The organism is Spirosoma sp. 209 (assembly GCF_002006735.1).
GTDB classification, from domain to species: Bacteria; Bacteroidota; Bacteroidia; order Cytophagales; family Spirosomataceae; genus Spirosoma; species Spirosoma sordidisoli.
Map to the genome: position 1 here is coordinate 403700 of NZ_MVEC01000006.1, position 57671 is coordinate 461370.

Annotated in this window: 49 protein-coding genes (2 of these 49 running past the window's edge); 26 read left to right on the top strand and 23 right to left on the bottom strand. The window is 57.2% G+C overall.

Annotation, left to right across the window (positions count from 1 at the left end; all coding sequences use genetic code 11):
* Nucleotides 1-1277: the 5' portion of an MFS transporter gene (locus tag B1C80_RS12725; protein ID WP_077921480.1), read on the bottom strand. 25 nt of this gene lie to the left of the window's left edge; 1277 of the gene's 1302 nt are visible here — the first part of the coding sequence; the start codon lies at nt 1275-1277; the stop codon falls past the left edge of the window.
* Nucleotides 1278-1814: 537 nt separating this feature from the next.
* Between B1C80_RS12725 and B1C80_RS12730 the strand changes: the two genes are divergently transcribed.
* Complete coding sequence (locus B1C80_RS12730) at nt 1815-3173, top strand: neutral/alkaline non-lysosomal ceramidase N-terminal domain-containing protein (protein ID WP_077921486.1); 1359 nt, start codon at nt 1815-1817, stop codon at nt 3171-3173.
* Between the two features lie 55 nt (nt 3174-3228).
* Nucleotides 3229-3621 carry a VOC family protein gene (locus tag B1C80_RS12735; protein WP_077921487.1) on the top strand — a complete coding sequence of 131 codons (393 nt, stop codon included), beginning with the start codon at nt 3229-3231 and terminating at the stop codon, nt 3619-3621.
* 24 nt (nt 3622-3645) lie between these two features.
* Here B1C80_RS12735 and B1C80_RS12740 read toward each other — a convergent pair whose 3' ends face one another.
* The 5 genes from B1C80_RS12740 to B1C80_RS12760 all read right to left on the bottom strand — a co-directional run bounded on the left by B1C80_RS12740 (nt 3646) and on the right by B1C80_RS12760 (nt 10212).
* Nucleotides 3646-4857: an acetyl-CoA carboxylase biotin carboxylase subunit family protein gene (locus B1C80_RS12740; RefSeq protein WP_077921489.1), complete on the bottom strand. Its 1212-nt coding sequence runs from the start codon at nt 4855-4857 to the stop codon at nt 3646-3648.
* Between the two features lie 51 nt (nt 4858-4908).
* The gene (locus B1C80_RS12745; RefSeq protein ID WP_077921491.1) at nt 4909-6381 is read right to left on the bottom strand and encodes a M17 family metallopeptidase; all 1473 of its coding nucleotides are present in this window, start codon (nt 6379-6381) and stop codon (nt 4909-4911) included.
* Nucleotides 6378-7466 carry an alpha/beta hydrolase-fold protein gene (locus tag B1C80_RS12750; RefSeq protein ID WP_077921493.1) on the bottom strand — a complete coding sequence of 363 codons (1089 nt, stop codon included), beginning with the start codon at nt 7464-7466 and terminating at the stop codon, nt 6378-6380. The genes B1C80_RS12745 and B1C80_RS12750 overlap by 4 nt, the downstream gene beginning before the upstream one ends.
* A 235-nt stretch (nt 7467-7701) precedes the next feature.
* Complete coding sequence (locus B1C80_RS12755; RefSeq protein WP_077921495.1) at nt 7702-9483, bottom strand: ABC transporter ATP-binding protein; 1782 nt, start codon at nt 9481-9483, stop codon at nt 7702-7704.
* Between the two features lie 54 nt (nt 9484-9537).
* Nucleotides 9538-10212: a DUF4190 domain-containing protein gene (locus B1C80_RS12760; RefSeq protein ID WP_077921496.1), complete on the bottom strand. Its 675-nt coding sequence runs from the start codon at nt 10210-10212 to the stop codon at nt 9538-9540.
* A gap of 157 nt (nt 10213-10369) precedes the next feature.
* Here B1C80_RS12760 and nusB point away from each other — a divergent pair, with 157 nt between their 5' ends.
* The 5 genes from nusB (at nt 10370) to B1C80_RS12785 (ending at nt 13602) form a co-directional block, all read left to right on the top strand.
* Entirely contained in the window at nt 10370-11506 is a 1137-nt protein-coding gene (nusB, locus tag B1C80_RS12765) for a transcription antitermination factor NusB (RefSeq protein ID WP_077921498.1), read from the top strand.
* A gap of 110 nt (nt 11507-11616) precedes the next feature.
* Nucleotides 11617-11919, top strand: coding sequence for a YtxH domain-containing protein (locus tag B1C80_RS12770; protein ID WP_077921745.1), 303 nt, complete (start codon nt 11617-11619; stop codon nt 11917-11919).
* A gap of 88 nt (nt 11920-12007) precedes the next feature.
* Nucleotides 12008-12457 (top strand): DUF1573 domain-containing protein, encoded by a 450-nt coding sequence (locus tag B1C80_RS12775; RefSeq protein ID WP_077921499.1) that lies wholly within the window; start codon nt 12008-12010, stop codon nt 12455-12457.
* A gap of 49 nt (nt 12458-12506) precedes the next feature.
* Nucleotides 12507-12824, top strand: coding sequence for a preprotein translocase subunit YajC (gene yajC / locus B1C80_RS12780; protein WP_077921500.1), 318 nt, complete (start codon nt 12507-12509; stop codon nt 12822-12824).
* Between the two features lie 82 nt (nt 12825-12906).
* Nucleotides 12907-13602 (top strand): hypothetical protein, encoded by a 696-nt coding sequence (locus tag B1C80_RS12785; RefSeq protein ID WP_077921502.1) that lies wholly within the window; start codon nt 12907-12909, stop codon nt 13600-13602.
* A gap of 28 nt (nt 13603-13630) precedes the next feature.
* Here the strand turns inward: B1C80_RS12785 and B1C80_RS12790 are convergent, their stop codons facing one another.
* From B1C80_RS12790 to B1C80_RS12820, 6 genes are all read right to left on the bottom strand, one after another.
* A complete protein-coding gene (locus B1C80_RS12790) occupies nt 13631-14032 on the bottom strand; it encodes a DUF983 domain-containing protein (RefSeq protein ID WP_077921504.1) in 402 nt (133 codons plus the stop codon).
* Nucleotides 14033-14386: 354 nt separating this feature from the next.
* Nucleotides 14387-15868, bottom strand: a complete 1482-nt coding sequence (locus tag B1C80_RS12795) for a calcineurin-like phosphoesterase family protein (protein ID WP_077921506.1) — start codon at nt 15866-15868, stop codon at nt 14387-14389.
* Nucleotides 15869-15876: 8 nt separating this feature from the next.
* Nucleotides 15877-17310: a SusD/RagB family nutrient-binding outer membrane lipoprotein gene (locus B1C80_RS12800; RefSeq protein ID WP_077921507.1), complete on the bottom strand. Its 1434-nt coding sequence runs from the start codon at nt 17308-17310 to the stop codon at nt 15877-15879.
* A 26-nt stretch (nt 17311-17336) separates the two neighbouring features.
* On the bottom strand, nt 17337-20801 hold the full coding sequence (locus B1C80_RS12805; protein WP_161492756.1) for a SusC/RagA family TonB-linked outer membrane protein: 3465 nt from the start codon (nt 20799-20801) through the stop codon (nt 17337-17339).
* Between the two features lie 157 nt (nt 20802-20958).
* Entirely contained in the window at nt 20959-22026 is a 1068-nt protein-coding gene (locus tag B1C80_RS12810) for a FecR family protein (protein WP_139361648.1), read from the bottom strand.
* 627 nt (nt 22027-22653) lie between these two features.
* Nucleotides 22654-23244: an RNA polymerase sigma factor gene (locus tag B1C80_RS12820; protein ID WP_161492757.1), complete on the bottom strand. Its 591-nt coding sequence runs from the start codon at nt 23242-23244 to the stop codon at nt 22654-22656.
* Nucleotides 23245-23579: 335 nt separating this feature from the next.
* Here B1C80_RS12820 and B1C80_RS12825 point away from each other — a divergent pair, with 335 nt between their 5' ends.
* The 6 genes from B1C80_RS12825 (at nt 23580) to B1C80_RS12850 (ending at nt 28970) form a co-directional block, all read left to right on the top strand.
* Nucleotides 23580-24257 (top strand): response regulator transcription factor, encoded by a 678-nt coding sequence (locus tag B1C80_RS12825; RefSeq protein ID WP_077921515.1) that lies wholly within the window; start codon nt 23580-23582, stop codon nt 24255-24257.
* On the top strand, nt 24257-25639 hold the full coding sequence (locus B1C80_RS12830; protein ID WP_077921516.1) for a cell wall metabolism sensor histidine kinase WalK: 1383 nt from the start codon (nt 24257-24259) through the stop codon (nt 25637-25639). Before B1C80_RS12825 ends, B1C80_RS12830 begins: the two co-directional genes overlap by 1 nt.
* 62 nt (nt 25640-25701) lie before the next feature.
* Nucleotides 25702-26667, top strand: a complete 966-nt coding sequence (locus B1C80_RS12835) for a hypothetical protein (RefSeq protein WP_236648750.1) — start codon at nt 25702-25704, stop codon at nt 26665-26667.
* 50 nt (nt 26668-26717) lie between these two features.
* The gene (locus tag B1C80_RS12840) at nt 26718-27887 is read left to right on the top strand and encodes an endonuclease/exonuclease/phosphatase family protein (protein WP_077921519.1); all 1170 of its coding nucleotides are present in this window, start codon (nt 26718-26720) and stop codon (nt 27885-27887) included.
* A gap of 84 nt (nt 27888-27971) precedes the next feature.
* Nucleotides 27972-28337 carry a hypothetical protein gene (locus B1C80_RS12845; RefSeq protein ID WP_077921521.1) on the top strand — a complete coding sequence of 122 codons (366 nt, stop codon included), beginning with the start codon at nt 27972-27974 and terminating at the stop codon, nt 28335-28337.
* A 96-nt stretch (nt 28338-28433) separates the two neighbouring features.
* Entirely contained in the window at nt 28434-28970 is a 537-nt protein-coding gene (locus B1C80_RS12850) for a ferritin (protein WP_077921523.1), read from the top strand.
* Between the two features lie 105 nt (nt 28971-29075).
* Here the strand turns inward: B1C80_RS12850 and B1C80_RS12855 are convergent, their stop codons facing one another.
* The 5 genes from B1C80_RS12855 to B1C80_RS12875 all read right to left on the bottom strand — a co-directional run bounded on the left by B1C80_RS12855 (nt 29076) and on the right by B1C80_RS12875 (nt 35526).
* Nucleotides 29076-29573: a hypothetical protein gene (locus tag B1C80_RS12855; protein ID WP_077921525.1), complete on the bottom strand. Its 498-nt coding sequence runs from the start codon at nt 29571-29573 to the stop codon at nt 29076-29078.
* A gap of 112 nt (nt 29574-29685) precedes the next feature.
* Nucleotides 29686-30405: a hypothetical protein gene (locus tag B1C80_RS12860; protein ID WP_077921526.1), complete on the bottom strand. Its 720-nt coding sequence runs from the start codon at nt 30403-30405 to the stop codon at nt 29686-29688.
* A gap of 505 nt (nt 30406-30910) precedes the next feature.
* A complete protein-coding gene (locus B1C80_RS12865; protein WP_139361649.1) occupies nt 30911-32791 on the bottom strand; it encodes a glycoside hydrolase family 127 protein in 1881 nt (626 codons plus the stop codon).
* A 218-nt stretch (nt 32792-33009) separates the two neighbouring features.
* Nucleotides 33010-34890 (bottom strand): monovalent cation:proton antiporter-2 (CPA2) family protein, encoded by a 1881-nt coding sequence (locus tag B1C80_RS12870; protein ID WP_077921528.1) that lies wholly within the window; start codon nt 34888-34890, stop codon nt 33010-33012.
* A 27-nt stretch (nt 34891-34917) separates the two neighbouring features.
* Nucleotides 34918-35526 carry an NAD(P)H-dependent oxidoreductase gene (locus B1C80_RS12875; protein ID WP_077921530.1) on the bottom strand — a complete coding sequence of 203 codons (609 nt, stop codon included), beginning with the start codon at nt 35524-35526 and terminating at the stop codon, nt 34918-34920.
* 293 nt (nt 35527-35819) lie between these two features.
* Between B1C80_RS12875 and B1C80_RS12880 the strand changes: the two genes are divergently transcribed.
* Both B1C80_RS12880 and B1C80_RS12885 read left to right on the top strand, forming a co-directional pair.
* Nucleotides 35820-36962, top strand: a complete 1143-nt coding sequence (locus B1C80_RS12880) for a glycoside hydrolase family 18 protein (RefSeq protein WP_077921531.1) — start codon at nt 35820-35822, stop codon at nt 36960-36962.
* A gap of 345 nt (nt 36963-37307) precedes the next feature.
* The gene (locus B1C80_RS12885; RefSeq protein WP_077921532.1) at nt 37308-38657 is read left to right on the top strand and encodes a sorbosone dehydrogenase family protein; all 1350 of its coding nucleotides are present in this window, start codon (nt 37308-37310) and stop codon (nt 38655-38657) included.
* 13 nt (nt 38658-38670) lie between these two features.
* On the opposite strand, the gene B1C80_RS12890 is transcribed toward B1C80_RS12885, so the two are convergent.
* Nucleotides 38671-39711 carry a sugar phosphate isomerase/epimerase gene (locus B1C80_RS12890; protein WP_077921533.1) on the bottom strand — a complete coding sequence of 347 codons (1041 nt, stop codon included), beginning with the start codon at nt 39709-39711 and terminating at the stop codon, nt 38671-38673.
* 278 nt (nt 39712-39989) lie between these two features.
* Here B1C80_RS12890 and B1C80_RS12895 point away from each other — a divergent pair, with 278 nt between their 5' ends.
* Nucleotides 39990-40871: a follicular epithelium yolk protein subunit gene (locus B1C80_RS12895; RefSeq protein ID WP_201723565.1), complete on the top strand. Its 882-nt coding sequence runs from the start codon at nt 39990-39992 to the stop codon at nt 40869-40871.
* Nucleotides 40872-41548: 677 nt separating this feature from the next.
* Here B1C80_RS12895 and B1C80_RS12900 read toward each other — a convergent pair.
* The 4 genes from B1C80_RS12900 to B1C80_RS12910 all read right to left on the bottom strand — a co-directional run bounded on the left by B1C80_RS12900 (nt 41549) and on the right by B1C80_RS12910 (nt 46256).
* Nucleotides 41549-42778 carry a carboxypeptidase-like regulatory domain-containing protein gene (locus tag B1C80_RS12900; protein WP_077921534.1) on the bottom strand — a complete coding sequence of 410 codons (1230 nt, stop codon included), beginning with the start codon at nt 42776-42778 and terminating at the stop codon, nt 41549-41551.
* A 107-nt stretch (nt 42779-42885) separates the two neighbouring features.
* Nucleotides 42886-43056: a hypothetical protein gene (locus B1C80_RS28410; protein WP_161492758.1), complete on the bottom strand. Its 171-nt coding sequence runs from the start codon at nt 43054-43056 to the stop codon at nt 42886-42888.
* A gap of 81 nt (nt 43057-43137) precedes the next feature.
* Nucleotides 43138-44352, bottom strand: a complete 1215-nt coding sequence (locus tag B1C80_RS12905; RefSeq protein ID WP_077921535.1) for a hypothetical protein — start codon at nt 44350-44352, stop codon at nt 43138-43140.
* The gene (locus B1C80_RS12910) at nt 44265-46256 is read right to left on the bottom strand and encodes a prenyltransferase/squalene oxidase repeat-containing protein (RefSeq protein WP_077921536.1); all 1992 of its coding nucleotides are present in this window, start codon (nt 46254-46256) and stop codon (nt 44265-44267) included. Before B1C80_RS12910 ends, B1C80_RS12905 begins: the two co-directional genes overlap by 88 nt.
* Nucleotides 46257-46799: 543 nt before the next feature.
* On the opposite strand from B1C80_RS12910, the gene coaE reads away from it, so the two are divergent.
* From coaE to B1C80_RS12930, 4 genes are all read left to right on the top strand, one after another.
* Nucleotides 46800-47408 carry a dephospho-CoA kinase gene (coaE, locus tag B1C80_RS12915; protein WP_077921537.1) on the top strand — a complete coding sequence of 203 codons (609 nt, stop codon included), beginning with the start codon at nt 46800-46802 and terminating at the stop codon, nt 47406-47408.
* Nucleotides 47409-47518: 110 nt separating this feature from the next.
* Nucleotides 47519-49180 (top strand): amidase, encoded by a 1662-nt coding sequence (locus tag B1C80_RS12920; protein WP_077921539.1) that lies wholly within the window; start codon nt 47519-47521, stop codon nt 49178-49180.
* Between the two features lie 94 nt (nt 49181-49274).
* A complete protein-coding gene (locus B1C80_RS12925) occupies nt 49275-49847 on the top strand; it encodes a DUF4136 domain-containing protein (protein ID WP_077921541.1) in 573 nt (190 codons plus the stop codon).
* 117 nt (nt 49848-49964) lie between these two features.
* Nucleotides 49965-50870: a DUF937 domain-containing protein gene (locus B1C80_RS12930; RefSeq protein WP_077921543.1), complete on the top strand. Its 906-nt coding sequence runs from the start codon at nt 49965-49967 to the stop codon at nt 50868-50870.
* Here B1C80_RS12930 and B1C80_RS12935 read toward each other — a convergent pair.
* A complete protein-coding gene (locus B1C80_RS12935; protein WP_077921545.1) occupies nt 50813-51724 on the bottom strand; it encodes a sugar phosphate nucleotidyltransferase in 912 nt (303 codons plus the stop codon). The genes B1C80_RS12930 and B1C80_RS12935 overlap by 58 nt on opposite strands.
* Before the next feature lie 419 nt (nt 51725-52143).
* Between B1C80_RS12935 and B1C80_RS12940 the strand changes: the two genes are divergently transcribed.
* From B1C80_RS12940 to B1C80_RS12965, 6 genes are all read left to right on the top strand, one after another.
* Complete coding sequence (locus B1C80_RS12940; protein WP_077921546.1) at nt 52144-53328, top strand: homogentisate 1,2-dioxygenase; 1185 nt, start codon at nt 52144-52146, stop codon at nt 53326-53328.
* A gap of 123 nt (nt 53329-53451) precedes the next feature.
* Nucleotides 53452-54576, top strand: coding sequence for a 4-hydroxyphenylpyruvate dioxygenase (gene hppD, locus B1C80_RS12945; protein WP_077921548.1), 1125 nt, complete (start codon nt 53452-53454; stop codon nt 54574-54576).
* A 64-nt stretch (nt 54577-54640) separates the two neighbouring features.
* Nucleotides 54641-55387: a phenylalanine 4-monooxygenase gene (locus B1C80_RS12950; protein WP_255376573.1), complete on the top strand. Its 747-nt coding sequence runs from the start codon at nt 54641-54643 to the stop codon at nt 55385-55387.
* A gap of 114 nt (nt 55388-55501) precedes the next feature.
* Nucleotides 55502-55939 (top strand): MarR family winged helix-turn-helix transcriptional regulator, encoded by a 438-nt coding sequence (locus B1C80_RS12955; RefSeq protein WP_077921552.1) that lies wholly within the window; start codon nt 55502-55504, stop codon nt 55937-55939.
* Nucleotides 55940-55989: 50 nt separating this feature from the next.
* On the top strand, nt 55990-57192 hold the full coding sequence (gene fahA / locus B1C80_RS12960) for a fumarylacetoacetase (protein ID WP_077921554.1): 1203 nt from the start codon (nt 55990-55992) through the stop codon (nt 57190-57192).
* Nucleotides 57179-57671, top strand: the 5' portion of a protein-coding gene (locus B1C80_RS12965; RefSeq protein WP_077921555.1) for a flavin reductase family protein. It continues 404 nt past the right edge of the window; only the first 493 of its 897 coding nucleotides appear in the window; the start codon lies at nt 57179-57181; the stop codon falls past the right edge of the window. The genes fahA and B1C80_RS12965 overlap by 14 nt, the downstream gene beginning before the upstream one ends.

Here is a 57671-nt window from a genome sequence, read left to right on the forward strand (position 1 = left end):
TGGGGCTGCTCGTCGTCTTCGTCGGTGGGCTGGTCCGCTTCGATGCGATCGGTATATTTTCGGGCATCGTCGGGCAGGCGCATCGTCCACCAGAGCACAACCAGCGAACTCAGCGCGCAAAAGATAAACGGAGCGATCATGCTTACCCCCGATAATAAACTATTCACCAGCGCCGTCACGAAACTGGCCACTCCGCCCAGCGCCTGAATGTTACCGAAGACCTCGCCCTGCCCCCCCCCTTCTTTGGTTACGACCGAAAGCATGGCCCCGATCAGGCCACCGATGAGCGATACCACCACGGCGTCGATACCGGCAATGATGTACAGCAGCGTTACCGACGATTCGGAGAACATGTAGCCGATCTGCAACAGAACACTGGTACCTACGATGAAAAAGATGGCCTTGCGCTTATTGATGCGGTGGACGATGTACTCGAAGAAAATGTAGTTGGAGATAAACGCCAGCAGACCGAAATACGTAAAGAAATAGGCCGTATCGAGCGGACCCATGTTTAGATCACTCTGGGTCAGAAAAGCCAGAAAAAACGCGTAATAACCGAAACCGAGGGTAGCCAGCATGTTCAGGATGAAGAGCGGCTTGATACCCGGCACCTCTTTCTCCGACTCGTCGAGCTGGCGCCAGAGCGTAATGACTTTCAGCGCGTTGAGGGCTTTGGTGGCAATGGCTTTGAATTCGGGCTTCTCCTGACCGGCTTCGTCGTTGGTCTCTTTGAAGCAGAGGGCCAGCCCGATATTCAGCACCCCCAGCGCGGTCAGTACGATAACGGTTGGCATGGCATCGATACGAGCCTCGGGCGACAGGTACAGCAAAATAGCCGTTACCATACCCCCTACCGCCGAGCCGGCACCAACCATAAAACTCAGCACCCCCGACCAGTTCAGCAGTTTCTCTTTCGGCGCAATATCGGCCACCGCCGACCGCATCACAGCGTACAGACCGTTCGTGCCGCCTTTCATGGATCGGTTTACGATATATCCCCAGGATTTCAGGGGCCATAGAAACAGGGTGGATATCAACGATGTAATCGTAACCGCAATCGCCACCGGCCGCCGACCGGCCTTGTCGGACCAGTGACCGATAGCCGGCGACAGCGCCAGCTGAATGCCCAGCATCAGCGCGGTTCCGCCCGTCAGCATCATCGGCTTCAGGGGCAGGGCCACTACGTATTTGGTGATCAGCGCACCCAGACCGTTGGCAGCAACGACATCAACAAAAACAATCGCAAAAATGAGCAGGAGTCGACGGTTTTTCAGCATAATCAGGCAGTCGACTACCGGTAAAAACAGCCAACGCCATACACTACTAATTGAGTAGGCTAATTGATTTGAAACATAGCTGTATTAATCCATATTTACCTAAAAGTTACATAAGTCATTCAGATAGTACCAGATTCGCTGCGTTCCCTGCCGCTTGCAGATAGGGACCCGTCTTCAAACAGGCCCTAAAACGGCTACTTACCCGCCGGTGTGTATTTTTTTAAATTTTTTCCCGCTTGTAAATCCGAAGTACAAACCCAAGCGTATGTACAGGTGCAGTCATAAGCTGGCTGATCTTCGTCCAGCCAATTCAGGTGTAGTTACACACGCCCTGGTAATAACCGAACGTTGGTTTTTGGCCGTAGCCAGACCCGTTTTCGGTATATGAGACTAACGTAATAGGGAAGTTAGTTTGAGGAGCCGGGTAACCGGCAGCGTATTGAAAGGCATCGGGGTATCCCTGGTGCCTTTTTTATGTTTTCGGGTTCGCCAGTTTTTTTGTTGCTTGCGTCCCGGTTTCATTATCTGAAGGCTTCTATGCGGGTTGTGCGTATTATTCTGCGAATCATTCTGGGTCTGGTTCTGCTTGTGGTGTTTATACTGGCCATCGGCCTGGTTCCGGTCGATGATACGCCTTACCGGCAGATGCCCTACTATACGCAGACCCGGCAGCGGCTGGCTCAGCTCCCTGCGCCCGCCCCGGCCAGAACCGCGATCCGGGCGGGCTGGGCCAAAGCCAACATTACCCCACCCTATACCACCCCCACCGGCGGCTACGGCGAACGGCGCGGCCGTCACTGGCGGGTGGTGAGCGACTCGATTTACGCCCGCGCCATCGTTCTCGATAACGGCAGCAACCGCGTGGCCATTGTAGCGCTGGATCTGCTCATTACGCCCCCTACGGTGGTGGAACAGCTCAAAAAACGCTTACCCGAGGTCGGGCTGCGCTGGGAGAATATCTATACAGGGGCTATTCACTCCCACAACAGCGTAGGTGGCTGGGCGCCGGGGCTGGTGGGTCAGTTAATCGCCGGGGGGTATGACGAAAAGCTGGTCGGCCGAATCACCGACGGTGTTCTTACAGCCATTCGACAGGCGCAGGCCAGTCTGGCCCCCGTACAGATCGGCTACGGCCAGACCGACGCCACGGACCATATCTACAACCGCATCGGTTTCTCGGGACCAACGGGTCCGCTCGATGGGGCCATCCGGCTCGTGAAGCTGCAAAAAGCCGACGGCACCTCGGCCCTGCTGTGTTCCTTTGCGGGCCACGCGACCCTCTTCAACGGCGACAATGGCGATTACCTCAGCCGCGATTATCCGGGCTCCCTGGTCGACCGGCTGGAGAAGAAGGCAGCTACGTTTGCCCTGTTTCTGGCCGGACCGGTCGGCAGTACGGGTCCGCAGGCACGCGGCACCACCGATTTTCAGGAGATTCGTAATTATGCCGGTGATCTGGCCCTGCGCATCGAGCGTACCGTTCCTGCCATCCAGTCCCGCTCTGACTCGACGCTGGCGCTGCTGACGCTCCCACTCGGTTTGCGCGAACCGCACCCCCGTATCATCGGCAACTGGCGCGTGCGGCCGTGGCTCTTCTACGCCCTCTACGGCGACTACCCATCCGACCTGAAAGCGCTGCGGATCGGCCCAACCGTACTCGTCAGCACCCCCTGCGATTTCTCGGGCGAACTGGCTGCGGAACTACAGCCCGTGGCCCGTCGGAAGGGCCTCAACCTGCTCGTTACCAGCTTCAACGGCGGCTACATCGGCTACGTCACGCCCGACCGGTATTACAACCGAACGACCTACGAAACCCGCGACATGAACTGGTTTGGCCCGTATAACGGCGACTACTTCAAAGAAATGATGACGGGACTGATCCAAAAAGCGGACTAACGAAGCCGACGAGTCAGCGAACCAATCCGTTGCTGGCCTTCAGACCAATAACCTTATGAATCAACGTCTTGTCCATATGGCCCTCGTTGTTGCCGATTACGACGACGCCATCCGGTTTTATACCGAGCAACTAAATTTTGTACTGCTGGAAGATACGCCCCTGAGCGAAACCAAACGCTGGGTGCGGGTAGCTCCGCCCGGCAGCGGTTCCTGCGCCCTGCTGCTGGCCAAAGCCGATACCGACGAGCAGCTGAGCCGCGTCGGTAACCAGACCGGCGGCCGGGTTTTCCTGTTTCTCCATACCGATGATTTCTGGCGCGACTACCATGCCATGACGGCCCGGGGCGTCCGTTTTGTTCGCCCGCCCGATACCATGCCCTACGGCACCGTCGCCGTTTTTGAGGACCTGTACGGTAATCTGTGGGATCTGATCGAGCCCGTAGCCTGACAGCCGCCTGGCCCAACCGGTTGGCTAGCTCGTTGGCTTATCGGGCACCGGGGCCGACGCATGATAGTCGGCGTAAATACGGTGCATGTAGTCGTCGAGCAGGGTCTGAATCCGCGATCGGTCTTCGGTACGGATAATGAGCCCGACATGGTATTCCTTGTTGATACGCCACCAGACCTCTTCGTCGGCAAAACCCGACAGATCGGGCCACTGCTGGCGGGCCAGCGACACGATCAGACCCGCATGGCGGGGCTCATCGACAGGCGGCACGTAATGCTCGTGGCGGGCCATGGCCGTTTCGAGTTTGGCCCACTCGCGCCAGAGGTTCACGCCCGAAGCCGCTTCTACCATCTCGGCAATGTGTGCGCCCCCCACCCGGCTGGCCGTTTCCAGAAAATACAGTTCGCCGTCGTGATCGCCCCGGATGTACTCCGAGTGCGACGCGCTGTAGCGCATACCAAACGCTTCCAGCACCGAATTGTTGATGTCGTACAGGGCCTGGGTGTCGGGGGCCTCGTTGGGCAGGGTCATGGTGCGAAATACTCCGCCCCCGTGCGCTACCTCCATCGGCGTAGCCAGGTACTGGCTGGCGCGGCTGAACATGGCCCGCCCTTCTACCGACAGTGAATCGACGTGATATACCCGACCTGGTCTGAACTGCTCGATCAGGTAGTTATGCCGGTTGTTGCCCAGCGTATGAATCACCTGCCAGGCTTCGTCCAGCGAGTGCACTTTCCGGATACCGGTGGTCGAGGCTTCGGCGCGCGGTTTGATGAGCCAGGGGCCTTCGGTGGTTTGCAGAAACTGCGTAACGGTTTCATCATGAAAGATGGCGCTGAAGGCCGGCACCCGGATGCCGGCCGCCTGCGCCCGCATCCGCATGGCCAGCTTGTCGCGGAAGTAGCGCGCCGTTGTCTGGCCCATCCCGTCGATCCGAAACGTTTCCCGGATAAGCGCGGCTTTCTCGACGTCGAAATCATCCAGCGCTACGACCCGGTCGATCCGGCGCGCCCGCATCGCATGGGCCAGCCCCATCAGCATATTGTCCAGATCGGCCGTGGCATTACTCGGCGACGGCAGAAAAAAGAACTCGTCGATGGCCTCGCGGGGCCAGGCGTCGTGTTCAAGCTTCTGATCGGTGAGCAGATAAACGGTATTGCCCAGCTCCTTACAGGCCCGCATAAACTCCTGTCCTTTGAAGTAGGTAGCAATGCAAAGAAACGATAGCTGACTCATGGCGTCGTTGATTTAAGGGTCTAAACAGGTTGAGAGCGGTTTTCGGCCAGCTCAGCCGTTGGTCGATATTGTACGCAAGTAATCAATTAGCAGCCGAATCCCATAACCCGTTGCGTTTTTCTGCGAGCCAAATTCGGTATCGGCAAAGGCCATACCGGCAATATCCAGGTGCGCCCAGGCCGGATGCCCTTCGGTAAACACCTCCAGGAATTTAGCCGCTGCAATGGCCCCGTTGATGGGTTTGCCATGAAAATTTTTCACATCGGCCACGTCTGATCGGATGTCGTCTTTGTACACATCCCAGATGGGCAGGCGCCAGAGTCGTTCGCCGGTGCGGTCGGCCGAGGCAGTAAGCTGGCTGGCCAGCTCGTCGTTATTCGAAAACAGGCCGGCCGCGTGGTAACCCAGCGTACCGATCACACTACCGGTCAGCGTGGCGAGGTCGATCAGCACATCGGGCTGGTAATGGCGGAGCATGTAGCCCAGCCCGTCGGCCAGAATTACCCGCCCTTCGGCATCGGTGTCGATCACCTCGATGGTTTTTCCGCTATAGGCCGTAATGACATCCCCCGGCTTGGTAGAACGGCCATCGGTCGAGTTTTCGGTGGCGGGTACGATACCGATCAGGTGAACAGGAAGACCGAGTCTGGCGGCCACCTCTACCGTTCCCAGCACGGCGGCTGCTCCGCCCATATCGCTTTTCATCAGGTGCATATTGGCCGAATCCTTGATTGAAACGCCCCCCGTATCGAAGGTAACGCCCTTGCCGACCAGCCCGACCGTCGGCGCCTTGTCTACGCCTTCGGGTTTGTATTCGGCCACGATCAGTACGGGCGGCACGTCACTGCCCTGCGCCACGCTGAGCAACGCGTTCAGTCCCTGACGTTCGAGTTCGGCCCGGTTCAGCACCGTTACCGCGTAGCCATGGTCCCGACCCGACGCCAGGGCCCAGTCGCCCAGCCGCCCGGGCGATTTCAGGTTGGCGGGGGCGTTCATCAGATCGAGCATCTGACGGGTCGTCTGCGCGATGATTTCGGCCCGGTTCAGGGCCGTCTGTACGGCCTCCTGCCGCTCGGACGCCACTACCAGCGTCAGCCGACCGGCATCGGTCAGGAAGGCGGGCAGTTCGGGCTTGTCGGTCTGAAACAGCCGCAGGTCATAGGTCCCCGCGCGTATACCCAGCACCACCGCTTCTACGGTAGCCTCGTCGGCATCGACCAGGTCTACCCGCACCTGCTCAGACAGTCTCGCTTTCTGATCGAAAATGAGTTTGCGAAAGGCCCGCAGCCAGTCCATAGCCTGCGGGTTTTTGCCCAGCCCGAGCAGGTAGGTTTTGGTACCGCCGGGACCGTAGACCGACACGACTTCTCGGGCGTCGGCCTTACAATCACGCTGCAGCACATCGGCAGGAACAGCCAGCTCGTCGGCCAGTTGCGCCAGCCGACCGGCCAGCGAATCGGTTTGTACAAGGGGAATGATACGGTCGCCGGTGGTGGGCGCCTGGGTCGTGTAGGCAATAATCATGGGTGTTCTCCGTGAAATAACCACTCAACAGCCCGCGGAAACTCACGACTCCAGTGAACCTCTTCGTGGGTGCCGTCGGGGTAGATAGACAAATACATATCGATGGGGTTGCCGCCATATTGCTGCTTCACGAGCGACTCTTTGAACCGTTCGAGATTAGGCACCATGTATTTCGACTCGGCCGCGCCCCCGTATACAAACACCCGCATCGGCACGGGCGCCTTGAACCGAATGGCATCGAAGTAGATTTTCGGTGAAATCCAGAGCGAGGGCGAGAAAACCATCAGCCGCCCAAATACATCGGGGTGCATCAGCCCCGCATACACGCTGATCAGGCCACCGAGTGAACTGCCACCGATACCGGTATGTTCAGCATCGGGCAACGTGCGCAGATTAGCGTCGACAGTCGGTTTGAGCGTGTCGCGAATGAACTTGAGGTAATCACGGCCACGCGCCCGACCGGCCATGCGGGTTTTCTCGACGGTGTACTCCTGCAGGCGCTGCGCTTCGCCATGATCGATGGTAACGATAATCAGATCATGGCGCCGTCGACTGGCCAGCATCGCCATTTTTTCTTCTACGCGCCAGCTGCCGTAGCCGACGCCCTCGCCCAGCAGGTTCTGTCCGTCGTTCATGTACAGCACCGGGTAGCGCTTGTCCGGATGATTTTCGTAGTCATGCGGCAGCAGGACCGTTACCCGGCGGTTGGTGTCGAGCTGGGGCAGGTGAAATTCTTCCCCGACCTGTTTTGGCAGAAATTCGGGGTTGAACGCCTGCCCGAACCACCGCCAGTGGGGTACGATATCGGGTTCGGCATGGGGCCGCGAGCCCGTAGTCCGGTTCGGTACACCCTCTCCCGCCGAACTCAGTTCGACATGATCCCAGCCGCCTTTGGTGTATTTATAATCAACCGTTTCGGGCAGCGACCGATCGGCCGGGAACGTGAACGTGTACTGCCCTTCGCCGTCGGGCTGCATCCGGAAGGCCTCATCGGCGGGATTCCAGTCGTTGAACGAGCCCGACACAAACACGGGTCGGTCGTCATGAACGGGTGTAAATAATTCCAGTCGTAGTTGATTCGGCATACTGTCAGAATCCAAAACCGGGGGCGTTTTGTTTCAGAACCCTGGGTTTAAACACCAGCGCAGAAACTATTGTAAGGGTCTGGCTCCCGTCGGCCTCCCCTAATAGGCTAGGTAAGCCCGAGCTATGGCCAAACAACTTAGGGCACCGCAGCACGCGGGCGCTTTTGTTGCAAACAGTATGGGCGAAGATACCGAAATACCTCCGCCCTGCCGTACATCATAGTTCGTAAATCACTTAAACCTCCTCGGTCTGCAGCTGCTTTTCGTAGAGCTCGCGATAGGCGCCGTTGCGGCTGATCAGCTCGGTATGGGTGCCTTCTTCAACGATCTCGCCCTCGTCGAGCATGATGATGTAGTCGGCGAGTTTAGCCGATGAGACGCGGTGCGAAATAACCACCGAAGTCCGGTCGGCCATGATGCGCCGGAGGTTGTTGAGAATGATATTTTCGGTGTTGGTATCGACCGCCGACAGACAGTCGTCAAGAATCAGGATTTTAGGATCGCGGGCAATGGCGCGGGCAATGCTCAGCCGCTGTTTCTGACCGCCCGAGAGGGTAACGCCCCGCTCGCCCACGCGGGTGTCGAACTGCTCCGGAAACTCGATTACGTTCTGGTAAAGGTCGGCATCGCGAATGGCCTGCTCGACCCGTTCCTGGGGCAGGTTGGGTTTGCCGAACCGTACGTTGTCGCTAATGGTATCGGAGAAGAGGAACACATCCTGCGGTACGTAGCCCATCTGCTCCCGAACGCTGGTCAGGTTATAGTCTTTCAGCGGCACTCCATCGATCCGGATCTCACCCGACGAGACGTCGTACATCCGCGTCAGCAGGTTGGCCAGCGTCGTTTTGCCCGAGCCGGTTGTGCCCAGGATCGCCACGGTTTCACCCGCCCGTACGCGCATCGAGAAGTTTTTGATGGCTACGATGCCTGAATCGGGGTACACGAACCGAACGTTTTTGAACTCGATGCCGCCCGCGATCTCGCGCTTCACGTCCTTCTGCGAAACGATGTCGGTTTTGATGCGCAGAAACTCGTTGATCCGCTCCTGCGAGGCTGCGGCCCGCTGGGTCTGGCTCGTTGTCCAGCCGAGCGCCATGACCGGCCAGGTCAGCATGTTCACGTACAGGATAAACTCGGTGATGTTACCGGGCGTCAGCCGACCCGCCAGAATCTCCTGCCCGCCAACGTAAACGACCAGAATATTGCTCAGCCCCACTAGAATGGCCACAATGGGGAAAAACAGCGAATCGACCCGCGTCAGGCTGAGGGATTTCTGCCGGTACTCGTCGCTCTCCAGCTCGAATTTGGCGGCTGAGTTCTGCTCCTGTACAAACGCCTTCAGCACCCGTATGCCCGAAAAAGCCTCCTGCACGTAGGTCGACAGCCGCGACAGCGACCGCTGAATCTCCTCCGAACGACGGATAATGATGTTGTTGACCAGATAGATGGCTACCGATAGTATGGGCAGTGGCAGCAGCACGTACAGCGACAGGCGGGCGTTGATGCTGACCATGTAGGTGATGACCAGCACGAACAGCACGATCAGGTTGAGGCCGTACATGATGCTGGGGCCAACGTACATCCTGACTTTACTGACGTCTTCCGAAATACGGGCCATCAGATCGCCGGTGTTGTGCTGCCGGTAAAAACTCAGTGGCAGGGTCTGGTAGTGATCGTAAATTTCGTTTTTGAGGTCGTACTCAACATGGCGCGACATCACGATCAGCGTTTGCCGGACCAGAAACAGGAAAAAGCCCTTCAGCAGCGCCAGCACCAGCGTTCCACCCGCAAACAGCAGCAGGCTAAACGCGAAGACGTCATAGAGCGAAGCCTGTAACGGCGACTGGTCGTAGAGATAATAGATGTCGAGCGTTTCGCGAACGAGGTCGAGCGCATACCGCACCAGCTGCGCCGGAAAAATGCCAAACAGGTTGGAAATAATGGTAAATACGCCCCCCAGAATCAGGTACCACTTATACTTGAGGAGGTATTTATTGAGATAGGAAAGTGCTTTCACAAGACAGCCAAACTGCGTTTATGGGCTAACGACAGGGTAGGTCAAAAGGTTGCACTATTTCTCCCACACAACCCGGGATACCGACAGGGCCGCTACCGCAACCAGGGCCAGCCCCATAGCTCCGGTGCCGACAACAATAGCCGCCATGGCCCAGCCTTTACCCCGATACCGATCCCGGTTGCGGTGAATAGCCGTCAGACTGGCGACACCCATCAGCACGGCCGCCAGCGGGAATACCAGACTCAGGACCCAGAGCAGCGTGCTGCCGCCCACCAGCAGCGAGCCGTAGGATAACACGGCCAGCCCCAGGGCCGCCAGTCCCATCGGGTGGGTTTTCCGGACCGGACTATGGCGGTCGATCTGTTCGGTATGCACCGGCACGTGCGCCATCGGCATCAGATCGATCAGCCGCCGGATCTGCCGCCGGGAGCGACCTTCGGGGTTGAGATGCCGGACGGGTCGTTTACCAGAAGCTCCCACAGGCGCAGAAGCTGTTGCCAGTACGACAGCCGGTTTATCATCGGGCGAAGTCAGGGCGTTGGAAGGGGTAGACTTGGGCAGCGAATCGGTCGGGGCCGTCAGAAGTTCCGGAGCAGCCAGTTGGCTGACGGAGTTGGACTGGGATTGAAAATAAGCGGGGGTCGTTGTCTGGCAGGCGCTTACGGCAACCAGGCAACATAGCGCAGCAACGGTTCGCAAACCGCGGGCTCGTCGGGTAAACAGGAACATAAGGAAGGAAGGTATAGGTTAGTTCATAGAACGGCAGTGATTGGGAAAACTACGGAATAGGCCGTATTTTTGCAATTCATACGACAGTTCTTTTTTTATCGGTAGAATAACTAGTGTAAGGCGGATGTTGAACAGGCGATTACTCCGAATCAAGGTCATGCAGGCGCTCTATGCGCTTCGGCAGGCTGAATCTTCAAACCAGCAATTGGCTCTCGACGGTATCGACGACTTGTTTCAGCCCGACCTGAACTCGATGGAGCCGCAAAACAAGCGGCAGCTCGAAGGGTACCGGAAACTGGCCGGCCTGCTGTTCGAGGAAGCCATTAAAACCGATCAGCCCGCTCAGGACGACGATGCACCGACCAAGGTGATCAAAGCGGCCAACGACGGTCTGGTCTTCTACCGGATTCGGACCAAGAAAGACCGGCAGCACCTGGCGCAAATGATGATCAAGCAGGTGAACGGTATTTACGACGACTACCTGCGGGTGCTGCTGCTGCTGGTTGAACTGGCCCACGCGGCCCGCATCGACAGCGAACGCCAGTATCGCGATGTAGACGAAGCGCCTTTCCCGTTCGAGTCGACCCTCAACGACAATACCGTTATTCAGGCGCTGGCCGACCATCAGCCGTTGCGGAATGAAGCGGTGCGGCACGGGGTGTCGTGGACCGAAGACCTGGGCTTTGTTCGCAAGGCACTGCGGGAAGCGTTGAAAACCGACGATACCTACCGGGCCTACTGCGCCCAGCGTACCCATACGACGGAAGAAGACCAGGCGCTGGCTCAGTATGTCCTGCGTTCGCTGATTTTCAAGCACGAAACCATCCGCGATCACCTGGCCGAGATCGACCTGAGCTGGACCGAAAACAGCGAGGTGGTGCGGGGGCTGGCCATCCGGACCCTTAAGTCGGTGCAGAGCCCTACGGGTCTGCAACTCGAACCCCTCACCGACGACTGGGACGAAGACGAGCGGTTTCTGAACACGCTGTTCGAGCAGTCGCTGCAAAACGATGCCGACTACGAACAACTCCTGGCCGAACAGCTTCAGAACTGGGATGTGGAGCGGGTAGCCCTGCTGGATCGGATCATTCTGAAACTCGCTGTGTGTGAGCTATTGAGTTTCCCCAACATACCGATCAAAGTTACCATTAACGAATATATCGAACTGGCTAAGGCCTATAGTACGCCCAAAAGCGGTAAGTTTGTCAACGGAATTCTGGATAACCTGTCCGAAAAACTCCAAGCGTCGGGTCGCCTTCGCAAGAGCGGACGGGGCTTGCTGGATAACAAATAAGCGTATCGTTACTGCGTTTTCCGGCTTCGGTTTTCGGTTTGCTACCGGCCGACCAAATGGCGCTGAAGCAACAGCATACCGAAGACGGAACACCGAAACCTTTTAGAAAAATGAGCCGCATAAGCCGCGATTTAACATTTCTGCTGACCGGTATGATTTCCGGTGCCATTATTGGCTTATTGTACGCCCCCGAAGAGGGAAAAATCACCCGCGACAAGCTATCGTTCCGGCTGTCGAAATACCGGGAGCAGATCGAGCAGTTGCTGAATGACCTGATGGAGTCAGCCGACCTGCCCGAAAACCTCTCTAAAAACGAAGGTCAGCGGGTCGTTAACGATGCCCGCGAAAAAGCCGAACGGCTGCTGGAAGACGTTGATCGTCTGATGGCCCAGATCAAGCAACAAAACGCATAATCACCCAACCCAGTTTTCGGCTTTCGGGTCAGCGGCCTGTTCATACTACGCTGCCCGCCCGAAAGCCGAAAACGAGAACACGCTTCCCATGCTCCTCAGAAACTGGCTTTTTGTTGTGGCTATTGCCGGCCTGGGCTGTAGCCAGTTCAGCTGCGATAACCGGCAGCAGGGCCAAACGGCACAGGCCACCGCGTCGGCCAAAATGCCAAAGATCACCTTTGCCGAAACTGGCATCTATGACTTCGGCCAGCTAACCGAAGGCGATACCGTCGAGCATGATTTCGCCTTTACCAACACGGGCGAATTTCCACTGATTATCAACAACATTACGGCCTCCTGCGGCTGCACGACCCCCGAGTGGCCCCGCGAACCGGTTGCTCCCGGCGCCAAATCGTCCATTAAGGTGCGCTTTAACAGCCGCGGCAAAATAGGCCAGCAAAACAAAACGATTACCGTATTTGCCAATACCGATCCGGCCATGACCGATCTGCAGTTCAAAGCCATGGTCAGCCCCAAACCGGACTCAACGCGCTCCTAACCTGTACCTCGGGTACGCACCCGCTCCCTGTTAACTAATCTACCTACCTATGTACGCTGTTCTTTTACAAATCCCCTCCGGTAACTCGTCTATGATTGCGAATGTACTGCTGTGGGGAGGCATTATTGTCGTCTTCTATTTCTTCATGATCCGTCCGCAGCAGAAGAAGCAGAAAGACCAGAAAAACTTTGTCGAGAACCTTAAAAAAGGCGACAACGTCGTCACCATTGGCGGACTCCACGGCCGCATTGCGTCGGTGGAGGGCACAACGGTTACGCTTGAAGTGGACCGGGGGGTTAAGATGACCTTCGAGAAGAGTTCGATCTCACGCGAGGCCAGCGCCAAACCCGCCGACGAAAAACAGTAAGCTGAAACGCCCACAGGCAAGCCGATCGCTGCAGACGGCTCCTGTGGGCGTTTCAGCCGTTCACGTATCCTCTCTTTATCCCGTGAATTCTACCCGTAGAAAACGTTCGGTTCAACTGGCCAAAGTCGTGCTGTGTCTGGGCGTGGCTGCTGTATTCTGGCTGCTGAACGCCCTCAATAAACCGGGCTATACGCTCAATGTCGAGTACCCCATTCATTTTGTCTATAACGACTCGCTGTACGTGCCTACCTCCCCCCTGCCGCGTACGGTCATGGTAAACGTATCGAGCGACGGCTGGGGCCTGCTGCGCCACTCGTGGCTGCCGTTTCGGGTCGATCCGGTCGATTATGTCGTTGCCAACCCGCTTCAGGCTTCCATTATCAATACTTCGTCGCTGGCAGCTGCGCTGGCCGAACAGGTAAAAAAATTGCGGGTCAACTATGTCGTGGCCGATACGCTCGATATGCACTTCGACAAGCGGCTGACCAAAACCGTTCAGCTGGTTGCCGACAGCCTGCACATCAATATGGCGCCCCGCTACATGGTGTCGAGCGTGATCAACCTGACCCCGCGTACCCTGCAGGTAGAAGGGCCGGCCCAACTCGTTCGGGGACTGCCCGATACGGTTCTGGTGCGGATTCCGCGTAAGCGTATCATGGATAATTACGACGAAGAACTGCCGTTAAATCCGTTCCGGCACCCGCTGCTGCACACCAGCGCCGATCGGGTAACGGTCAGTTTTGAAGTAGGCGAACTGCTCTCACCCGCGAAACCCTGATCACAGGCCGTACGCAGCGGAGTCCGGCTCACCGGCCGCTCACCGAATGAGGATGGCTGGCTGCTGTCGGGTCGTACGGCACGAACATATTGATCCAGACGCGCCGGGCCAGCCGGAAAAACAGCGGGGTCAGTATAATCAGCGCCGGAATCAGCCCGATCAGCAGGTCGATCTCATCGAACCCCAGCATGGCCACGAACAAAACAAACGAGCTGACGATAGTCGCTACGTAAAAGGCGTAGCTGACGTACATCGAGCCGGTATAAAATCCCGGTTCGGGCGTATAATTCTGCCCGCATACGGGGCAGCTGGTGTGCATCTTATCAAAATTCCGGATGTTGAAGGCGCTCTTCGTTACGAAGAAATCGCCCTGTTGACAACGCGGACATTTGTTGAATACGATGCTATAGAGTTTGGTGCCTTTGACCATACAAATGACGTTTTTAAGCGGTTCGGCCGCCCCGATCGGGCTGTCTGACCTGGTAAATTAACCCGGCAGGTACCGATATAGTTACCCCGGCGGCTGATTCGGAAACCGAAAATCCTCGTGAGTAGCTGCCCGATTAGCCAACGGCCGGCGGCAAACCTACGCGCTTCAGGGTTCCGGTTTCGTGACAAAAGTCACCCGCCTGGCCTGATTAGGCGGTTGCGCATCCGTATAAGCGGGTGTACTGGTCAGTTTCTGTGGCTCAGCTCGGCACAAGCCCCCAACAAAAAAACGTATGGTTCTGCCAGATCGACCAGACCCGACAGAACCATACGCTCTCGCTGCTCCTCCGTTGCCTTAGACCATCGACAGGGTTTCGGTATATACCGTTCCGAAGCGATCCGTTGCCCGAACGGTAATCTGTCGGGCACTGGCCGATGGCTCCGCCACGAACAGGTGATCCGTTTTTGAGGGGTCCACGAACTTGTGTTTCTTCGGCAACTCAGGCCCGGCATATAGCTCAACGGCCCAGGGATCGAGGGACGTTTGCTGCTGCATATTTCCTTTCAGCACGCCGTCTTCGAGCCATTCTACCTTCCAGGCGGGGTCCCAGTTCCAGACGTTGGCCGTAACCAGGGCCGGGGTTTCTTTCAGCCGTCCTTTGGGATAGATGCGGAGCTGGTGCTGGCGCGGCTGACCAGTGCTTTTGTAATACCAGCGAATCTCGCTCCCGTTTACCTCGTAGACGCCATAGCCGTTGGGGGTACCATCGCTGCAGATCGGGCCCGACCACCAGGCGCCACATACGGTGCCATGCACGTGCTCCATCACGCTACCGTCTTCCCATTTCTCGTTGACGTGCGTATGGCCCGACATGATATGCGTCCGGAATGGCTTGAGCAGTTCATACAGCTGTTTGCGGTTGGAAACGGTACCGCCCAGTTCGTCGTCTTTCAGCTGCTCGCGCCGTTTGTGGCCGGTCTGGGTAGGAATATGCAGGCTGACCACCACCGTTGAACCGGGCCTGACCAGCTTCAGATCCTGCTCCAGCCAGTGCAGCTGCGTTTCGGTCAGGTAGCCGATGTATTTCTTGGCGGTGCCGATGAAAAACACGTCGTCAAGCACCACGTAATGAATCTGGCCGCGGTTGAACGAATAATAAGTCGGGCCAAACTGTTGCTTGAAGGTCTTTGCCGAATAGTCGTCGGTGCGGGCGTCGAGGTCCAGGTCGTGGTTACCGATTACGTTGAAAAACGGAACGCCGGTAATCGCTATGGCGGCTTTGTAATCGTCGTACAGCTCGAAGTGATCCCAAACCAGGTCGCCACAGCCAATCCCGTGGAAAAGGGTGCCCTGCGGATACGAAGCAACCAGATCCCGCGTGTCGGGTGCCGACAGGGTTTTCAGCAGCTCCCCGTCTTTTCTGGAGATAATCTGCGGGTCGGCCCAGACAATGAAGTTATGTTTCCGATCATCGGTGGTCAGCCGTTCCAGCCGGAAGTCGGCCGTCAGCGTGCCGCCCCCCGTAATGGGCTGAAAGAACCGGGCCAGACCGCGTTCGTTCGGGAAAGCATAGCCCGCCGGCAGACTGATGTACACAAATTCAGCCCCTTTGTCGGCAGCCAGCGTATACCGACCGGCCGAGTCGGTCGTGGTAACGGTATACCCATCGGTGACGGCCACCCCGGCAATGCCGTTTCCGTTGGCGGTTACGCGCCCGCTCAGGCTGGTAACCGCAGCGCGGGTGGCTGAATCCGGGTTGGCGAGGGCAGCCGGTGCGGTGGTCAGGGCCGCGCCCGACCAGCCAAACTGCCGCAGAAAATGTCGTCGATTTATCATTGGTTTTGTTAGTTGGCCCACCAGACCTTTGCGTTGATATTGTCGCCACCGATCCGGGCGGCAGCTTCGTCGTAATTGGCGCGGTTCAGCGACTGTACCGACAGCGGATACGCCAGCCGGGCGGGCATCTGACCGTTGTTTTCAACCCCCGGTCCTTTCGGCAATACCGGAAAACCGGTTCGCCGGTACTCGGCCCACTGCTGCATCTCCGTAAAAAACAGGCTTACGTACTTCTGGTTCATGATCTGCTCGAACGAGCCGGTATAGGCTACGCCCGGCCGGGTCAGGTAGTTGGCAGGCATCACGGCACCCCAGTAGCCCATCGACGCCCGAATGCCTTTCTCGTAGTGGTCTTTGGGCGAATCGGCGCTGTAGCCCTTGAGGGCGGCTTCGGCCAGCAGGAACTCGGTTTCGGCATACTGCATGATCGTGCCCAGCAGGGGCGATGTTTTCAGCGTTTTATTGATCCGGGACGAAGCGATAGCGGCTATTTTCGGCGCGTCGCCCAGCGAGTAGCCGCTCGGTACGCCCACAAACCGGCCACTGACTTTGGTAGCCCAGACATCGAGCCGCGGGTCCTGCCAGCTGTTGAGCAGCCCGATAAAAAACTCCGCGTAGGCGTTCGAGCCGTTGAAATCATAGTCTCGATCATCGGCGAAGGGGTTCAGCAGCGGGTTAGTGCCGGTAAACTTGAGCGTCGCACTTTCGTCGACGGTGCTCATCAGCGGGTACTGCGCCGGGTTAGCCAGCATGTTCCGGATCTGCTGCCGGAACGCGGGCGATTTGGCTTCGCCCCGCATCAGCAGCCGCAGCCGCAGCGAGTTGGTGAACCGTTTCCATTTGAGGGTACCGGCCGCACTCTGTTCGGCGCCGTAGAGCACATCGGTACCGGGCGCCATTGATTTGCTCACCTCATAGAGCGCGTTGGCCGAGTCGAGCTGGCTCACCAGATCGGTGTAGATTTGCTCCTGGGTATCGAACCGGGGGGATATGATATACTCCGGATAGCCTTTGAGCGCCTGCGAATACGGAATATCGCCGTAGGTATCGGTCAGGTTCTGATACAGCCAGGCCCGCAGGGTCAGGGCCGCGGCCATGTGGTTGCTGTTGCTGGCTTCCCGGGCGCGGTTGTACATGTCCTGTACGTTCGTCAGGGTCAGGTAATAGTTGTTCCAGAGGTAGTCCGACTCGCTCGGGATCAGCACGTAGCGGTGAAACTGCCCATCGGTCAGCGACACCGTTGTCTGCATCAGTTCATTATTGAGCCGGTGGCTGCGGCTCAGTCCAATATTGACGCCATTGAGGACAGCCGTGTTTAGAAAACTACCCGAGGTAGCCGTCGTTACAGCTTCCGGATCGTGCAGCAGGTCTTCCATAGGGCGGGTACAGCCGGCCGCAGCCAGCAACCCCAGGCCCAGTATTGTTCGCGTGATGAGGTTCATAAATAATGTGTGGCCGAGGCCATCGATCAGAATGAAATAGTCAGGTTAGCGCCCATCGTACGGGTCGACGGAAACTGGGCGATTTCGAGACCCGGCGTAATAGTCGAGTTGTCGAGGGTCGATGTTTCGGGGTCGAAAGCCGGGAAGGCCGTCCAGTTGAACAGATCGCGCCCGTACACGCCGATGCTGGCGCCCCGCAGGAATGACTGGCCGAGCAGCTTAGCCGGAAACGCATAGGCCAGCCGGACCTCCCGCAGTTTGGTGAAGGTGGCATCGAAGACGTTGGCCTCTACATTGTCGCGCCCGTAGATCTTGCTGTAATAGGTTACGATGTTGGTCGCTTTGGTCGTATTGGGCACGTAAGAACCGTCGCTGGCCTGGGTTACGCCCGGCCCGATAATACCGTCGTACCGCCCTGGCAGCGTAGCCTTGATCTTCCCCTGCTCGCCCAGCACCGAGTTGGTCAGCGAGTAGACCTTCCCGCCCTGCTGCCGGTCGATGAGCACCGACAGGCTCCAGCCCCGGTACCGGAAATTGTTGGCCAGCCCACCCCGCCACCTGGGCGTTGCATTCCCCATATTGATGAACTGCTCGGTCAGCAGCGGGTAGCCGTTTTTGTCGTACACGATCTGCCCATCCGGCGCGCGCCGGAAGCCCAGCCCGTAGATTTCGCCGAGGGGTTGTCCTTCGCGGGCTTCTACCGTGACGCGGCTACCGACGTAGCGCGCCAGCACCACGCTGCCCGTTCCGTTGTTGAGCTCCTGCACCCGGTTGCGGTTCATGGCCCAGTTCAGCGTAATGTCCCAGGTCAGGCCGCGCGGGCTTTTGAGGGGGCTGCCCGTCAGGGTCAGCTCCACGCCCTTGTTGACCACCTTACCCATGTTGATCAGCGACGAGTTGTAGCCCGATGCGTACTCGACCGGCGCGTACAGAATCTGGTCGATGGTGAGCTGCCGATAGAGGGTCAGATCGAACGAGAGCCGGTTTTTCAGCAGCCGCCATTCGGTACCGACCTCTACCGAGTTGTTGCGCTGGGGGCGCAGGTTGGGGTTGGCAATGATGTTGGGGTTTTCCAGCTCGCCCGGAAACACGCCGGGCTCGTATACTTTTTCCAGGTTGTAGGTGCCCAGGCGGGCGTCGTAGCCTACGCTGGCAAACGCGCCCCTGAACTTGGCGTAGCTAATCCAGGCCGGCATCGTCAGCATGTCGGAGGCAATCAGGCTCAGCGTAGCCGATGGGTAAAAGAACGAGTTGTTCTGTTGGGGCAGGGTACTGCTCCAGTCGTTGCGGCCCGTAATGTCGAGGAACGCCAGGTTCTTATAGGCCAGGTTCACGAACCCATACAGGCTGTTGATGCGTTTCTCGGCCTGGTCGCTGCGGGTCAGCGGCAGTTGTTCGCTGTTGGCCAGGTTATATACACCCGGAATAACGAGCCGGTCGGCCAGCTGGTTGGTGAACTTCTGCGACTGAATCAGGATGTTACCGCCCGCATTGGCCGTTACCTGAAAGTCGGCGGTGGGTTGCAGTTTGTAGCGCAGCAGGAAGTCGGTATTCGTCTCTACGTTGAAGACATTCTGCTGGCGGTACATGCCCTCCTGAAACTTCTGGGTGTTTTTGGGCCGCTGCTGCGACCGGAACTCGTAGCCCGCGTCCAGGCCACCATGCAGTGTCAGGTCCAGGTTCCTGACGATGTTGTAGGTAGCCGATACGTTGCCCGTGATATTGTGGCGGTTCGACTTGTTGAGCATCTCGTACGAAATCAGGTACGGATTGTCGATCAGCGAACTGAACGGGTGGTTCTGCTCGACCCCTTCGCGGCCGGGCAGCCAGTACGGCTTGTACCAGTCCAGGTTGATGTTCGGGTTCTGGAAGGCCAGGAAGTACATGATCGACTGGTTGTTGTAGCCGGTCGTAGGCAGGTTATCGCTGAACTTGTTGTAATAGTTGATCTTGGCGTTGACCGACAGTTTCCGCGAAACCTGCGTCTGGTTAGAGAATCCGATGTTGATCCGCTGGTAGCCGGTATTGGGCAGAATCCAGTCGTTTTTCAGGTGCGAGATACTAAGCCGCGTGGTGCCTTTTTCGCCGTTGTTGCTGATCGAGACGTTGTTGGACAGTGTTACGCCCTTGCGGAAAAAATCCCGGCGGTTGTTTTCGTAGGGAACCCAGGGTGTGCGGGCGGTGAAATTTCCACTGGCGTCGCGGGGTGAGTTGTACTGGTAGAAGGACTGCCCGTCGAAGCGGGGTCCCCAGGCCGAGCTGGTGCTCTGTGTGCCGGGACCGTCGGCGGTGGTGCCGTACGAATAGTAGTTCTGACCAGCGGTGCCCTGTCCGTACTCGTACTGATAGTCGGGCCAGCGGTTGATGTCATCGATGCTGATGTAGCTGTTCAGCGTAACCCCGATGCCTTTCTGATCCCGGTTGCCGCTTTTGGTGGTAATGATGATGGCACCGTTGCCCGCCCGCGAGCCGTAGAGCGCCGAAGCCGCCGGTCCTTTCAGCACGTTGATGGATTCGATGTTGTTCGGGTCGATATCGGTCAGGGCACTCCCGAAGTCGACCGGCGAATCGCCACCCAGGTAAGCGCCGTGGCCCACGCCCTGAAAGCCCGTGTTGATCGGTTCACCATCGACCACGATCAGCGCACCGGGCGAGTTGAGGTCCAGGATGCTTTCGCCACGCAGGGTTACGCGGCTGCTGCCCATGGGCCCGTCGGTTTTGGTCAGGTTCAGCCCCGCTACCTTCCCCGACAGGGCGTTGACCACGCTGTTGGCGGGTGCATCGGTTACGGCCGAGCCATCGAGCTTCTGGGTCGAGTAGCCCAGCGCTTTTTCTTCGCGTTTGATACCCAGCGCCGTCACAACCACTTCGTTCAGGTTTCGCGCATCGACGGCCAGGCGAATGTTCACCACCGAGCGACTGCCAATCGTTACGGTCTGCGGCAGGTAACCGACAAACGAGAACGTCAGCTCGGCAGCCCCATCCGGCACGCTGAGCGAATAACGCCCGTTCACGTCCGTGGTGGTACCGCGGCTGGCCGCTCCCCGAAGCAGTACGTTAACGCCCGGCAGGCCTTCGCCGGTCTGGGCGTCGGTGACCTGTCCGGTTACGGTAGCCTGGGGTTGCGCCGTACCGCGCCGGATGATGACCTGGTTGTTTTTGGCTAGTGTGTACTGAAGCTGCCGGGGTTTCAGCAGCTGGTCGAGCACCTGGCTCAGCGGCTGGTTCTGTACCGACACGCTGACCCGGTCTTCGTCGCCGATCAGGGTACCGGCATACACAAATTTCAGGGTCGACTGACTTTCGAGCTGCGTCAGCACCGACCCGAGCGCAGCATTACGAACCGACAGGGAAACCCGGCTCTGAAGAAGTTCCTGCCCGAAGGTGAGGCTGGCCTGAGCCAGCGAAACCGTTAGCAGACAAAGCAAAGGAAGCGAAAAGCAACGCCATACGTTTTGCCGGTGCGAACAGCAGCGTAGGAATTTTTGCATAGGTTTGTACGAGTTAAGTTGAGAAAATAGTCTTTCGGGCATTGTGCGACACCCGGCTCTCCCCTGGCGGGAGGGTCAACAGCAAGGAAGATTGTTTTCGCGGGGTCAGGTGTGGTGCGAACACATCTGGCCCTTTTCACCGAAGCGGCCAGCTACGCTATGGGCAGCCATCGCCCCGGATCATCACCTCCTTTCCCTGATACTGATACGTAGCCCCTACGGAGCCGCACAAGACGGCGAGCACATCATCGAGGCTGGCCCGGTTAAACGTACCCACTACGGTACAGGCCGCCAGCGCGGGCGTAGCCAGCCGAACCCGAACCCCGTACTGCCGGCTGAGCTGCCGAACAATATCGGCCATCGGTGTGCGCCGGAATACCAGCGTGCCGTTGCGCCAGGCCGTAGCCAGCTGCGGATCAGCCAGCGTTGTCTGCGTAAGTGTTTCCCGGTCGGGCCGGTACGTGACGCGCTGACCGGCCGTCAGCAGCCGTGGCGCCTGCCGACGGCCGGTCGTTTTGACTTCTACTTTTCCCGTCAGCACCGTTACTTCGGCCATTGATTCGTTGGCGTAGGCATTTACGTTGAAGGTCGTTCCTTTTACGGTAGTGGTTAGCCGGGAGGTCGTCACGACGAAAGGTTGTGCGGGGTTGTGGGCTATCTCGAAAAAGCCTTCGCCTTCCAGAAAGACGTGTCGCGTTGGACCCGTCAGCGTCTCCGGATAGCGCAGTTTGCTTTCGGCGTTCAGGTAAATTTTTGAGCCGTCGGGCAGCGTTACCGACAATCGCTGCCCGGTGGGTGCTGTCACCTCCCGGTAGGTCACGGACGCGGCCGAAGATGCGCTGGTTAGTTGATTGCCGGACGGTTTCCCGTGCCATACGAGATACCCCGCCAGCAGCAGCAGGGCTACCGATGCGGCCAGTCCATAGCGTAGGGCGGTCGTGAACCGGTTGGGTCTGGGTTGCTCCGGGTTGGTAAAAACCGACCGGAACGGCGTAGTGGGCAGAGCCGGGTCTACGGGGTTATCATCCGGCAGGCCAGCCTGCTGTCGGACGACCTCCCACATATCGTCTTCGAAACGGCTCGCCTGGGCGGGGCTGAGCGAGTCGATAAACCGCGTATCCTGCGCCAGTCGGTCGGCCCACTCGTCGAAGAGAGCTTTCCCCTGCGGGGTAGTTTTCCCGTCGAGGTAATCCCGAATGTGCCGTTCCCGTTCTTCCTGATTCATCAGCCTGGTGCGATACGTCGTATCGATGCTTGTTAACAGGTATTCGTACAAGCCGGGGTTTGGTACTATCGGGTCAGCAAAATTTTTTAGTTTTTTTTGACAGGGTCGCCAGAAAGGCCATTTATTTGATAGCCGACGCGGTTGTGGAGATGCCGCAGCAGACCGGTTTGCATTATCGGGAAGACGAATCCAATGCCATGGGCGCGTTTTTTGTCGACGCGTTTGTTATCGACATGTTACTACCGACGTGTTGCTACCGACGCGCGTGCTACCGACGCTGCGCTGTTACGTCCCTACGGGACGATGGGTGGGGCGGGGCGTAATATACCCGCGTTGACCGACCGACGCGCGTGCTACCGACGCTATGCTGTTATGTTCCTATGGGACGATGGGTGAAGGGGAATGTCTATGTTGACCGTTCCGACGCCCACCCCAGAGGGCTGGCATGTCAATAGAAGTAAGTCAACCAAGGTGGTTAATAGCTCCAGAGGGGCGGCATGTCAATTGACACAACCGAAACCTAAAAATTCCGGGAAGAGCGGCATATGGATTGGGTTACCAACCTACGACCGGCCCGTGATCAACCCCTGACCGACTGGTTTGAACCTGAAAAACAATCAAAAAAACTCACCACCAATACCCCATCACCAGAATCCCGGCCCAGGTCGCGTATTCGTGCAGGCTGGTTCGGAGCCGGAACAGCGCCTTCGTGAGCTGGTTCTTAACCGTTTGGGGCGACAACCGGAGCTGCCCGGCAATCTCATCGACGGAGAGATCATCGAACCGGCTGAGCTGGAAAATCAATCGGCACCGCTCCGGCAGCTTGATCAGTTCGCGTTGCAGATGCTCCAGAAAAGCATCCGACTGGAGAGCCGCTTCGGTCGAATTGTCGTGATCGGTGGTGGTAGCCACAATGCGCGATATGTACTGCTGGCGCACCGCCTGTTTGCGAATGCGGTCGAGCAGCTTGTGGCGAAGGGTAGCGTGGAGGTAAGCGGCCGAAAAAGTGTCGGGCTTTACAGCAGCCCGGTTTTGCCAGATGTCGGCAAACAGTTCCTGAACCAGATCCTTGGCATCGTCAGTATGGCGGGTGGCCTGGTAGCTGACGTTAAACAGGGGGCGCCAGTACTTGCGATACAGCGTCTGAAACGCAGCGGCATCACCCGCCTGAATCGCAACGATAAGGTCATAATCTTCCGGTAAGGCTGAAGGTTTCATAACGCGCGGCATCAATTCGGCCGCAAAGGTAGACCCGCAATATCAAGCCAATTTTACTGTACTGTTACGGAATGATTAAGCCATAGGAAACCGTCTACCGGCCCCTACCCGTCTGGATTGCCAGCCGCTGCCAACACGACTAAAGGATAAAATGCTAACCTTTGCACGAAACAGCCGGTAATCAACCGGGTCGACAATAACAGGAAAGTGGCTGATTTCCGGCCGCTACCTGCCCCACGGAGCCGGACAGATCAGGCCAGCGCAAACCAGTTGCGCGTAGAAACGGTTCATCTGGTACGTTAACTCTGTATAGTCAAATGAATGAATAAGGTATCATGAGAATCCTGTTGATCGAAGATGAGGTCAAAACCGTGCAGAGTATTAAACAGGGACTGGAAGAGCACCAGTGGGATGTCGACGTAGCCTACGACGGCACGATGGGCTTTCAGCTGGCCAGCCGGGAGCCGTATGCGCTGATTATCTCCGACATTATCTTACCGGGTATGAACGGACTCGACCTGTGTCGCAAACTCCGGCAGGCCGGCGTACAGACGCCTATTCTGATGCTCACCGCCCTCGGCACCACCGACGACAAAATCGTGGGCCTCGACGCCGGTGCGGACGACTACCTGATCAAACCCTTCGAGTTTCGGGAACTGATGGCCCGGGTCAGGGCCCTGACCCGCCGAACCCACAGTCTGACTCCCAGCACGAACCTGCTCCGCATTGCCGACCTGGAGCTGAATCCAGACACCAAAACAGTGGTTCGGGCGAGCACCGAAATCACACTGACGGCCAAGGAATTCCAGCTGCTCGAATACTTCCTGCGGCATCAGGGTCGGGTCATCTCCAAGGTAGAACTCGCCGAAAAACTCTGGGACCTGACGTTCGATACCGGTACCAACATCATTGAGGTGTATATCAACTTCCTACGGAAGAAAATTGACCGGGACTTTGAGCCTAAGTTACTCCACACGCAAATTGGCATGGGGTATGTCCTAAAGTTAGTGTGATGATCAATATCCGTACCCGGCTCACCTACCAGTTCGTCTTTCTGGTAACAGGCATTCTGTTCCTGTTCTCACTCGGCGTTTACTTATTCAGCAAGCTCTACCTCGAAAAACGGTTTTACAAGCGCCTGCAGGATCGCGCCATCACGACCACTACCCTGCTGTTCGATTTGCAGCAGACCGACAGCACCGTGCTGCGGCTCATCGACGCGGCCGACAAGGAACCCCTGCTCAACGAAAACATTTCGGTCTATAACGACCAGACCAAAGAGATCCTGTTCTCGACCAATCCGGCCAACGCCCAGTTCCACCAGCAGTTTGTGGCGCAGCTCGACTCGACCGCCCAGACGCTGTATCTGCGCAAAAACGAATACCAGGTAGTCGCTATCCATCTCACCTCCGGCAAAAGCACCAACTGGGTCATCGTGAGCGGGGTCGACCAGACCGGGCAGGACGCGCTCAACGACCTGCAGAAGATCCTGATCATTATGATGCTGGCGGCTATTCTGCTGCTGGGTATATCAGGCTGGCTGTTTGCCGACCGGGCGCTGGCCCCGATGTCGAGTATTGTTCAGCAGGTCAACACCATCTTTCCGGCCAACGTAACCCGGCGCGTGGAGCACCCTAACCGCTCCGACGAAATTGGAGTACTCGTCACCACCTTCAACCAGCTCCTCGACCGCATCGAGCAGGCCCTGCACACGCAGAAAATGTTCATTGCCAATGTATCGCACGAGCTGAAAAATCCGCTGACCAAGATCAACTCGCAGATCGACGTGGCGCTGATCCAGAAACGCAATCCCGAAGCCTACGAGCAAACGCTCCGTTCGCTGCAGGAAGATACGCGCACGCTGACCCAGCTGACCAATACCCTGCTGGAGCTGGCCAACACCTCGCTGCAGGCCGAAACCATGCCGTTTGAGCCGGTACGGATGGATGAACTGCTCTGGGAAACCAAAAAGCAGCTCCAGGCCTGGCACGATGACTACACGATCCAGCTTACGTTTACCGACTTCCCCGACGAAGAAGACGACCTGATTACCCAGGGAAACCGGGCGGCTCTGAAAGTGCTGCTGATGAACCTCATCGAGAATGCCTGCAAATTTTCGCCCAGCCGAACAGCCGCCGTCGACTTTAGAACCCGGCGCGGAACCATCATCCTGTCGGTTTTCAACGAAGGCATACCGATCCCATCCGCCGACCTGCCGTATATTTTTCAGCCCTTTTTTCGGGGGAACGCAACCGCACAGTCGAGCAAAGGGCATGGCGTCGGGCTGGCCGTTGTGGCGCAGGTGACCCAGCTCCACCGGGGCGACATAGCGGTGCAGTCGACGCCCCAGGGCACTACCTTCACCCTGACTCTGCCCAGCCTGGCGGCATTTTAAGGTAAATTTAAGGTGAGCTTAAGTCGTGCTTAAGTTGGTCGCCGTTGCTTTGTAGCCGAACCGTGAACAACAACGCTATGGAGGTGCAGGCTACAACAGACAAGCAGGGTATACAAACCATGACCATCGGCGCCCTGGTCGGGGTGCTGGCGCTGATGGCCTACCTGTTCATCGGGTCGCGCAACGAAACCCTGGAAGTACAGAAGCTGCTGACCCTGAAAGTAGAGCAGTTTGCCGCCACGCAGACCAAGCTGGATTCGATATCGGGCGTGCTCGACGCCAAAATTACCGAAGTACGGCAGTTGGGCGGCAGCGTTGCCGAACTCGAACGGATCAAGCGCCAACTGGAGACCGACAAAAAACGCCTGAAATCCGACCTGAGCTTTTCCAGCCAGCAGTACACCCTGAAAATCAGAGATTATCAGAATTTTCTGGCGCAAAACGAACTGACCCTGCGGAAGCTGCGGACCGAAAATGGGTCGCTGGCCGAACGTGCCTTGTCGCTGGAGCAGGAGAAAGAAAGCATTCTGGTCGAAAACCAGGGGCTGAAACACGACAAGGAGGTGCTGGCCCGGGCCGTAGTCGATTACTCGCTGCAGAACGCCGACCTGAAAGACAAGGTTACCCTGGCGTCGGCCCTCAAAGCGGTCAATATCGAGGTAACGGCGGTGGCTTCCAACGGCCGTGAACGCCGGGACAGTCCCTACCGGGCTTCGCGCATCGACCGGCTCAAAGTAGCCTTTATCCTGCCGACCAACCCGCTGGCGGTGCAGAACAACAAGGACATTTATTTACGGATTCTGGATGCCAACGGCGCCGTAGTCAGCGAAAGCGGCATCGGCGGCATCCTCTTTACCGACGGGCGCGAGATCGGGTACAGTATGCGCCAGACGGTGCCGTACGAAAACAACGACCAGCGGGTGGCCATGCTATTTCGGCGGGGAAATCCCTACAAGCCAGGCACCTATACGGTTGAGTTATACGCAGAAGGCTTCCGGATCGGCGATAGCCGCTTCGAAGTCAGGTAAGTCCGCCGGATCAGTCCAGCGGCAATTATCCACCAGACCAGCTACACACTATGTCAACGTTACGAAAATGGATCGCTCATCTATCCCCTGTTTTACACACCATTGCCGAGCCGCTTGCTGATGCTGCCCGGTTTCTTTACCGCCGGTACCGCCAGTTTCCGGTAGCCTATGCCGCCCTCAGCTATTTATTTTTAACGATGGCGTTCAGCTTTTATCCGGTCATGGATCACTGGCTGACGGGGTTTATCATGATGAGCCTGCCCCTGGCCATCCTTTGCGGCCTGGTGGCCAGTATCTATCTGCTTTACAAACGGCAGCAGATGATTGCAACGGCCGGACTAATCTGGGTCGTTTTTTCATTTCTGGTCGTGAAGCGAATGGTTGGCATACGCGGGGGCGATCTGGACATCAGCCAGGCTCCTACCCTCAGCGTACTTAGTTTCAACAGCGAAACCTTCCCGACAGGCGCGCAGGGCGGCTTCGACGCGGCCAAACTCACCGCCGATATCGCCTGCTTTCAGGAATATTCGCCCAACGCGCACATCGAACGCCAGTATACGGCCACGATCCAGAAACTGAACTGTTTCGACCATGACCGCGAAGTGGGGCTGGCCCTGTTTTCCAAGTTCCCGATCGTGAACGAGTACGGCCGGATCTGGAGCCGCCAGCAGGGGCCCGATATCAACGGGTTCCTGTGTGCCGACATTGCCTACGGCACAGATACCATCCGGGTCGTGAACGTGCATCTGTGGTCGATGGGCGTACGCACCAGCCAGGCCGTTGCTGCACTGAAAGCAGGACAGCTGGGCAAGTTTTCGTTCGAAGTCCTCGACACCTTCCGTCGACTGAAAGAAGGCTTCGAACATCGTAACGAACAGCTCAAGGAGGTAGAGTCGTACGTGGCGGGGAGTCGCTATCCGGTCATTATCTGTGGCGATTTTAACGAAATCCCCATCGGCTACTCGTACGGTAAGCTAAGCCAGAACTTCCGAAATGCGTTCGAAGAAGCCGGCCAGGGGCTGGGTTTTACGCTGAACCGGCATCCGTATTTCGCCCGGATCGATCAGCAGTTTGTCAGCTACGACTGGCATATCAAAACCTGCCAGACCCTGTCGGGCGTATCGTTCTCCGACCATTTTCCCGTGCTGGCCCAGTATGTGCTGAAAAAATCGGCAACCGCATCGACCCCGGTGCTGGCCCAGAACCGACCCCGGCGGTAACAGATCAGACTGAACGCTTAGAAATTTATTTAGACTTGCTACAAATAAGACCATACTGTATCTTTGTCTCAGCAATGTACAGTCATGGAAAGTAACGTACCCGTCTCGTATCAGGAAGTATTCAGAACCGACAAAGGCGTCGTGTATCAATGTGACCGGACCAACCGCCTGATTTTATCCTTCTGGGGGTCCACCACACCGCTATCGGCGCGTGACTTTGCGCAGTTTCGGCGGATGGTCAGTACGGTCAACGTACACCAGATGGCCCTGAGCACCGACACCGCCGACGACGTAGAAATCCTGACCATTCCGCGTTCGGAGCGTTGCTATGTGCTGACCCTCTGCGAAGTGATTCACCTGCGCGAGCTGCTCAACGGCGCCAGCCTGATGCTCGAACTCAACAGCATGCTGCGCGAATGTGGATGCGCTACGCTCTCAACGCCCAGCTAACTTTTTTGCGGAAGGTTCGTTATTTAAGTACTTTACAGCCCTCAGTGCTTTTTACAGCCAGGCAAGTTAATTAAAGTCTCACCAAACGTACGCCCAATGAAAGATCTGGATAGGCTCCGCACGTTGATCAAAGAACCCGTTGAACTGGTTCTGAATCAGCAGATAAAAATGGAAATGGTATCGTCTTCCAAATACCTGGCCATGGCTGGCTGGTGCGACCGGAACGGATACGATCATAGCGCCGGGTTCTTCTACAAACAGTCGGAAGAAGAGCGCAAACACGCCATGAAACTCTTCCATTACCTGTGCGATCAGGGTGCCACGGCCTACTCGCCCGACGTGCCGCCGGTAGGTCAGGAGTTCGATACCCTGCGGTCGGTTTTCGAGTCGGCTCTCGATCAGGAGATTGCCGTAACCGACTCCATCAACCGGATCATCGGCGTCTGCCGGCGCGAAGGCGACTACGCCACCGAGGAGCTGATGAAATGGTACGTAAAAGAACAGGTCGAAGAAGAATACATTGCCCGGCGGTGCCTGGAACTGATCGATCAGATTCCGGCCGACCAGGTCTATTACCTCGACAAGAAACTGGCCAGCGTCACCTACGACGAAAATCCTTTCGAAGACGAATAGGGTCAGCAAGCTCCGTTATACAACACAACCACAGCGTCCCCGCATCGGTCAATAACTGATGCGGGGATGATGCATTTACGGGCCTGTTATATCTACCGACCGGCCTCACGAATTCCACCGGAAGCCGGCCGGTGTGAAGCGAACCTCCCGCACGGGTTGCCCCGCAAACTGCAGCCGCACCACCATCGTGCGGGTTCGTTTCAGCTGCGCAATCAGCTTCTCCCCGGCATCGAAGAAAACAATATTGGCCCGTCCATTGGCAGCCGCCGAAAGCGCATAGGCAACGGGTGGTTTGCCGTCGAACTGAATCCGGGCGCTCCCGTTCTGATAACTCCGGGTAAAGGTTCCGTTAGCCGCTTCCAGATAGGCGTAGGTGCTGCCGTTCGTTTGCCGGATGGTCAGCGTAACGGCCGAACCACCCGAATAGGGGTAGCCAAACTGCACTGTGTTATCCGACGTCAGGGTCGCTTTATAGACCGAACTCCCCGTCGGACCGGGCGTTTTTTCGTACCGCCAGCCATCGGCCAGCGCCCGGTAGCTGTGCGCGTCGGCGGGGAGTACGAAAAAATAAACCAGATAAACAACCGCCAATCGAACCGTCATAACACCCTTGTTTAGCCCATCGATTCTACACTACTCGCAGCAGCGATTTTTGTTTCGGTCGACCCACGACCTTACCCTGCCGACAGCTTGTGCGCCATAACTCGTTCGGCCCTTACTCAACGGCGACCATCATCATAGAACGCCCTCCGGCCTCTATGGTCTGTTTCCAAAGTTTGCGGTCGGCCTTATCGATGAAATACCGGGATTTACCGTTGCCGATCTCGTCAGTAACGTCTACCAGCCAGACCGCCCTCGTACCGGCTCTCCGGCTCGTATACGTACTGCTGCTTACTTCGTTTACCGACGCCGTAATGACGCCTGTTTTGGCGGAGGGGTTGTAGTCGTAAATAGCCAGTTTCTGGGTAAACCCTTCTTTCAGCGGCAACCAGCGAATCAGAAGTGGGTAGATATTACTGTCAAAATAGGCAGCTCGGGTCGTATCGCTGATGCGCGTAGTTTTCCCCAGCCGCTTGTCGGTATAAAATCCGGTTACGACTCGATCGAAGTCCAGCACCATATCCCGTTGTCCGTTGTAAGAGACATGGCGGATCGGCTTCAGGGTGGCTTTCGCACAAATCGACGAATCGACCCAGGTGCCCTTCATCCCTTTCAGGGTTACGGTCGTAATCAGGGTTAGTTGATCTTTACTGTCTACGACCTGGCTGGTCACGCTGCCCAGTTCAAAGGCAGCCGTATCCCTGAGCACGTACCAGGTCATAGCGCCGGTTTCGGGTTTTGCCCACTTCGTTTCGTATGCCTGCCGGGATGGCACCAGCTGAGCCTGACAGCATGTAAATGAGCCCAGGCAGAGGGCCAGGAGTAAGTAGTTCATAGCGCACCAGTGATTAGATTCTCGTGTAAATCACTGGATTACCGGCTGGTGCCGAACCATTATTTGCACCAAAGGAAATAAATGAGGACTAGTGGCAGGCAGCGATCAACGGCCCGATTGCTGGTCGGCAGGTCACCCCGGATGAACTATGGTGCAGAAAAACGCAGACCATCGGGTGGCAGACTTCGGAACGACCAGGCGGCTTCTGCCCTGCTCCCTATCGCAGACGAACCTGGCATTCACACCGACAGACGCACTCCGTCACACGGACGTTTATTGAGTAAACGGGACAAGTTGCTCAGTAACAATACCGTTCTTTGTGCCACTATATTTATTATGGTGTGGATAGAAACGGAAAGCCCGGTTGTCATCGAAACGACCGGGCTTTTTATTGGCCATACCAGACAAAAGCTGATAGACAACACCTTAGTCGTATCCTGACGGTCAGGCAATCGGGCGCAGGTCGTACGGAGACTACGCCAGCGGGTGAATACAGTCGAGATTCTCAGGGTAGTTTGGCGGTGTCGACCAGTTGCGGGAGCCAGACCCGGAACCGGGAGCGCTCGTCGTAGGTATTACCGGCCGACGCATAGTCACAAAGGTGCAGCGAGACCGGCGGTACGGCCCGCTCCAGATGCGACTCGACCGCAAACCGGGCGGTGTACTGAACCCAGAACGCCGGATTTGGGTCGGTTACGGGCTCGAGGGCTATAAACCCGTCTTTACCCACCAGGGGGCTCAGCGGTTCGTCGATGCTGAGTTTGTCGAGCCGCGAATCCCGGGCCAGCACCAACGGCCCGCGCCTGATGGCAACGTGTTCGGCCAGGGGCCCCTGCCGCACCAGCCGACCCCGCATATCGAGTCCGAGGGTGATCACATCGGTGGAGCTCCAGCGTCGGCGGATGGTGGCATACTGACCGCTTTGTACGGCGTCTACGGGTTGTCCATTCACGAGCAGGGTCGTTTCGGCGCTCCAGGCCGGAACCCGAATCCGTACCGACAGCTCTTCGGCTTTGGGCAGGTCGAGGGTCAGACGAACGGTGCCGGAGTCGGGATAAGTTGTCTGCTGCCGCACCGCGGCCCGCTGCCCGCCGGGTGTCAGGAATGAGTAGCGCCCCGGCACGAAGAAATTCACCGACGGCCCGTCGGCCCCGGTCATCACGACCGTAGCAGGCAGGGTGAACAGGCCCCGCGGTCCACTCGCCACGCAGCAGTTGAGGTCCATACCGCACTGCCCTTCGCCTTCCAGCCGCTGCCCCGCCAATGGCGAATACTTGGCCCAGTCGGCGCCGTCGGGCTGCATGGCTCCGAGCAGGGCGTTGTAATAGCTTTGCTCGATGGCATCGGCATAGCGGGCCTCGCCAGTCAGCCGCAACAGCTGCTGGCTGAGTTTGATCCAGGTGACGGTTACGCAGGTTTCCTGATAGTGCCGAACGGGCAGCGTCTGCAGGTTTTTACCGCCGAACCAGACTTCGATGCTGGCTCCTGACCCGGCTACGTTGATTTCCGTATCGCGAATATTTTCCCAGGTTTTCTCGACCGCGTTCCGGTAGGTTTGGTTGCCCGTCAGGCGGTAAAGCTCCAGCAGCCCTTCGTAGCACGACATCATCTCATAGGCCTTCTGCCCCTGCTCCCACCCGAATTGAGAAGCCGGTTTGGGAAAGCGCCGGGCCACATCCTGACCCGCTTTGCTGATCAGCTGGGGACCATCGGGTGTTTCCCACTGCCGAACGATTTCCTGCGCAAAGTTGAGATAGCGTTTGTCGGCGGTACGGACGTACAGCTGGGTGATGGGTTCCAGCACCGAACTGGCCGCCATGCCGCGGTGATTCCCTTTTTTCACCAGCACCGCGTTCTTTTCGGCCAGCTCCCGCATGAGGTGATCGGCTAGTTGGCGGGTGGCCTGCAGGCTGCGGGCGTCTTTGGTGAGGTCGTAGTAAGCCAGCAAACCCAGCATACAGTATTTCCGGCCCCAGATGTCCCACTGTTCGAGGTGTTTGTCGGGGGCGTAGTTGCCGATATAGCCGTCGGGGGTCTGGGTGGCCAGCAGCCCGGCTACGGCTTTGTCCAGCACGGCTTTCAGGCGGGGTTCCGGACGGTATCGATACGCCTGCACCGCCGAGGTGAACCACTTCCCCCAGAACTCACTCTGCCATTTGCTGACTTCGGTACGACTCCGAAACGGCGCGATCAGATGATCGACGTCCTGCCCCAGAATCCGGTGTTCATACGACGCATCCAGCCGACGGCCCAGGTAGCCTTCCACCCAAACCGCATCAGCCCACCTAAGTTGATCGACCACGACCGGACTCACCCGCGGCTGCGCCGATCCGGCACGACTGCCAACGATCAGCCCCAACACCAGCACCCACAAAGACAAACGCATAGCAAACAGTATAAGACAACCAACGAGACCAGTCCCTACGTCAAAAGCGCCCGGTACCATCAGCCTACTTTACGAGTATACCACTGCGTTCACCAGGGGACGCACCCCCACTTCACCGTGGTCCGTGTCCGCACCGGGACGCGCAGTCGGACCACACAGGCGTCAGCAAAACCATCCGGACAGATGGTCCGTGCGATTATGCCGAAACCCGGCCGGGTTCAGGAATTTTTGTTGGCGTCGGCAATGAGGCTTTCTTCGCCCCAGCCCTCATCGATACGCAGGTCGGGCGCACTCCGGTCGGCCTGGATGACCCGCTCCAGTTCTTCCATCGACTCGCGGGCCGCGCTGACGTACTCGTCTTCGTTGCGGATGGCCGAGAGTCGTTTTAAGGTCCGCTCGTCGTGCGTAAAAAACGTTCTGGCGGCCCGTGTGGCTTCGTGGGCGCGGTAGCCGAGCAGCGTAAGCGCATCGACACCCAGCCGCAGACTCGTATCGAGCGTTTCGCGGTAGATGTGTAGCATACCGGCGTTCATCAGGTCGTACGCATCGTAGCGGTTGGTAGACCGGACCAGGATGTGCAGATCGGGAAAATGTTTCTTGATCGTTTCGACCAGCTCGAGTCGTTTTTCGGGGTCGTTGATAGCAATGACAATGATCTTGGCTTTGCCCGCGCCCGCAATTTCCAGCAGGTCGTGTCGGCTCGCATCGCCGTAATAGACCTTGAAGCCCATCCGGCGCAGCCAGTTCACGTTGTCGCTGTCGATGTCGAGAACGGTGGTACCTACGTTGTTGGCCTGTAGAAACCGGCCTATGGTGTTGCCAAAGTGGCCGTAGCCCGCAATGATGACCGGGTTATCGCCGTCCTCCACGTCGCTCTCGCGGGTGTCGGCTTCCTGAACGCCCAGTCGGGGCAGCAGCAACTTCTCGTTTAGGAGCATGACCAGGGGCGTAAACGCCATGCTGATGGCCACTACCGCCGTCATGATATCCGTCAGCTCTTTGGGCAGGATTCCCTCCTGGGTCGTAAAGCTGAACAGCACGAACGCAAACTCACCCACCTGACACAGGCCGAAGCTGAAGATCAGATTCTGGTCGGTCGAGAGGGTAAACGCCTTGCCGATGCCCAGCAGCACCACCAGCTTGCAGACCATCACCCCCACAACCAGACCAAGGATCAGCACCGGATTGGCCATAATCAGGTCGAAGTCGATGGAGGCCCCGACGGCAATGAAAAACAACCCCAGCAGCAGCCCTTTGAAGGGATCGATATCGCTCTCCAGCTCATGGCGGTACTCGCTGTTGGCCAGCACCACCCCCGCCAGAAACGTACCCAGCGCCGGACTCAGCCCGACTACCGTCATCAGCACCGCAATACTTACCACCAGCAGCAGGGCCGTAGCCGTAAACAACTCCCGCATGTTGGTTTTGGCCACGATCCGAAACAGCGGGGGCGTCAGGTAGCGCCCCACGATAATAACGGCCGCTACGGCACTCAGCACCGCGATCGGCTGCGCCCAGGCGGGCAGGGCATCGAGCGGGGTAGCGCTCCCGTGAGCACTGCCTTCGGCACCGGTGGCGGGCGCCGTGGCCAGCAGCGGAAACAAAGCCAGCATCGGAATGACGGCAATGTCCTGAAACAGCAGCACGGCAAACGAGCCCTGACCGGCCGCCGTCTGCATCAGTCCTTTTTCGTTGAGCGATTGCAGCACGATAGCTGTCGACGACATCGACAGGATCATACCCAGCACCAGCGCCTGCTTCAGGTCGACCCCGGCCAGTACAGCCAGTCCCGTCACCACCGCCGACGTACCGGCAATCTGTATACCACCCATACCCAGAATCGCCTTGCGTAGTCGCCACAGGCGCGAAGGCTCCAGCTCGAGCCCGATCACGAACAGCATCATGACCACCCCGAATTCGGCGAAGTGCATGATATCGGTGCCTTCCTGCCCAATGAACTGCAGGCAGGCGGGCCCAATGAGCACCCCGGCCAGCAGATAGCCCAGCACCGAACCCAACCCTATTTTTTTGGCAATAGGGACCATAACAACCGCTGCGGCCAGATAGACCATAGCCTGAAAGAAGAAGCTTTCCTGCATACAGAACGAGAGTAAATGAGTGGCGTATTATATAGGCTGGCGGCTCAGATCGGCCAGCAGATCATTCATATATTGTACCTGTCCGCAGGCCTCGGGCGTGATACGCTCGTCGGCCAGGGCCGAGATCATCAGCCGGAACTCCTCGCTGTAGGCCAGCAGCTGCTCGTCAGAAATCCGGTGCGTCTGGTGAATGACGAAGGGCGGCAGGTAGCTCATGTTACAGCGAACGGCCGTCTGATCGAACGGATACAGCAACTGGTTGATCGTATAGCGGTTAAAGCCCGTAGCGCTGTAGGCTTCCCGGCTCCCTCCGCACGAAATGACATTCATCATTTTTTTCCCTACCAGCGCCCGGCCCTGCGAGCCGTAAGCCCAGTTGTGTTCCAGCACCAGGTCGAACCACTGCTTGATAATGGCCGGGCTGCTGTACCAGTAAAACGGGTGCTGGAGAACAATAATGTCGTGGTTCAGCAGCAGCCGCTGCTCCCGGTCCACGTCGATATACAGGTCGGGATATCGTTCGTACAGGTCATTGATAGTGACATTATTCAGGTTGGAACAATGTCGGATCAGGGCGGCATGCACCCTGGATTTGCTCAGGACCGGATGGGCAAACTGGATTAACACTCGTGCCATACTGTCAAACGCTACATAGAGGATCTGTTGGCTACACAACCCGAGCCCGCTTCAGATAATTCATCTGCCCGCCCGACAAGCGCAACCGGGCGGCTCTCCCGATCAGCAGCCGCTCAGCAGATACGGGTTTCTAACGTAAGCGCGGACCAGGCTCCTGGCCAGTGAATTATAGCCTGCCGTTCAGGAATTTAAAGCCAGCGCCGAAAACAACCTGCGCCGGAATAGCTATTATTAAAATTTTTTAGAAACTATTTGTACCTTATGGACGCAAACGACATATCGTATAAACCTCCATGAAAAACTCGCTTCTTGTTCTGGCGCTGCTCGTCCTGTGCCGCATCGGGTACGCCCAGTCTTCGTCCGGTAAATCATACGTGATCATCGGGTATGTAACCGATCAGGGCTGGACCAAAGAGCAGATCAACCCGAACAAACTGACCCACATCAATTACGCCTTTGCCGTACCGGCCCAGAACGGCGAACTGGCCCCCCTGACCGCCCGCGACTCGGCTAATCTGGCAGCCCTCACCTCGCTGCGCGCCATCAACAAAGACCTTAAAATTCTGATTTCCATCGGCGGCTGGGGCGGTTGTAAATACTTTTCCGATGTGGCTCTGACCGACCAGGCGCGCCAGAAATTCACGAACAGTGCCGTATCCCTGCTCCGCAAACACAAGCTCGACGGGATCGACATCGACTGGGAATACCCGGCACAGGTTGGGGCCAACAACATTTATCGGCCAGACGATAAACAAACCTATACCCTGCTCCTGAAAGCCCTGCGCGATGGGCTCGACCAGCAGGGCCAGCGGGATCAGCGCACGGGCGCGAACCACTACCTGCTGACTACTGCTACCGGCGTCGATACGGCTTTTGTAAACCATACCGAGTTGGGCAAGGCCCAGCAATACCTCGACTACGTCAACATTATGACCTATGACATCTACCACGGCAATGACAAAGTAACGGGCCACCACAGTAACCTTTACCAGTCGAAAAAAGGGAACCAGTCGCGCAACAGCAGCGCCGACGGGGTAGAGGGTCACATCCGGGCGGGGGTGCCGGCCAGCAAAATTGTGCTGGGCATCCCGTTCTACGGGCGGGGCTGGGCCAACGTAGTCAACAAGGACAACGGCCTGTACCAGCCCTCAACCGGTAAGCATTCGTTTATCAGCTACGACAAGCTGGTGGCGGATTACATCAACAAGAACGGGTTTGTTCGCTACTGGGACAAAGAGGCCATGGCGCCCTACCTCTGGAATCCGACCACCCACGAGTTTGTTTCCTACGCCGACGAAGCGTCGTTTGTCCCCAAGATAGAGTACGTCAAGACGAAGGGGCTGGCCGGGGTTATGTTCTGGGAATACCTCTACGACCTTCAGCAGGACAAGCTGCTCAATACCCTCACCGACGGGTTTATGGGGAAAGCAAAGTAGCCAACAACCAGCAGAAACCTCTGTCAAACAGGGCCTTACGCCCTGGTAGTGCCCGTTCGTACAATCACTATACCGACAGCCCGCGCTTTATGGCAAAGCGCGGGCTGTCGGCGTTAATTCCGGTCGATCAAGCACCATAACCAACCGTTTGGACCACCGGGCAAAACAGATGAGGCCGGATATGTTCGCGCTGCGGTCTTCGTTCTTTATACCGGTTTGTCCGGGCGTTGACTTTGTCGACTGCGCCGGTTTCAGGTGACGGAAAGGCTTCGTTACCGTACTTACTTATAGAATAGCTTCCTTTCAGTCCGCTCTGTCAATCGCAGTTTTTCGTTTTACCCATCCATGCGTTTTCTCGTTTTGCTATGGCTAACGACTCTGCTGACGCCGGTAGCCGCTCAGACACCAGTTATTCAGCTTACACCCTACGCTACGGGCCTTTTTCATCCGGTCGATCTGGCCGCTATCAACGCCAGTACATTTTTGGTAGGCCAGGCCAACGGCCAGGTCCGGCTGATCAGCAACGGCACCCTGAACCCAACCCCCTATCTCGACATTGGCAACCTGGTGCAGGATCTGGAATACAACGGCATTTTCGGCCTGTGTCTCCACCCCAACTACGCCAGTAACGGGTACCTGTACGTCCAGTATTTTCGAAAGTCCGATAAAGCAGGGGTGGTGGCCCGTTACACCCGCCATGCCACCGACCCCAACCGGGCCGATCCGGCATCGGCGCTGATTATCCTGACCATTCCCTATCCGGGCGAAGGACACCGGTCCGGGCGAATGGCCTTCGGCCCCGACGGCTACCTTTACATCACCACCGGCGATTCGGAGCGGGGCGACCGGGGCTCGATCGGCGACCCGAACGGCTACGCGCAGAACCTGCAGAGCCCCTTCGGCAAACTGCTGCGTATCGATGTCAACAGCGGCTCGCCCTACGCCATTCCGCCCACCAACCCCTACGCCAGCCCGACCGATGGCGTGCCTGACGCTCTCTACGCCCTCGGACTGCGAAACCCCTGGCGGTGGAGCTTCGACCGGCTCACCGGCGACCTCTGGATTGCCGATGTGGGGCAGGACGGCTGGGATGAGCTCAACTTCATGCCCGCCGGCGCTTCCGCTCCGCAGAACTACGGCTGGCGGTGTTACGAAGGGTCGCATCCCTACATCAGCACCGGCTGTACCAATACGGCTTCGTTCGTAACGCCCCTGCTCGATTACCCCGCCTACAACAACAACGGCAACAGGACCGCGTCCATCACGGGTGGTTTTGTGTATCGGGGCAGCCGTTACCCGTCGCTCTACGGCTGGTACGTTTACGGCGACTGGTCGCAGGGAACCATCTGGACGTTGCGCCGGAACGCGGCTACCGGCACCTACCAGAACGTGACCCAGGCGGCTACCGTAGCGGATCTGGTTTCGTTCGGCGAAGGTACCGATGGGGAGTTGTACGTACTTTCGTTCCAGTCAGGCACGATCTACCAGATCGGAACCGATGCCATCAGGAGTGTACAGTCCGGCAACTGGCACGACCCCGCTACCTGGGACTGTGGCTGTGTGCCTACATCCAGTCGCGATGTGATCATCGCCAGCAGTCACCGGGTCACCGTAGCGCAGGTGGCCCCGCTGCGTTCGCTGGTGCTGCAGGGCGCCCTCGCCTTCGTCGCTGGTGGTATACTGACCTATCCCTGAAAACAGACCGGCACTAGCTCAGGATATTCCGGCAGAACTCGACGCATTTTTTCACCTCCGCCACCGAGTTCGACCCGGCCGGAATCTGATATTCCAGCTCAACCGTGGCCGGAAAGGTGTATTTCTGTTCGCGCATCAGTTTCAGCACATCGGTCAGAGGAGTATCGCCCTGACCCCAGGGCAGATTACCTTTGCCGTGCGCCGGGGTTTGCCGGTCTTTGATATGCATACTGGCAATGCGGTCGTGTTTTTGCCGGATCAGGCCCAGCGGGTCGGGCTGACCAGCGGCCAGGTAGTGACCCAGGTCGAAATTCATCGCATTTCCCGGCGACTGCGCCAGGGCGGTGTCCCAGAATGTGGGGGTTTGCTGCTCGTGACCGTGGTATCCTACGCGTATTCCATGTTTTTGGGCCATCTGCCCCAGCTTGAGGGTATGCGCATCGTTGGCCGGATGTTCGAGGGTAACCTGATTAGCCCCCAGTGCTTTGGCCGCCCGCATACCGTAATCGATCTCACCATCGCTGCTCTGCATACCGAAGGCATCGGGTTTGAAGCCGTAAATAGTTACCCCCGCCTGTTTGTACATCTTCCGCATCTGCTCAAACCTGGTCATCGGTGCCGACAGTCGCCACTTGGCCATCTCAGCCCGGTAGGCCTTCATCTGGGTTTCAGCTTCGGACAGCGTTTTCTGCTCGTCGTCGGTAAGGGGCTGGTTTTCCCGACGCTTCCGCATCAGGGGGAACACCGATCGCATGTCGACCGAGTTTTTCGGCGCGCCGACGAACGACTCGGCCGGGCCGCCCATCAATTCGATAGCGCTGATGCCCGAGTCGAGTACGTATTTGAGCGTAGCCTCGGCGCTCTGATCGGGCATTTCCCGGAACGAGTAAGTAATCACACCAATCTGCACCCCACCCATCATGGAGTTAGGTTTATCGCCCAGGCTCCGGATGAGGGCAGGGGCTCCGAACAATTTACTGCTTCCTATCACCGCTCCCGAAACGAGAGTGGCAGTTGTGCCCAGAAAGGCTCGGCGTGTTTGATGCGTTTTCATGATAAGGGTTCCTGGTTTAGTAATCGGTTTGCCGCTAAAAGGCCGGTCCTATGATGCACATACTTTCACGACCCCGCCCGAGCCTTTTACTTGCGTAATAACAGCCGTCCGAACAGCCTATGTGTCCCAATACACGAACAGCCACGACGGGGGTATACATGGCAGAACAGTAATCTATCCGTTCAATAGATCTTATTGACAACAAGTTTACAATAATTAATATTTGTACATAATATATTACTTTTTGAATTTTTCTTAAACCTCTAATTAACCAAATCATGGCAGCAGGAATTAACATTGGTATTACAGCGGGGCTGGAAAACCAAAACCCACAGGTTAGTGCATCGGGTACAATTATGCACATCATCACCGATGCCGAACGGGCTCAGTTCGGTATTACCGACGGACCGTTGAAGCAGGCGGTGGCGGCCTATTTTGGCCAGGCTCCCGACGATGCTTTTCTGCACAGCCCTACCCCCTGGGGCGACCTGTATGCCACCTACGGATGGCCTCAGGTGCAAACGGTGCTGTCGGTGCTCAACGCCCAGATACTGGGCATCACCTCGCAACCCGTCATTGTCGGGACGCAGGAGTTCAGCAACCACAGTAGTGTTCGGGGTAGCTTTACGGTAGGCGTTTCGCAGTCGGTGACCGACACGGTAGAAACCAACTGGTCGAACACCTACGGCTTTGAAGTAGGCCAATCGATCAGCTACGGGATCAACATTCTGGGGGCGCAGGCCGAAGGCGAAACGTCGTTCTCGTTCAATGCTTCGTTCGGGCAGGGCGGCTCTGAGAGCAGTTCGACCACCATGGGCAACGAGCAGGCCGTTACGGTCGAGCTGGACCCCGGCCAGAGCGTCATTGCCCAGCTGTCGGCCAGTAAAGGGTCGATGCAGGTGCAGGTGCAGTATCAGGTATCGCTCACCGGCGTTACGGCCGTGAACTACGGCGGCACCTTCAAGGGGCATCACTTCTGGGCCTTACCGATCAACAACGTGATGCAGGCTGCCAATTTGCAGACTACCTACCAGATAACCGAGACGATAGAAATCGGTTTCTTTACCAACGGTAAAATTGAGCTGGTAGACCCGTCTACGAAGCATGTTCTCGAGACGCTTGACCTGACTACGCAGTCGGCCGACCTGGTAGCTGCCTGAGCCAGCACCGGTGCGCTTTCTCCTTGGGAGAGACATGACCAGTCGGTCAGCACCCAGCGCGTCTGAACTGTTGTTCAGACGCGCTTTTCTGTTGCCGGTCTACCGTAAGTAATGAACCCCCTTTCCACTAATCCACCAGTTTCCAGCCATCCGGCCTCATAAAAAGCCCTTATGGCAGGGGCGGCCTGTAAAAGAGAAGTTCAGCTATCTGTTTTTCCTTACGGGTTTGTCAGGCTGATGGCATAGCCCTACCTCACCCTGTTTACCAAACCCGGATCAGCTCCGGTAAAGACATTCAGCCCCTTGCGTTACAAGTACTCCGCAAAGCACTAAGCCGGCAGGCTACCAGACCTCCGGTAGCAGCATTAGCCAGCGTTCATTTTTGAGCAGGGGCAGCAGCAGGCTCAGTCAACAGCATCAGCAGTATCGAAGCCTGGAACGACTACCGTTGGCCGGGTATACTGAACGTGCCCAATTCGTTGCAGGCTCCGGCGGCCACCGGCATTCGCCCCCTCGGGCTGATGTACCCCGAAACGGAGTAGCAGACCAACAATACCGAAGCCGCCAAACGGGGGGATGACGACATCAGCACCAGCCGTGTCTGGTGGGACAATCCGTAAGCAGGCCGGGCTGGTGACGAGACAGGTTTTTTCTTCACCATCCTGCTACACTGATGGTTACAGATCGTCGAACGTCATTGTACCCATAACCCCCTGTTGTTCGAACGCGTTGATGATGTTTTCTTCCAGCGGGGTACGGCGCACAGCTGCGTTGGCCCGCCAGAAAGCAGGGTTGTATGTAACCCGTTGAATGGCTTTCAGGTCTTCAACATGAATATCGACCCGTTTAAAAGCCGATCGGGCTACCGTGGCGGTATTGCTTAGGTCATTCATCAGCAAAAATCCCTGAATACGGTTGGTGCGGGTCTGGCCGGTGGCTTTGACGAGTTGCTCGAAGGTTACCCCTACCCGGATGGCATTCATGAAGTTACCGCCCTCCCGCTTCACATAGTCGACCGCTAGCGTATATACAAAGTTGCGGGTCTGCACCTTGTCGGTGTTCATGGCCGCGCCCAGGCTGTTGGGTATCGTTCCCTCCAGCTTTACCAGGTCGTGGGTAGTCATGTTGATGAACACCTTACCGCTAAAGGCCGGGTTGGCGTACCCCTCGCGCACCTGGCAGTCCAGTTCCGCAATTGATTCGCCGTTGGGCTGAATCAGCACATCGGCCACCCGCACGTCGTACAGATCAACAACGTCGGCCCGCATCGGAAGCAGCACCCGACCGGCCGAGGGGGCTCCTTCACTCACCGCCTTCTGACCCAGGATCAGGTACGAAAAGTTGGAGAAGTGGTAATACATTTTTTGCGCGTCGGAGGGTAGCCGGGCATAACGGGCGTTGGCAATCTGCACCCCTTCTACTTTGACTGGCGAGAGTTTTACGTTGTAGATTACCTCCTGAATTTCGGTGGGTTGTTCGCCATTCCTGGTCAGTTGCCGATAAAAGGCTTTGCCATAGGCCAGCTGCTGGCTGGCCTGTATCTTCGCTACGGCCTGCCGTATCAGTACATAGCCCGCATTGCTTACGGTTACGGCCGCCAGCTGATGAACAGCGGGCTTTAGCTGAATACGTTGGTGATCAGCCGGTGCTGCGACCGTAATGGTATCAGTCTGGAAACTGACGTGCGACACGATCAGCTGCGCCGGTATCGGTCCGGCAGGCAGCTCGAAGTCGCCGTTCTCATTGCTCAGCGTACCCTGCCCGGTAGCAGGCCAGTACAGGGTGGCAAAAGGAATGGGTTGCTGACTGCTCTGGTCCAGCACCGCTCCCCGGATCGTTTGTCCGGCTGTTGAGGTACTGATCAGACCCAACAGCACCAGCAGGCCATAAACCGCATGTTTCATCATAGTTCTGGTACAAAGAGGAGCAGCCAGTTACGGCTGCTCCTCTGTTCTTTTCGAATTCATGTGCCCTGCCCGTAGTGACCGCAGCAGGACAGGGGCCAATCTATGCCCTAGAACGTAACGGTAGCCGTTCCTTTTATGGTGGTTCCGTCAGGACCATCTTCTACCGATCCTGACAGGGACCAGGCATTTTCGAGCCGCTCTTCCAGCTCTTCAACCTGAAACATAGCAACTACCATTTCGTTTTCTGACTGGGCATTGAGTTGGTCAACAGTTTTCATAAGAACAAGGAATTGAAAGAGTTATGGGAGCGGTTCGGTTGCCGGCTGCTACTGCCCCCGTTGAGCAGCAGCCGGATTTCGTCAGGACAGGCGCAACGCGCGGACTACCATTGTATCGCGCAGGTTGAGCTGTCTGATTCGCAGAAAAGCAAATCGAATGAGCAGGATGTAGAACAGGAGTACGGTCAGGTACTTGCGGCTGATATCCGTCCAGGCAAGCTGACCATCCATGGCTTTGTTGAACAGATGCCAGACGATGGCCGGAAAATGCAGCACCGTTTCCCGATGTACGATGAACGTATAGAGCATGATACTTCCCCAGAGCAGCGTATTGAGCAAGGCATAGGCAAACAGGCCCGTGTGCCGCAGGGGCGTCTGCCGCAGGGTTAGCAGCGGACGCGTCACAAACGCTTTCAGGGCCGGCCATCGGGTACCGCGCTGAAACGTGTCATTGGCTTTTTGCAGCAGGTTGGGGGTATTGGTCAGGTCAGACAGCACCCAGTAGCCATCGAACCGAACAAAGGGATTGAACTGCCAGGCAACCATAGTCACCACCGTCAGCGCCACGGCCAGATAGGTTTCGTTTCCCGTTAGCCAATAAACCAGGGCCAGGATCGAGGCATAGAGTACTTCGTTGAACACCCCCGCCAGATTGGCAATGATCCGCCGGGATCGGTTGGCCAGCCAGATCTCTGTTATGTCGGCATACATAACCGGCATGATAAAGTAAAACCCGAATCCTACCCCCCCATGTTTCAGACCACAACGGGCACAGGCGCCAATGTGGCCCAGCTCATGAACGATCATGGTGGCATAGAGCAGCCCCAGATACAATCCGTAATTGGTTTTGGCCAGCACATGATCCGGAGCCGCCACCAGATAAACAACCGGCACCACCGAGGCACAGATCAGAAAAGCGATCCAGAACACGGCAGGGTCGTATAGCCACTGAAACGGCTTCGACAGCGCATGCACCAGCCAGGCAGGCATAAACTCTACTTTCAGCTTCAGGTAATTACCGGTCAGAACCGGCCTGGTGGGCACCTCGTCGTTGACCAGCACATTGTACCCGCCCAGCGATTTGGCCAGCACCGCTTTAAACTGCTCCAGGTCCAGGTTAAGCCCAAACTGGTCGTCAAAAGCCTGTTTAGCCTCGCTCAGACCGGGCGCAGTAGCCAGGATGTTATATAGCCTGAAGGTGGCTTCGTTTACGAGGAAGTTACGCCCTTCGGCAGAGTGGATAACCCAGTTACTTTTATCGAATTCATGGATGCTGGTTCCGGGTGTAATGAGCATGATGGTTCGGTATTGAGGACCACAAAACGGCGTAACGCATTAAGTACAGTACTGGTGGTAAATACACGGGCATGATCGTCGACCAGTGTGTTGACGCCGAATGAGCTGTGGCGCCAGTGCGACACCGTGGCCGGATCGCGTACGTTCGTAGCGGGTATTCGTAAAATTCGTCCCGTTTGCCAGCTGCCATCGGCCATCTGGTTGTTCATCAGCCACTGTGCGGCCCCGTCTATGCTGGCCCGGTAGGCAAGTGGATCGGTAGCCAGCAGGGCTTTGAGGGCAATAGCGGTATAAAAAGCGTTGGGTTGCCCATCGGCAGGGTTGTTCCAGTACCCATCGGACTCCTGCTGCCGGGCAATTTGTTGTGCTACCTGACAACCGTACGACCGGTAAGCCCCGGACCCGGCGAAAGCCAGCGCCGAAAATGAGAGTGCATACACGTTACTGGTCCACCAATAGGCTTGCAGGCCCGTGCTGGCCAGCCGCGTAGCCAGGTACCGGCAGGTTGCGTTGTATACCGCTGGCAGGTCGGGCAGATCGGACAGGATATAGGCCGCTGCGGCTGTTACGCAATCATGATCAGCAAACCAACCCGCCACACTTGTCTGCGCATCCAGATCCAGGCGCTGCCGGAGTTGTATTTCATCGAGATAGGTGGTCCAGCCACCCCGCTCGCTGGTGAACGCCAGCCAGTTTTGTCGGAGTTCGGCCGGTACCATTCCGGTCAATCGCTGGTGTAAACCCACCAGAAAATTCGTAGAATCGCCATCCTGCAGGATGGTATCGTTAAAAGAACCCGTTGTCGATAGATGTCGGAGGGTCTTATCTAACAACGGGGAATCAATACCACAGTCGGCCAGCATGAAGGCGACATAAGCAGAGATCCACGTATCCCCCGCTCCTGCACTGGTCATAAAATCTGTCCAGCCGGTGTTGGTTCGGTTCGCCATCAGATAACCCAGGGCCGCCTGTATTGACTCATCCGCCCCGGAACGCGGCCGACGGAAGTGACTCTGAGTCGCTTTCAGCCGGGCTTTCTGAACCAGCAGACGCACTTCGTCACCGAAGAGTCGGGCCAGGCTCCTTTGTTTATGCAGATAGGCCGACAAATCGATAAGCTGAAGCCGATCGGCAATCCCGATAGCGGCCTGGTAGTGAGCCATGGCTTTACCAATCAGGTCGCTGGCCACCCCCGACAGATACAACTGTTTATGCAGCACATTGTGGTCGGAGCTGGTCCCTGGCCTACCGGCCAGCCGCTCATGAACCAACTGCTGGGCGAAGGTCCACTGCTGTTGCTCCATGTCGGTTTTGAAGTCGGAAATATCGTCCAGGTACTGAAAGGCAATATGAATGTGGCGCAGGCACGTTTCGAGGGGTCCGCTACCAGCCTGGCCGCCGTTCAGGGTCGATAAAGCCAGTAGCGCAGCGTAACAGACAGCCGACTTACCAGCAGCCAGCTGCTCATAGGTCTGTTCGGAAAAAGGCTGTCGGGTGTGAGAAACCTGTTTTTCGGCCAGTACCGCTTGCTCGTATTCATGTTTGTACCCAGCGAACTGTGGCCAGAACGGCGAACTCGTTGGAAACAGCGCAGCCAGTTCACGGATGGCCGCTTCATGAAGCTCGAACGTATACTTGAGCTGAGTAAGCTGTGCCAGTTTATCCTTATGGGCCGATGTATCGATTATATCATCAAACTCCAGCAGGAAGCGGAAATATAGATAACCCGCAAAAGAAACCTGCTCTTTCTGTTCGTTGGCAATACGTTCGAAAAGCGGGAGCAGGTAATCGATTAGATTTAAGTAAAAAATGTGCTTCTGCTGAGTTTTCTCCCTAGACAGAAGGGCTTTGGTACGTGTATCAACGGGTAGTGCCTCAATGCGTTCGGTAAAGTTTTTCCTCATTACCTAATCAGTTAAGATGCAACGTAATACTAACCACAAGTTACTAAATGAATCTATATCGACCCAGCCGCCTAAATAAATACTACATTCGGCGTATCTAAAGAGTGTTAGGTAAAATACTTGGCAATTATCGTATTTCCAAGAACACCTTATATTCTCAATTACTACCGATACGCTTACGTATTACTCCCTAATCTACTGAAAGACCAACCAATTACGCCTTTATGAAAAAACAAGCCAACTTCTACATCCTTACTAGACACTCACTCCAGAAATTAGTTATCTAAATTTAATTTCTCGAAGAGTATCATCAGATCCTGAGATGTTAAATATATGTTTTTATATATCATTTGTAACCGGTAATTTATTGAACGGATAGTCACCTATGGGTGCGCAAAAAGAAAGCCAGGCACTTTCATGGGTACTCATCTTTTCAGCCATTCATCGACCACGCCGACGAATTCAACCGCAAGACCGATGCGTTTTTCCGATCGGAATACTCAATTTTGCGCCATTTAGCCACCGAAAACAGGTCTCAGGCTTATGAAACACCCTCTTCAGATTGGCGTAACCGGCGGCATTGGCTCCGGCAAGAGTATGGTTTGTCGGGTATTCAAAGCCCTGGGTGTTCCGGTATACGAAGCCGACGAACGGGCCAAATGGCTTACCGAACACGATCCCATCCTGAAAGCCGATATCAGTCGGGTGCTGGGCCCGCTGGCTTACGACACACAGGGGCGTTACAATCGGGCCTGGGTGGCCACGCAGGTGTTTGCCGATCCGGCGCGGCTGGCTCAGTTGAACGCCGTCATTCACCCGCGGGTGCTGTCCGATACGGTGGCCTGGGTTGGTCAGCACGCCAGCCAGCCGTACGTGATCAAGGAAGCCGCCCTGATGCGGGCCGCGGGCGATGGTAATTCGCTCGATAAGGTAATTGTGGTCCAGGCTCCGGTAGCCGTACGGATCGAGCGGGTCCGCCAGCGCGACCCGCACCGCTCCGACGACGAGATTCAGCACATCATCCGTCGGCAGATCAGCGACGACGAACGGCGACAACTGGCCGACTATGTACTCGATAACGACGAGAGCCGGTTACTGCTCCCCCAGATTCTGTCGTTACACGCGGTTTTTTCGGCCCAATCAGCGGTTTAACCACTTTGCCGGCGTAAGTTGAGGAATATTGCCCCCTGCCTTCCGGCTTAAACAGATCGTCTACCCCAACCAGACAACACCGCATTATACACCAGCCTACCGGTACACTGATGAAACAAACGCTACGTATTGCCGCTGCCTGCGCGGGCAGCTTCCTGCTGGGCGCCTTCGTGATGGCCCCCGATGAACCCCGAAAACCGATCACCGCTGAGATGGCCGACATAGCCAGCCGGCTGTTTGGCCTCGATTTCACGGCAGCGGAGCGCGACTCCATGCTGGCTAACCTCAACGACCAGCGTGCCGATTATGACGCGCTCCGCAAGGTTGATCTGCCCAATGAGGTAGCACCGGCGCTGTATTTCAACCCCCAGCCAACGGGCTTCAAACTACCCACCGGTCCGTCGTCGTTCAGTGCATCGCCCGCCGGTAAGCTTACACTGAACCGTAACGATCTCCCCTACTATACCATCGGCCAGTTGGGCTACCTGCTGCGGACCAGGCAGATGACGTCGGTCGAGATGACCACCTTTTTCATTGAGCGGCTCAAAAAATACAACCCAACGCTGTTCTGCGCCATCACCATCACCGAAGACCTGGCCCTTCAGCAGGCCCGTCGGGCCGATGAGGAGATTCGGCGCAACCGGTTTCGGGGGCCGCTACACGGTATTCCGTACGGGGTAAAAGATCTGCTCGCCAAACGGGGGTATAAAACGACCTGGGGCTCGGTACCGTATAAAGACCAGACCATCAACACCGACGCTACGGTAATCCGGAAGCTCGAAGAAGCAGGTGCCGTTCTCTGCGCCAAGATGGCCGTGGGTGAACTGGCCTGGGGCGACGTCTGGTTCGGTGGTATGTCGCGCAATCCGTGGAAGCCGGAAACGGGGTCGAGTGGTTCGTCGGCGGGGTCGGCGTCCTCGGTATCGGCGGGTTTGTTCCCCTTCGCGATCGGCACCGAAACGCTGGGTTCCATCGTGTCGCCTTCCACGGTCTGCGGGACAACGGGCCTGCGCCCAACGTTTGGCCGGGTTAGTCGGTACGGAGCCATGGCACTGAGCTGGAGCATGGACAAGATCGGTCCCATTGCCCGAACGGTTGAAGACTGCGCGCTGGTGTTCAACGCCATCTACGGCCCCGACGCCAACGACCCGACCGTGGTGACGGCTCCGTTCCGCTATGCGCCCCTGGCCTCGCTACAGGGCGTTCGGATCGGCTACGTGCGTAAAGCCTTTGCCAGCAACTACCCCAACCGCGCCAACGACTCGCTCACGCTGGCGACCCTGCGTCAGCTGAAGGCAGAGCTGGTTCCTATCGATCTGCCCGACGACGTGCCCCCCGGCCGGATTTCGTTTGTACTGGGCGCAGAGGCAGCCGCGGCCTTCGATGAGCTGACGCGTTCGGGTCGTGATGACCAGATGGTCCGGCAGGTTAAAAACGCCTGGCCTAACGAGTTCCGGTCGTCGCGGTTCATTCCGGCGGTCGAGTACATACAGGCCAACCGGGCTCGTACCAAACTCATCAACGATATGGCCAGCGTTCTCAAAAACGCCCGGGTCGACGTGTACATAGCGCCCACCTACGCAGGCGGCAACCTGACACTGACCAACCTGACGGGCCATCCGTGTGTGGTACTTCCCAACGGGTTCACCAAACAGAACCTGCCAACCAGCATCACCTTTATGGGCCAGTTGTACGAAGAAGGCAAGCTGCTGGCCGTTGCCAAAGCCTACCAGGACGCCACCGCCTGGCACAAAAAACACCCGTTCCTGTAGAGACGCGAGGGCCGGGGCGCCGGTCCGATCGCGTCTCTACGAAACTTTTTATATTCCTACTAGTTTAGTAGAGAAATGTAAACAACACAACGTTATGAAGCGAATCATGCTGGTAGCCGTCCTGCTGACGGCTATGATCGGCTGCGCCCCCCGGGTAACGGTAGATAGCAACAGCCGCGTAAATTTCAGTAAATATCGAACCTATGCCTGGATGGATTCAGACATCAAAGCAGGCGAAAACCCCCTTTATTACAACCAGCTGGCCACCGAGAGTGTCGAGAACACCCTGAGCCGGGTGCTGTCGGAGAAAGGCCTGAAACCGGTTCGTTCCCGTCCCGACCTGCTGGTTGGCTACCATTTTTTCGTAGAAGATAAAACCCGCACCGTGGCGGCTCCCACGTCGCCGTTCTACGGCCCCTATCTGGGTTGGGGCCGCTGGGGCTATGGCGGCTGGGGACCTGGCTGGTGGGGCTGGGGCGGTCAGCAGTATACCCAGGAGCAGTACCAGGCCGGTACGGTCGTGGTCGACATGGTCGACACCCGAACCCGACAGCTGGTGTGGCGCGGGTCGGTGCAGAACGCCATTGGCGACCCCGCCCGGATTGCGGCTCAGCTGACCAAAGAAGTCGAACGTATCGCCGAGAAATTCCCGGAGCGGAAAAGTTAACCTTCGCTAAAGACGTTACCAACCATATAGTAAGTAGTCTCAAAAGCCGTTGCCGCCGACAAAAGCGACAACGGCTTTTTTGTGTGCGGCTTTGCCGACCGCCCAACCCGTATCGACATGATGACCACTGTACTTGACCTTGCTCAACAACGCCTGACTAAACCGGTTGTCGATCAGCTTGGTACACATCTGGGCGAAAGTTCGCAGGCTATCAGCAAGGCCGTGCTTGGTGCGTTACCAACGGTATTGGGCCAACTGACACACAGCCTGGCGGAGCCGGGAGGCTACAGCCTGCTAACCGACATGATAAAGCAGGTCAACCTGGTGATGCCCCCCGCCGGAGACCATGAGGCAGAAGACAGTCTTTTGGGGATGCTGAGCGGCAGCAGCGGTCAGCTGAACAGGTTGCTGGCAACCGGCTCCTCCATTACAGCCAGTCTCTTCGGCCCAACCGCCGATTTACTCATCAACTCGCTGGCGGAGTATAGTTCCGTTCGATCATCATCTGCCGCGGCAACCCTCAGCCTGACCAGTTCGGTCTTACTAAGTGTACTGGGCAAACAAACCGCCGACGAAAAAGCCGGCGAGCCATCCGTACTGACCCGCCCCGACGGCGGTAGCCTGCAGGCCGCCGTGCCCGCTGATTTTCTGATTCACCTGCGTACCATTCCGGGCCTGACATTTCTGGATAGCCCGGCCACTACTGCCGCCGAATGGACAGGTAGTAGTGACCGGGCTACGTCCGTATCATCAAACCGTTTGGAAGATGTACCGACCTATTTTCAGGTGCACCCACAGGAAAATAAAGGGGGAGGCCAGTGGCTACCGTGGCTAATCCTGCTCCTGGGCTCCGCTCTATTCGTTTTCACGGTCAGGGCCTGCCAGCGCGAAAACTCGACCGATCCCTCAACGACCGGGGCAGCCCATACCCGCTCGGTGCTACACTGCTGGATGAGCCCGGCCGACTACCACAACGTATCGGGGTACGCACCTTCATCGTGCAGCTGCCTGAGAGCGGCCTGAACCGTCGGCTTGTCGTCGGGGTAGGTCACTCCAAACCATTCTGACTGGCTTCGGAACACTTTGCAGCGGCCCGTTTCGGTCTGGATTAGATTGGTCATCACGGTTGGAATATAAAACTCGGCTTTGGGCGAGTCGATGTTGGCGATGGCGTAACTCTCGAACTGTTTCTGTACCAGCGGAAATACGCTGGGCTTGAACCCCCAGAAGTTCATCGACACCGGCGTATCGGGCGAGAGGGGCGTCAGGTCGTCGTTTTCCTCAAAAACAATCCGCCGACCGGTTCCGCCCTGCTCTTCCTGGTAAATTTTGGTCCGTTCGATAACCGATGCCAGGTGGCCATACGCATCTACCGTACAAACACCCCGCGAAACAGATCCATTTTCAGACAGCGTCTTCTGCACTTCGTAACCGACCATGGCGTGTAGATCATCTTCGGTGTCGGTGGCCAGAAAGTTGCCGATCAGCTGAAAGGCCTCAAGCCCGTAGAAGTCGTCGGCGTTGATTACGGCGAAGGGCGTAGTCGTATGCTCCTTGGCACATAACATGGCATGGCCCGTACCCCAGGGCTTGGTGCGCCGAACCTCCCCCAGCTCCTCGGGAACGTAAGCACCCAGCGACTGAATGGCGTAGTCTACCTCGATTTTTCCCGCTAATTTTTTCCCGAATATCTCGTCGAAGTCGTTTCGTAACTCCTCCCGAATAATGAAAACGACCTTGCCAAAGCCAGCCCGGATGGCGTCGAAAAGCGAATAGTCGATGATCGTTTCGCCATGTGGACCAAACTGGTCGAGTTGTTTGATTCCGCCGTAACGGCTGCCCATACCGGCTGCCAGAATTAAAAGGGTAGGTTGCATCAAAGTGGTCAATAGGGGCAACGCTGCGCGCTACCAGATGAATAGTATGCTTCTGGACTGAATGATTACACGGCCAAAGGTACAGAAAAGCCCCTTAGCCGCTTACGATGATTTGCCGCAACGGTATGCCGTCAGGAGACAAGCCAGCAAGAGCGCGTGGTTCATTCGGGCAATCCACTCGGGTATCTCCTGAGCTAAAACCGGCCAGAGCCGGGCGGTGTTTGTCTATTTCCCCTGCACATACCTCCAGATCATCTTTTTACAAAATTTAATCTGAACAATATGCAAGTTTTATAGTTGTTAGTATAAATTTGCGCATAACAATAGTTGTTATAACAACTACACTTCATCAACAAAAGCCCGACACTCCCGGCTGGTTGCTTATACTACATCAGCCGGGAGGGGTCGGCACCACCGATATGCCTTTCTATCACTCACTCGGTCAAATTCCGCCCAAACGGCACACGCAGTTTGAGAAGCCAGCTGGTCAGTCGGGCGGTCCGGGCGGCTTGTACTACGAGCAGCTTTTCGGCACGATCGGTTTCGATGGCATGTCGTCGCTCCTCTACCATGTTCATCGCCCAACGATGGTACGCGACGTGCTGGGCAGCGTAGACATGACGCCCAAACTGGCCGTCGAGAAAAACATCATGGCGCGGAAACTGATCGGGTTTGACGCCGAGCCAGCCGATCGCGATGATTACCTCGGCAGTCGGGTACCCCTCTTCGTCAACAAAGACCTGCTGGTTGGAGTAGCGGCCCCGCGCCAGTCGCTGACCGACTATTTCTACAAAAACGCCGACGCCGACGAGTTGCTGTTCGTTCATCGGGGCACCGGAACGCTCCGTACGCTGCTGGGCCAAATCCGGTTCGGCTACGGCGACTACCTGGTCATTCCGCGCGGCATGATCTACCAGATTACGTTCGATACGCCCGAAACAAGGCTGCTCTATGTAGAATCGCACTCACCCATCTATACCCCCAAACGCTACCGAAATCACTTCGGGCAGATGTTGGAGCATGCTCCTTTCTGCGAACGGGATATTCGACGGCCTCAGAACCTCGAAACCCACGACGAGACGGGCGACTTTCTGATGAAGATCAAAAAGCAGGGCGCCCTCCACTCGCTGGTATATGCCACGCATCCGTTCGATGTAATCGGCTGGGATGGGTATAACTACCCCTACGCCTTCAACATCCAGGATTTTGAACCGATAACGGGGCGGGTCCACCAGCCCCCGCCGGTCCACCAGACCTTTCAGACCGACACGTTTGTCGTTTGTTCGTTCTGCCCGCGTCTGTACGATTATCATCCAAAGGCGATTCCGGCTCCCTATAACCACTCGAACATCGACTCCGACGAGGTCATCTATTACGTAGACGGCGATTTTATGTCGCGCAACGACATTGCTCCGGGTCATATAACGCTGCACTCCGGCGGTATCCCTCATGGTCCCGCACCGGGCGCGATGGAGCGAAGTATCGGCAAACGGGAAACAGTCGAGTATGCCGTGATGGTCGATACGTTTCGCCCCCTGATGCTGACCGAACAGGCGCTCCGCATCGACGATGGAAAGTACTACCAATCGTGGCTGGACGATTAGGGGAGGCAAGAGGTGGACTGACGCATAGAGGAGCTGGCTGACCAAACAGTTGCTAAAGCACGAGAGACGCGAAGGCCGGGGCGCCGGTGCGATCGCGGCCCTACATCACATCAACAAACGATCATGGAAACACTAGACTATGTAGAGACGGCTGCGGCTGTTGACTTTCTGCCACTGAATGGTACCGATTACCTCGAACTGTATGTGGGCAATGCCCGGCAGTCGGCCCACTATTTCCAGACCGCGTTCGGGTTTCAGCCCGTGGCCCATGCCGGCCTGTCGACGGGACAACGCGACCGCGAATCGTATGTAGTACAGCAGGGTAAAATCCGGCTGGTGCTAACCTCACCGCTCCATGGCGATTCAGACATCGGGCGTCATATCGATCAACACGGCGACGGCGTTCGGGTCGTGGCCCTGTGGGTCGATAACGCGACGAAAGCCTTCGAGGAAACGACCCGACGCGGTGCCCGCCCGTTCCTGGAGCCCACCCGCGAGCAGGACGATAACGGGTATGTAGTCCGGTCCGGCATCCATACCTACGGCGATACGGTGCATCTGTTTGTGGAGCGTAACGACTACACAGGCGTGTTTCTGCCCGGCTACGAAGCCTGGAACCCGACCTACCGCCCGGCCGACGCGGGCCTGAAGTACGTTGATCATATGGTAGGCAATGTGGGCTGGAACGAGATGAACCAGTGGATGCAGTTCTACCAGGATGTGATGGGCTTTCAGCAGCTCGTCAGCTTCGACGATAAAGACATCTCGACCGACTATACGGCGCTGATGAGTAAGGTCATGAGCAACGGCAACGGCCGGGTCAAATTCCCGATCAACGAACCGGCCGAGGGTAAGAAGAAATCGCAGATCGAAGAGTACCTCGATTTCTACGGCGGACCCGGCGTTCAGCATATTGCCGTGGCCACCGATAACATCGTCGATACCGTACTGGCCCTCCGCGACCGGGGCGTCGAGTTCCTGACCGTACCCGATACCTACTACGACAACCTGGCCGACCGCGTTGGCCAGATCGACGAGGAAATAACCACCCTGCGCTCGCTGGGCGTACTCGTCGACCGCGACGACGAAGGGTATCTGCTCCAGATTTTCACTAAGCCCGTTTGCCCGCGCCCCACGCTGTTTTTTGAAATTATTCAGCGCAAGGGAGCCCGTTCGTTCGGAAAAGGCAATTTTAAAGCCCTTTTTGAAGCCATCGAACGGGAACAGGCGCTGCGGGGAACGTTATGATTTTAGCGGTCGAGTGGTTGGTGATCGAGTACCTGAACAACGGGGCGTTCTCACTCAATCACCAATCACTCCATCACTCACCAACATGATCCAGAACTATTCGACATACACCCCCGACGATCAGGCAGTCTGGGAGCTGCTGTTCCGGCGGCAGATGGAGCGGCTACCGGGCCGGGCCAGTCAGGCGTACATGGACGGGATTGTGGCTACGGGTTTTCCCAATGCCCGCATCCCCGATTTTGAGCGCGACCTCAACCCACGCCTGCTCCCCATTACGGGCTGGCGGGTTGTGCCGGTGCCGGGCCTGATCGGCAACCGCGAATTTTTCGAGCTAATGGCCGACCGTCAGTTTCCGGCCACTACCTGGGTTCGCAGCCGCGACCAGCTCGACTACCTGCCCGAACCAGACATGTTTCACGACACCTTCGGGCATGTGCCGGTGCTGACCAACCAGTCGTTCTGCGACTTCCTGGCCGCCCTGAGCCGGATTGCCCTGCGGTTTGTAGACCATCCCGAAGCTATCGACATGATTTCGCGGCTGTACTGGTATACCGTTGAGTTTGGACTCATTCAGGAGCCCGACGGACTGCGCATTTACGGAGGAGGTATTCTCTCATCGCCGGGCGAGACGATCTATGCGCTGGAGAGCGATGTGCCCGAACGCAGTCCGTACGATGTGGCTACCCTGCTCCAGACACCCTATATCATCGATCATTTTCAGGCCCGTTATTTCGTCATCGACTCCTACGAGCAGCTGTTCCACTCGGTACCTGAGATTGAGGCAACCCTGGAGGGGTTATTGGTTAGTTAGCCCGTTAGTGGTTAGCTTCGCGTCAGTAGCCGTCACGGATGGTCATTTGTCGGTTCGCAGCCGACAAGCGCCAGCCCGTTCGTGAGGGCCAGTGATCACTGAATAACCCAGTCCATGACCCATCCTTCCGATACCCGGGCCTACTTTTTTAAAATTGACACAACGATCAAGAAGATCCGGAATGCGCTGCAAAAACAGTTTAACGAAGCCGGTTTCGACCTGACCGTTGACCAGTGGGTGGTTATTGATCATCTGTACAGAAACCCCGGCATCAGTCAGAACAACCTGGCCGAGATGACGACGAAAGATGCGCCTACGGTTACCCGCATCATCGACCTGCTCAGCCAGAAAGGCCTCACCGAACGCCGGATGGCCGACGATGACCGGCGCAAGTTCCTGGTTTTTCTGACCGAAGCCGGGGCGGCCAAACACCGGGAGGTACTCCCCGTTGTATCGGCCATGCGACGAAAAGGCTGGGGCGAACTCAGCGAAGAAGACTATCAGCACTTCGTTCGCATCATGGATTCTATCTATCAAAATGTAAGTGAATGACGGGCCAAACCGGGGACTGATTCCAGCTTCATTCGGCCTGTTCTCCTCCTATGTACGGCATTTTCAGTTACGGCATCAGCAGCCCGCGGGTGGGCTATAAATACGGCAACCACATACTTGATCTGGAAGTAGCCGGTCTGCTGGGTTTTTTCGATGACCTCGGTGTCGATCCCAACGTGTTCACCCGCTCGGTCCTGAACGACTTCATCGCGCTGGGAAAACCGGCCTGGCAGGCCGTAGGGCAGCGTATCAGGCAGCTGCTGGCCAGCAACGAAGCGGGCCTGAACGGCGTTCGGGATCAGGTACTCATCGACGAAACACGGGCCAGACTCTACCTGCCGGTTCGGGTCGGTGATTATACCGACTTTTACGCGGGCATCTACCATGCCGAACATGTGGGACAGATGTTTCGCCCCGACGCGGCTCCCCTCCTGCCCAACTACCGCCACCTGCCCGTAGCCTACCACGGCCGGGCGTCGAGCCTGGTGGTATCGGGTACGCCCATCCGCCGACCGGCGGGTCAGCTCCCGACGCCCGATGGCCAGCCGACTTTCGGGCCGTCGCGGGCGCTGGATTTTGAGCTGGAGCTGGGGCTGATTATCGGCAAAAGCAATCCGCTGGGCGAACCCATCGCCGTCGATGAGGCCGAAGACTACATTTTCGGGATTACGCTCTTCAACGACTGGTCGGCCCGGGACATCCAGCGCTGGGAATACCAGCCGCTGGGCCCCTTTCTGGGAAAAAATTTCGGGTCGAGTATGTCGGCCTGGGTCGTACCGCTGATCGATCTGGAACCGTTTCGGGTAGCCGCGCAGCCTCAGGAGCCCACTCCGCTCCCGTATCTGCAGGGTACCCATCCATCATCGGCCTTCGATCTGGAACTGGAAGTCGTTCTGCACACCCCCGAATACGCCGACGGGATCATCATCAGCCGAACCAACGCCCGGTATCTGTACTGGTCATTTGCGCAGATGGTAGCCCATCATACCGTCAACGGCTGTAACCTCACCGTTGGCGATGTACTGGCGACCGGCACCGTGTCGGGTCCGGAACCGGGCAGTTATGGTTCACTGCTGGAGCTGAGCTGGAACGGCACCCGCCCGCTGCATTTGCCTGACAACAGCAGCCGCACGTTCCTGCTCGATGGCGACCGGATCAGCCTGCGCGGCTGGGGATTTTCGAACGGCCTTCGGGTCGACCTGGGCGATGTGCATGGCGACATACAACCCCCTCTATCGTATGACCACCATTAACCCCGCCGACCTTAAACCCCACGAGTTTTACCGGCTCCTGAACAGTGCCGTAGCTCCGCGTCCGATTGCGTTTGTCAGTACGGTCAGTGCCGATGGACACGTAAACCTGGCTCCGTACAGCTTCTTCAACGTATTCGGTTTCAACCCGCCCATACTGGTCTTTTCGCCCAGTCGTAACCGACACGGCCACAAAAAACATACGCTGCTCAACGTTGAGGAGGTGCCCGAGGTGGTTATCAACATGGTCAGTCATGCTATGGTTGAGCAGACGTCGCTGGCCAGTGCCGAGTTTGACCGACACGTCAGCGAGTTCACCAAGGCAGGTTTTACGGAAGCGCCCTCCGAACGGGTGCGGCCACCGCGCGTGGCCGAGTCGCCGGTATCGTTCGAGTGCGTTGTGCGGCAACTGCTGCCCGTCGGCCCGGACAATGACGCCGATGGACCGGGCGCTGGTACGCTGGTCATCTGTGAGGTTGTGC

What these genes read in the sequence shown, in the direction of transcription:
- B1C80_RS12805 (WP_161492756.1), bottom strand. Translation starts at nt 20,801, where the DNA reads ATGCAAAAATTCCTACGCTGCTGTTCGCACCGGCAAAACGTATGGCGT.
- B1C80_RS28410 (WP_161492758.1), bottom strand. Translation starts at nt 43,056, where the DNA reads ATGAAAACTGTTGACCAACTCAATGCCCAGTCAGAAAACGAAATGGTA.
- B1C80_RS12860 (WP_077921526.1), bottom strand. Translation starts at nt 30,405, where the DNA reads ATGAACTACTTACTCCTGGCCCTCTGCCTGGGCTCATTTACATGCTGT.
- B1C80_RS12885 (WP_077921532.1), top strand. Translation starts at nt 37,308, where the DNA reads ATGCGTTTTCTCGTTTTGCTATGGCTAACGACTCTGCTGACGCCGGTA.
- B1C80_RS12925 (WP_077921541.1), top strand. Translation starts at nt 49,275, where the DNA reads ATGAAGCGAATCATGCTGGTAGCCGTCCTGCTGACGGCTATGATCGGC.
- B1C80_RS12750 (WP_077921493.1), bottom strand. Translation starts at nt 7,466, where the DNA reads ATGCCGAATCAACTACGACTGGAATTATTTACACCCGTTCATGACGAC.
- B1C80_RS12840 (WP_077921519.1), top strand. Translation starts at nt 26,718, where the DNA reads ATGTCAACGTTACGAAAATGGATCGCTCATCTATCCCCTGTTTTACAC.
- B1C80_RS12955 (WP_077921552.1), top strand. Translation starts at nt 55,502, where the DNA reads ATGACCCATCCTTCCGATACCCGGGCCTACTTTTTTAAAATTGACACA.
- B1C80_RS12830 (WP_077921516.1), top strand. Translation starts at nt 24,257, where the DNA reads ATGATCAATATCCGTACCCGGCTCACCTACCAGTTCGTCTTTCTGGTA.
- B1C80_RS12870 (WP_077921528.1), bottom strand. Translation starts at nt 34,890, where the DNA reads ATGCAGGAAAGCTTCTTCTTTCAGGCTATGGTCTATCTGGCCGCAGCG.
- B1C80_RS12770 (WP_077921745.1), top strand. Translation starts at nt 11,617, where the DNA reads ATGAGCCGCATAAGCCGCGATTTAACATTTCTGCTGACCGGTATGATT.
- B1C80_RS12790 (WP_077921504.1), bottom strand. Translation starts at nt 14,032, where the DNA reads ATGGTCAAAGGCACCAAACTCTATAGCATCGTATTCAACAAATGTCCG.
- B1C80_RS12890 (WP_077921533.1), bottom strand. Translation starts at nt 39,711, where the DNA reads ATGAAAACGCATCAAACACGCCGAGCCTTTCTGGGCACAACTGCCACT.
- B1C80_RS12920 (WP_077921539.1), top strand. Translation starts at nt 47,519, where the DNA reads ATGAAACAAACGCTACGTATTGCCGCTGCCTGCGCGGGCAGCTTCCTG.
- B1C80_RS12800 (WP_077921507.1), bottom strand. Translation starts at nt 17,310, where the DNA reads ATGAACCTCATCACGCGAACAATACTGGGCCTGGGGTTGCTGGCTGCG.
- B1C80_RS12795 (WP_077921506.1), bottom strand. Translation starts at nt 15,868, where the DNA reads ATGATAAATCGACGACATTTTCTGCGGCAGTTTGGCTGGTCGGGCGCG.
- B1C80_RS12865 (WP_139361649.1), bottom strand. Translation starts at nt 32,791, where the DNA reads ATGCGTTTGTCTTTGTGGGTGCTGGTGTTGGGGCTGATCGTTGGCAGT.
- fahA (WP_077921554.1), top strand. Translation starts at nt 55,990, where the DNA reads ATGTACGGCATTTTCAGTTACGGCATCAGCAGCCCGCGGGTGGGCTAT.
- nusB (WP_077921498.1), top strand. Translation starts at nt 10,370, where the DNA reads ATGCAGGCGCTCTATGCGCTTCGGCAGGCTGAATCTTCAAACCAGCAA.
- B1C80_RS12775 (WP_077921499.1), top strand. Translation starts at nt 12,008, where the DNA reads ATGCTCCTCAGAAACTGGCTTTTTGTTGTGGCTATTGCCGGCCTGGGC.
- B1C80_RS12900 (WP_077921534.1), bottom strand. Translation starts at nt 42,778, where the DNA reads ATGATGAAACATGCGGTTTATGGCCTGCTGGTGCTGTTGGGTCTGATC.
- B1C80_RS12875 (WP_077921530.1), bottom strand. Translation starts at nt 35,526, where the DNA reads ATGGCACGAGTGTTAATCCAGTTTGCCCATCCGGTCCTGAGCAAATCC.
- yajC (WP_077921500.1), top strand. Translation starts at nt 12,507, where the DNA reads ATGTACGCTGTTCTTTTACAAATCCCCTCCGGTAACTCGTCTATGATT.
- B1C80_RS12820 (WP_161492757.1), bottom strand. Translation starts at nt 23,244, where the DNA reads ATGAAACCTTCAGCCTTACCGGAAGATTATGACCTTATCGTTGCGATT.
- hppD (WP_077921548.1), top strand. Translation starts at nt 53,452, where the DNA reads ATGGAAACACTAGACTATGTAGAGACGGCTGCGGCTGTTGACTTTCTG.
- B1C80_RS12850 (WP_077921523.1), top strand. Translation starts at nt 28,434, where the DNA reads ATGAAAGATCTGGATAGGCTCCGCACGTTGATCAAAGAACCCGTTGAA.
- B1C80_RS12810 (WP_139361648.1), bottom strand. Translation starts at nt 22,026, where the DNA reads ATGAATCAGGAAGAACGGGAACGGCACATTCGGGATTACCTCGACGGG.
- B1C80_RS12825 (WP_077921515.1), top strand. Translation starts at nt 23,580, where the DNA reads ATGAGAATCCTGTTGATCGAAGATGAGGTCAAAACCGTGCAGAGTATT.
- B1C80_RS12855 (WP_077921525.1), bottom strand. Translation starts at nt 29,573, where the DNA reads ATGACGGTTCGATTGGCGGTTGTTTATCTGGTTTATTTTTTCGTACTC.
- B1C80_RS12880 (WP_077921531.1), top strand. Translation starts at nt 35,820, where the DNA reads ATGAAAAACTCGCTTCTTGTTCTGGCGCTGCTCGTCCTGTGCCGCATC.
- B1C80_RS12895 (WP_201723565.1), top strand. Translation starts at nt 39,990, where the DNA reads ATGGCAGCAGGAATTAACATTGGTATTACAGCGGGGCTGGAAAACCAA.
- B1C80_RS12845 (WP_077921521.1), top strand. Translation starts at nt 27,972, where the DNA reads ATGGAAAGTAACGTACCCGTCTCGTATCAGGAAGTATTCAGAACCGAC.
- B1C80_RS12745 (WP_077921491.1), bottom strand. Translation starts at nt 6,381, where the DNA reads ATGATTATTGCCTACACGACCCAGGCGCCCACCACCGGCGACCGTATC.
- B1C80_RS12760 (WP_077921496.1), bottom strand. Translation starts at nt 10,212, where the DNA reads ATGTTCCTGTTTACCCGACGAGCCCGCGGTTTGCGAACCGTTGCTGCG.
- B1C80_RS12735 (WP_077921487.1), top strand. Translation starts at nt 3,229, where the DNA reads ATGAATCAACGTCTTGTCCATATGGCCCTCGTTGTTGCCGATTACGAC.
- B1C80_RS12930 (WP_077921543.1), top strand. Translation starts at nt 49,965, where the DNA reads ATGATGACCACTGTACTTGACCTTGCTCAACAACGCCTGACTAAACCG.
- B1C80_RS12740 (WP_077921489.1), bottom strand. Translation starts at nt 4,857, where the DNA reads ATGAGTCAGCTATCGTTTCTTTGCATTGCTACCTACTTCAAAGGACAG.
- B1C80_RS12940 (WP_077921546.1), top strand. Translation starts at nt 52,144, where the DNA reads ATGCCTTTCTATCACTCACTCGGTCAAATTCCGCCCAAACGGCACACG.
- coaE (WP_077921537.1), top strand. Translation starts at nt 46,800, where the DNA reads ATGAAACACCCTCTTCAGATTGGCGTAACCGGCGGCATTGGCTCCGGC.
- B1C80_RS12730 (WP_077921486.1), top strand. Translation starts at nt 1,815, where the DNA reads ATGCGGGTTGTGCGTATTATTCTGCGAATCATTCTGGGTCTGGTTCTG.
- B1C80_RS12935 (WP_077921545.1), bottom strand. Translation starts at nt 51,724, where the DNA reads ATGCAACCTACCCTTTTAATTCTGGCAGCCGGTATGGGCAGCCGTTAC.
- B1C80_RS12910 (WP_077921536.1), bottom strand. Translation starts at nt 46,256, where the DNA reads ATGAGGAAAAACTTTACCGAACGCATTGAGGCACTACCCGTTGATACA.
- B1C80_RS12905 (WP_077921535.1), bottom strand. Translation starts at nt 44,352, where the DNA reads ATGCTCATTACACCCGGAACCAGCATCCATGAATTCGATAAAAGTAAC.